Consider the following 56132-nt stretch of genomic DNA (forward strand, 5'->3'; position numbering starts at 1 on the left):
CTGACCAGCCAGGGCGCGGCAAAGCTTGCCAATGCCGCCGCGCTGGGAACGAAAATCCAGATTACCGAAATGGCCGTGGGCGACGGCGGCGGCACGCTGCCCACGCCAGACGCGGCGCAGACAAAGCTTATCGGCGAAAAGCGCCGGGCCTCGCTGAACGCGCTGACGGTTGACGCGGCCAACAGCAGCCAGATTATCGCCGAGCAGATTATTCCCGAAAGCGAGGGCGGCTTCTGGATCCGGGAAATCGGGCTGTTTGACGCCGACGGCGTGCTGATTGCCGTGGCTAACTGCGCGGAGACCTACAAGCCACAGCTCGCCGAGGGCAGCGGCCGCACGCAGACGGTGCGCATGATTTTAATCGTTAACAGCACAAGCGCCGTCACGCTGAAAATCGACCCGTCCGTGGTGCTGGCAACGCGGCAGTACGTGGACAGCGCGGTGATTGAGGTAAAGGCTTATGCCGATAAGGCGCTGGCCGCGCACGTTGCCGCCGCCAATCCGCACAAGCAGTACCTGCAAACGGCCAATGCGCTGGCGGAAATTAAGGACGCCGGACTGGTTGCGAAAGCGCTGGCCGCGCTGGGCCTGGGCGACGGTTCGGCGGTGCCGGTCGGCGTGCCGCTGCCTTACCCGGCGGCAACCGCGCCGGACGGCTGGCTGAAGTGCAACGGCGCATCGTTCAGCGCCACGACCTATCCGCTGCTGGCTAAAGTCTATCCGTCGCTGAAACTGCCCGATCTGCGCGGCGAGTTTATTCGCGGCTGGGACGACGGGCGCGGCGTGGATAATGGGCGTACCCTGTTGGCCGCGCAGGGGGACGCAATCAGAAACATTACGGCAGCGTTTACCACTAATAACGGCTGGGGATTCAGTGGGGCTTCCGGGGCGTTTTATACCGACGTACTGAACCCGGCATCAACCCGCTTTGCAACCGATACCAACTTGGGTTCAACGACTAACAACGCCTCGCGGTTTATGCTGGATGCCTCGCGGCAGGTTCCTACTGCGGGCGAAAACAGGCCGCGCAACATTGCATTTAACTACATCGTGAGGGCCGCATAATGGCGATTACCTTGGATAAAAGCGGCCTGGCGAAAGCGGCCGGCACGCTGACGGTTTACAACTACGATAGCCTGACCGGTGAGTTTACCGGCGCAACGGATGAATATTTGCCGCAGGGCGTGGGCGTCCCGGCCTGCGCCTGCAGCAGCGCGCCGCCTTCTGCGGAAACCGGTTTTGTGGCGGTTTACCGCGACGGCGGCTGGCAGAGCGTTGCCGATCATCGTGGTAAAACCGTCTGGTCAACTGCGGACGCTACGGCAACAGAAATTACCGTGCCGGGCGATTATCCGGCAGGCACCACCACGCAGGCACCGGCAACCGCGTTTGATAAATGGGACGGCGAAAAATGGGTAACGGACGGCGAAGCACAGCAGGCCGCAGCGGTGAGTGAGGCGGAAGCGGAAAAGGCCGCACGTATCAGCGAAGCCAACAGCACGACGCAGGCGTGGCAGACGCAGCTGCGGCTCGACATGATCACGGATGCGGATAAGATAACGCTGACTGCGTGGATGAAGTACGTGCAGGAAGTACAGACGATTAAAACCACAAATACTAATAATATAAAATGGCCAAAAAAGCCTTAGTTTAGAGCCCTCGCGGGCTCTTCTTTAAATGATAAAAAAAATAAACCCGACAGCCCAAAGCATTATCCATGTATAAATTGGAATTATTAGGCTTGGATTTTCAATGTTGGCGCTGAATGGGGATGGTCCTTCTTTTTTTACAAGAACATATAACCATGCGTGTATGAGGGAAACAATTAAAAGGGAAACTGTGCAAGCTAAAATAATTAATCCTTGCCCCAAGTTCATTGGATCTGACCCTTGAATAGTATTGTAAATTGTCATTAGTATTATTATAAAGAAAGTTAAGGCTAAGCTGCTAACCCACAGCAGCCAGTCACCATTTATTTTCCTAATCAATGAGCCGAACTTTCCGAGTGGCTTTTCTTGCGACCATGCGCCTTTGTACTTTACTTCCATATCTTTGAATGAAATAGCTATCATAAATATGAATATGTTTGAAAATGCAATAAACTGAAGGAGCTTGGTTGTGTTTTTAGTATATCCCATAAAATAATCTATAGCCGAAAATCCTGTGGAATGTGATATAGCGTAATATGTTATGAGTGCGGATAATGTCCAAAATGATAATCGGTAGTATATTTCTCTGCGCAAATCTTCTTTGATCCATGTTTCAATGAAGCTTGTTTCGGCAGAGTTTAGTTGTTTTGCCTTTTCAGTTTTATTCATGGAGTTTTCACCCGAGGTATTTTTTGAATGCTAAAGTTAGTTGTTAATTACTAGTAGTTTTTATACATTATGGCAAGATGTTTTGTCATCCTTCAGCAAACCCCAATCGAATGCACCGCCCCGCCTGAACGGGCAATCTGAGCGCACCCATTTAACGGAGTGCATCAGATGTCTGATTACCATCACGGTGTCCGCGTCGTCGAAATCAACGACGGCACGCGCACCATTTCCACCGTCTCTACGGCGATTGTCGGGCTGGTCTGTACCGCCGACGATGCCGACGCGACCGCGTTCCCACTGAACACGCCGGTACTGTTAACCAACGTGCAGGCCGGTATCGCGAAAGCCGGTAAAAAAGGCACGCTGGCCGCTTCCCTGCAGGCGATTGCCGACCAGTCGAAGCCCGTCACCGTCGTGGTGCGCGTGCCCGAAGGCGCGACCGACGCGGAAACCATTTCCAATATCATCGGCACCACCGACGAAAACGGCCAGTATACCGGCATGAAGGCGCTGTTAAGCGCGCAGACGCAGCTCGACGTCAAGCCGCGCATTCTCGGCGTGCCGGGCCTCGACTCGCTGGAGGTGGCGACCGCGCTTGCCAGCATCGCGCAGCAGCTGCGCGCCTTCTGTTACGTCTCGGCGTGGAACTGCAAAACCGTCTCTGACGCCATGAAGTACCGCGAAAATTTCAGCCAGCGCGAAATAATGGTTATCTGGCCGGATTTCATTGCCTGGAACACCACCGCCAACGCATCTGAAACCGCGTACGCCACCGCCCGCGCGCTGGGCCTGCGTGCCAAAATCGACAAAGACACCGGCTGGCACAAGACGCTTTCTAACGTTGGCGTGAACGGCGTCACCGGTATTTCGGCGGGCGTCTTCTGGGACTTGCAGCAGACCGGCACCGACGCCGACCTGCTGAATGAAGCCTGCGTGACCACGCTTATCCGCAAAGACGGCTTTCGCTTCTGGGGAAACCGCACCTGCAGCGACGATCCGCTGTTCGCGTTTGAGTGCTACACCCGCACTGCGCAGGTACTGGCCGACACGATGGCCGAGGCGCATATGTGGGCCAACGACAAGCCACTTACGCCGGTACTGGTGCGCGAAATTATCGCGGGCATCAACGCCAAATTCCGCGAGCTGGTCAACGCCGGTTATCTGCTGGGCGCATCGTGCTGGTATGACGAGGCGGCCAACGACAAAGACACCCTGAAGGCGGGCAAGCTGTCGATTGACTACGACTATACCCCCGTGCCGCCGCTGGAAGATTTAACCCTGCGCCAGCGTATTACCGACTCCTATCTGGCGAACTTCGCCGCGTCCGTTAACAGCTGAGGACTGAAAAATGGCACTGCCAAGAAAACTCAAGGGGATGAACCTCTTTAACGACTCAAACAGCTATCAGGGCGTCGTGACCAGCGTCACGCTGCCGAAGCTGTCCCGCAAGCTTGACGCTTTCCGGGGCGGCGGCATGAGCGGCGCGGCGCATATCGATATGGGCCTGGACGACGACGCGCTGGATATCGAATGGAGCATCGGCGGTATCGATGAACTGGTGCTGACGCAGTGGGGCGCAACGTCCGTGCCGCTGCGCTTTACCGGCTCTTACCAGCGCGACGACACCGGCGAGGAAATCGCGTTGGAGATTGAGGTGCGCGGCAAGCATCAGGCGTTTGATTTTGGCGAGGCCAAACAGGGCGAGGACACAGAAACCAAAATCACCACCAAATGCACCTATTACAAAATGACCTTTAACGGCAAGGAGCTGATTGAAATCGACACCATCAACATGGTGGAGAAGGTCAGCGGCACTGACCGACTGGAGCAGCGCCGTAAAAATATCGGCCTCGTTTAATTACTGAGCCAGCGCCCGGCGCTGGCCTTATCCCGACTTAAAAAAGAGAACAATCATGGAAAACAAAGAAAATATCGTTACCCTGGAAACTCCGGTGATGCGCGGCGAGCAGGCAATCAGCACTATTGAAGTGATTAAACCCAATTCCGGCGCGCTGCGCGGCACCCGCCTGGCCGACCTTGCAGGCTCGGACGTGGACGCGCTGATTACCGTGCTGCCGCGCATCACGCTGCCGACGCTGACAAAGGCGGAATGCCTGAATCTCGATCCGGCTGACCTGATTGCGCTGGCCGGTAAGGTGATCGGTTTTTTGTCGCCGAAGTCGGACGAGTAAGCTGGCCCAAAGCGCTGACCGTTAACGAGCTGATGGCGGACATAGCCACCGTGTTTCACTGGCCGCCGTCTGAAATGTACGACATGCCGCTGGGCGAGCTTATCGACTGGCGGCACAAGGCTGTCGTGCGCAGCGGAGTAAAGACCGATGAATAACCTCAAGTTGCAGGTGCTGCTGAAGGCGGTAGACCAGGCGTCGCGCCCGTTTAAAGCCATTCAGAACCAGACGAAAGCGCTGGCGGGCGGCATCCGCGACACGCAAAGCAGCCTGAAGGAGCTGGACGCGCAGGCGGCGAAGATTGACGGCTTTCGCAAGGCGAGCGGTCAGCTTGCGGTCACGCAGCAGCGCCTGAAGGATGCCAAAGCCGAGGCCGCCGCGCTGGCCGTGGCCTTTAAAAATACTGAAAAGCCCACCACGGCGCAGGCCCGTGCGCTGGAAAAAGCCCGGCAGGCGGCCAGCGAGTTGCAGACCAAAACTAACGGCCTGCGCCTGTCGGTGCAGCAGCAGCGCGAGGCGCTGAACGCAGCACGGATCTCCACCAAGAGCCTCGGCAGCGAGCAGCAGCGGCTGAAAACCGCCGCCGCACAGGCGACCGCCACCCTGAGCCGTCAGAAAATGGAGCTGCAGCGCCTGAGTAAGCAGCAGGAGCGGCTGAACCAGACCGGCGAGCGCTACCGTAAGGGCCAGGAAATGTCGGCGAAGATGCGCAACGTCGGCGCGGCCGGTGTCGGTGCCGCCACGGTTGGCGCGGTCGCGGCTTCTTCTGTGCTGCGTCCGGGCTACGACTTCGCGCTGGCCAACTCCACGCTGCAGGCGACGCTCGGTCTGGATAAAAACTCCGCCGACTTTCAGTCGCTGCGCACCCAGGCGCGCAGCATCGGCGACAACACGGCGGCCTCGGCCAACGACGCCGCGCAGGCGCAGATTGTTATCGCCAAATCGGGCGCAAGCGTTGACGACATCAAGGCGGCCACGCCGGTAACGCTGAATATGTCGCTGGCGAACAACCGCACGATGGAAGAAAGCGCCGAGCTTTTAATGAGCACGAAAAACGCGTTCGGGCTGGCTAACAGCGAGGTCGCGCACCTGGGCGACGTGATATCCGCGACGCTCAACAAAACCGCTACCAAATTCGACGACCTGAGCGACGCCATGCCCTACGTCGCATCGGTGGCTAAAAATGCGAAGGTCAGCGCCGAGCAGACGGCGGCGATGATTGGATCGCTGGCTAACAACGGCACGACCGGCAGCATGGCCGGGACGGGCATTCGCGCCATGCTGCTGCGCGTGCAGGGGCCGACCGGCGAGGCATTCAAGGCGATTAAAGAGCTGGGCGTGAAGACCGCCGACAGCAAGGGCAATCTGCGGCCGTTTTTCACCATCCTGAAGGAGATGCAAAAGTCCTTTGATAAAAACAAGCTCGGTGATACCCAGCAGGCGGAATATCTTAAAACCATCTTCGGCGAGGAGGCCGCGTCGGCAGCCGTCACGCTGATGAAGTCCGCCGCCAGCGGCGAGCTGGACAGGCTGACAAAAACCTTTCAGGGATCGGACGGCAGCACGGCAAAGCTGGTTAACGTGCAGCAGGATAACCTCGGCGGCGACTTCAAGGAGCTGCAGTCGGCGAAAGAAGCTATCGGCACCGATCTCTTTGACGGCCTCGATAAAACCCTGCGCTCGCTGACAAAGCAAACCACGAAATTTTTGCTGAACGTGGACGGCTGGATCCAGAAAAACCCCGTACTGGCTAAAGGGCTGACCCTGGCCGCGACGGCGGGACTGGTTTTAGTGGGCGCAATTGGTGCAATCGGCCTGGTCGCCTGGCCGGTAATTACCGGCATCAATGCGATTATTGGCGGCGCTGGACTGCTTCGCACTGCCTTCACCAAAGCGGGCGAGGCCATTGTGACGGAGCTGGGGCTAATTTCATGGCCGGTTGTGGCCGTTGTGGCCGCCGTGGTTGCGGGAGCGTTGCTTATCCGTAAGTACTGGCAGCCGATTAAGGCATTTATGGGCGGCGTGGCCGAGGGCTTTAAGGCCGCGATAGGGCCAATCAGCGAGGCGTTCGGGCCATTAAAACCGGTCTTTGACTGGATAACGGACAAGATAAAAGCCGCATGGAACTGGTTTAAAAAGCTGCTGGAGCCGGTAAAGTCCACGCAGGCGGAGCTGAAAAGCGCGGGCGATATGGGCAAGAAGTTCGGCAACGCGCTGGCCGAGGGGCTGAAGATACCCGGTAAGGCGCTCGACCAGCTTACAAGCGGCATAAGCTGGATGCTGGAAAAGCTGCACCTTATCGACTCCAAATCCGACGACCTTAAAGACAAGGTGCCGGGAGGCGATCCGAACAATCCAAAGGATAAACACGACCCGGTCGCGCCGAACGGCCTGCCGTGGAGCCTGGCCGATACCGGCACACCGTATAAGCCGGTAACGTCACCGGCGGCGGGCGGCTACAGCGACCAGAGCCAGAACAGCTACCAGTACGATATTCACATGCATCCGGGTATGACCAAAGACGACGCGCTGGCGCTGATGGCGCAGCATCAGGCCCGCGAACAACGCAACCGCCAGGCGCAGCAGCGCAGCAAGATGGGATGGGAATAACATGATGATGATTTACGGGCTGCTGCCGTTTATGCGCCAGACGCTGCCCTATTCGGATATGCAGCAAAATATCGACTACCGCTGGCCCACTAACAGCCGCATCGGGCAGCGGGCGTCGGCGCAGTTCCTCGGCGTGGGCGATGAAAAAATCACCCTGACCGGCGAGCTGCGCCCGGAAGTCACCGGCGGCGCCGTGTCGCTGCTGAGCTTTAAGCTGCTGGCCGACGAGGGCCGGGCGTGGCCGCTGATTGGCGGTAACGGCACCATTTACGGCATGTACGTGACGGAGAACTTTTCCGCCTCGCACAGCGATTTTTTAAGCAACGGCAGCGCGCTGAAAATCACCTTTACGCTGAGCCTGAAGCGCGTTGACGAATCGTTAACGTCGATGTATGGCGACCTGAAAAAGCAGGCCGACGGGCTGATAAGCGGCGCGGGCAGCCTGCCGGGCCAGGTCACGTCGGTAATCAGCCAGGCGAAAACCGTCGTCGCCAGCGCGAGCGCAACCGTGGGCGGGCTGCTGTCATGAGCATCAGCAGCATGGCAATACAGGCGGGCGCGCAGATGGCGCCGGACTTTATGCTGTCGGTGAACTCCAGAGACGTAACGGCCAATATCCGCGACCGGCTTATCTCGCTGACGCTGACCGATAACCGGGGCTTTGAGGCTGACCAGCTCGACCTTGAGCTGGACGACGCCGACGGGCTGCTGGCGATGCCGGTGCGCGGCGCGGTGATTACGCTGTTTCTCGGCTGGAAGGGCCAGGCGCTGGTCGGCAAAGGCGAGTTTACCGTGGACGAGGTGGAGCATCACGGCGCGCCGGACACCATGACCATCCGGGCGCGCAGCGCGGACTTTCGCGGCTCGCTGAATTCCCGGCGCGAAGTGTCGTATCACGATACTACCCTGGGCGAGGTCGTGAAGCAGATAGCGGAGCGTAACAAGCTAAGTCCCGTGCTGGCTGACGGCTTCGCCGCGCAGGCGGTGAGCCATATTGACCAGACGCAGGAAACCGATGCGGCATTCCTGACGCGGCTTGCCACGCTGTACGGCGCGGTGGCGGCGGTAAAAGCCGGAAAGCTGCTGTTTCTGCGACCGGGCAGCGGCGTAACGGCCAGCGGTAAGCCCATTCCGCAACTGAACATCACCCGGCAGGACGGCGACCGGCACAGCTTCAGTATTGCCGACCGGGGCGCTTATACCGGCGTGTCGGCAAGCTGGCTGCATACCAAAGACCCGAAGCCGAAAAAGGTAAAGGTGAAGCGCAAGCCGAAAGAGAAGCACCTGCGCGCGCTGGAGCATCCGGCGGCTAAAAAGAAAAAGGCCGCAGCCAAAACGCCAGAGGCAAAGGAGGGTGACTATCTGGCCGGCACGGAAGATAACGTGTTTGCGCTGACCACGGTTTATGCCACTAAGGCCGCCGCGATGCGGGCCGCAAAGGCGAAATGGGACAAGCTGCAGCGCGGCGTTGCCGAGTTCTCGCTGACGCTGGCAATGGGGCGGGCGGATCTCTTCCCGGAAACGCCGGTAAAAGTCAGCGGGTTTAAGGCAGTGATCGACGCGCAGCCGTGGCTAATCAGCAAGGTAACGCACAGCCTGAGCGGCAGCGGCTATACGACGGCGCTGGAGTTTGAGGTGTTGCTGTCGAATGTTGAGTATGAAACTGAATCAGAAAATTAAAACTCACTTTAAGTGAATTTTATTGTTATTTTTGTAGGTTTAGGTTATTAAGGCAGTGTACACAAGGAGAACGCTACCATGATGCATTGCCCGCTTTGCCAGACCGCTGCCCATGCCAAAAGCAGCCGCTATATCTCACGCGAAACAAAAGAACGTTATCACCAGTGCCAGAACATTAACTGCAGCTGCACTTTCAAGACGCACGAAAGCATAGCGGGGATGATCGTCTCGCCAGGCCAGACTAACAAGGTGCCGATTTTTACACACAACGACAGACAACCATCATTGCTTCACTGACAGGCCCGCGAAAGCGGGTTTTTTATATTATATTCAGCGTATAAAAAATAGTTTCGTTTTAATGATTCCAAATGTAATCTGTACTTCCTGACGTTAGGCGGGGAACCCCGCACTCTCTGTACACTCGCCGTAATGCGGCATACCGTCAGGCAGCTTACGGGAGCTGCGGCCTTGCCGGGCTGACGCGGACTTGAAGCTGCCGAAGGTTGCGGATGGCCTCAAGGGGTCGCCGGGTTATTTAGTTTGGACTATGCGCATGCGCTAAGAAGCGTCAGGACTGTATAGAGGGAACAAGAATGTCTAATAACACTCTTGGCTTAGTGGGGAAACTTTTGGTTGCGAAAGCGATCCTTGTCGTTCTCAATGAGCTTTTAACATTCATTTTGAACGTACATGAGTTACTCCACGTAGTCCTAAACTACCTCAATAGGGAGGATTATTCGCAATGGAAATGTGGAAGCATAAATACGAAGTTAAGAAAAACAGATGGGTCCACGTACCTACGAAAGAAATTTATCTTTTTGGCAAGAAACTGCATAAAATAATCAGGAGGAAATGGGATGCGCCTGGTTATTATTATCACCTTCGTGAAGGCGGGCACGTTGCTGCTGCTAGTATCCACATGAAGAATGATTTTTTTTCTTTAATTGATATTGGAAATTTTTTCCAATCAACATCTCAAAGCAGAGTTACTCGCGAGCTTAAGACTTTAATTCCTTATGTAAAGGCGAGGGAAGCAGCTAAATACTCGACGGTAAGGATACCTAACACTAGTGTTAAAAAATTTTCTTTACCATACGGTTTCCCTCAATCACCTATATTATCTTCATTATGCTTGTATAATTCATATGCAGGTAAAGTGATCAATGATATTAGTGAGAATGGAGATGTTTTAGTTTCAGTTTACATGGATGATATTATCATTTCTGGAAAAGATTTTTATTTAGTAAGTAAAGCTCATGAAGATATAGCTACAGCGTTAAAAAAGTCCCGCTATGACATTAATGTTGAGAAAACGCAGCAAGTTGCTGATAGGGTCATAGTGTTCAATCTTGAACTTGCACAGAATCAGTTAAAGGTTACCCCAAAGAGGCTAGTTCAATTTATTCAAGCTTATGCAAAGACTGAAAACGAAAACGAAAAAAAAGGGATAGCAACTTACATCCATACTGTTAATCCCAATCAGGCGAGGTTGCATTTCCCTAAAAAATAATTTTATTAGTCTAATTTCTAATTAAAGTGAAAGACGTCTTTTCCTTTCTACTGAAAGACTGTGCAAAATCATTGTCCAAAAAAATGCGATGACTGCCCCAGCAAGAACCCATTGCAGAACGTCCGTACCGTTATCATACGCCCTTTTTAGATCTGCAAGCTGGTCTGGCATAAAGTTGAGCTTAATTTCAACGTAATCCCTTACAGCCTTGGCTCCAAGCCAGAAAGAACTTATCACTAGATAAATCACAGAGGATACAATAACTAGCTTTAAGAAAAGCCATTCAAGATAAAATTTTGGGTCGTGATAAGCGACGCCGGTCAACACTGAAAGCCCCAGGCAGTACCCTCCAACTAACCATCTAAAAGTCTCTGCATCAATTGCCATTTTGAAAGCCTCATCTTGACGTATGTTCAAAGAAGGAAAAATCAGGTGCGACACTTTTGCGACACTAACCACCACAAACAAAAAAGCCACTCCTTACGAAGTGGCTTAAATGCCTGATTTAACAGGTGAAATCTGGTGGCCCCTGCTGGACTTGAACCAGCGACCAAGCGATTATGAGTCGCCTGCTCTAACCACTGAGCTAAGGGGCCTGTGGCGCAGGATTATAAGGTAACTTGCCGATGCAATCCAGCGATTCGCTGCTGAGTGGCGGTTTTTTATCCATATGCTTAAGCGATATAACTGGTTAAATAACAAACCATTATCCCTTTACGCCCTCACTGGCAACGCCAGCGCTAAGTCGGTTCCAATCTGCTAAACACGTGCTAATGCCTGTTACATCCTGCTTTTGAAGGTTTACGCTGGCGAACCGGCGGGCCTTTACACTTTTAGCTATCACCCGGCGGGATCAGCGGTGGATGGTAAATGGCGGTGCTCCAGTAACGGCTGCTGGCGTGCTTTTCAGCCAGCCAGCCCTGTTTGCGTAGCTGGCGGGCGATTAGCTTATTCATAATGCCGTGTCCGGCCAGCAGCACGTTGCCCTGTTTCGCAAGCTCAATCAGCCGGTCGGCGGCCAGCTGTGCACGCTGCTGCGCCTGCCGGTAGGATTCCACCGAACCCGCATAGCCGCCCAGCCACATTATGCGCAGCATAAAAAGCCAGAACGCTGGCGGCAGATTAGGGTAGCCCAGGCGCATTAGCGGCAGCGAAACTTCGCTAAATAGGGGATCCACAGCGGCGGCCTGCAGGCCCAGCTTCTCCAGCGAGGATTGCGCACGAGGCAAGGGGCTGGCTACCACATAGTCTGCCGTGGCGGCGACCTGGCGGCACCTTTCCGGCGGCATATCCTGCACCAGCGACATATCGTAAGTCTCGCACCAGTCCGCCATCGCCAGCGCGGACAGGCGGCCATCAGAAACGTGATCCGGCTTGCCGTGACGCATCAGGATAATAGTCATGTATTTCCTCAAAATAGTTCTGCCGCCTGCGGAGAAAGAGGGCGCCTGAAGAGTTTGCCCGTCAGATCGCGCTATGTCATCACTCTGCAATCTACTGGCGCTAAGTTATTGCCGCTCGGGCCAAAACGCGAAGGCATAACGGGAAATAATTGGGTAAGTAGCTCTTTTAATTTAAGTTAAAGCGTCAAAAATTCCAATCCTGATGTAAATCAAATTAATGATTTAAAAGAAGATTTGTTCTGCAAGATTTTTCCTAATGTGAAGTTAATCTGAATTGTTTCACTTAATAACTTGATTTATCTACGCGCGTAGATACAATGGTGTCGCGTTGAAGATTCACGGTGGCGATGCTTACTTGCTCAGTGAAGGTCAAATTTACTTTACGTTTAAGACGACTGATAACCTAAATCAGCAGACGAAAAGTAAACAGAACGAAGTCCAACACCAGGGAACCCGTTACTGACCTTTACTAATGGCTCAGCAAAAGCGTGTCCTCACTGGCGGATTGCCGCAGTCACAGGCAGCCAGGGAAGGCAATACAGACCTCCATACTTCAGGGATTTTTTCATGTTGACACACGGCAATGAAAACGCCCCGTCTGCTGTTTCCGCAGCGGACGAGCGTTTAGCAACAACGGAAGGGCGCAAAGATTTTTGGCGGGCGACTTTTTCCTGCTGGCTGGGTACGGCAATGGAATACGCGGACTTCGCGCTTTATGGCCTGGCGGCCGGTATTATTTTCGGCGATGTCTTCTTTCCCAACGTCACGCCAGCAATGGCGCTACTCTCCAGCTTCGCTACCTGGTCGGTCGGTTTTATCGCCCGGCCCATCGGCGCGCTCTTTTTCGGCTGGCTGGGCGACCGCAAAGGCCGCAAAGTCGTGATGGTGACAACCATCATTCTGATGGGGCTTTCCACTACGCTTATCGGTGTTATTCCCGGCTACGCTTCTATCGGCGTCTGGGCACCTGTTTGTCTGGTTATTTTGCGTTTTAGCCAGGGGTTCGGCGCTGGTGCAGAGCTTTCCGGCGGTACCGTTATGCTGGGTGAATATGCGCCGGCAGAAAAGCGCGGCCTGGTCTCATCCGTTATCGCGCTGGGTTCCAATAGCGGCACGCTGATCGCCTCGTTGGTCTGGCTGGCGGTAGTGCAGATGGATCAGCAGCAGCTTCAGGAGTGGGGCTGGCGTATTCCTTTCCTTTGCAGCTCGCTGATAGCGCTGCTGGCGTTTTGGATCCGCCGCCATCTGAAAGAAACCCCGGTATTTGAGCGCAAAAATGCGGAAATCCAGGCGGCACGCGAAGGCAAACTGGTCGCTTACCAGCTTACGGCCGACCGCAGCCTGTGGCAGCGCAGCCGCTCGTTTCTGGTGATGCTGGGTCTGCGCATCGGCGAAAACGGCCCTTCCTACCTGGCGCAGGGTTTTATGATCGGCTATGTAGTAAAGGTGCTGGCGGTAGATAAATCGGTGGCAACCACGGCGGTGTTTATCGCCTCGCTGCTGGGTTTTTTAATTATTCCTTTTGCCGGCTGGCTGTCTGACCGTTTTGGCCGCCGTATTACCTACCGCTGGTTCTGTCTGCTGCTGGTTCTCTATGCTTTCCCGGCGTTTATGCTGCTTGATTCCCGTGAGCCTGCCGTAGTGATGGCCGTTATCGTCGTGGGGATGGGGCTGGCTTCGCTGGGCATCTATGGCGTGCAGGCTGCCTGGGGCGTAGAGCTGTTTGGCGTTAAACATCGCTACACTAAAATGGCTACTGCCAAAGAGTTGGGTTCTATTCTCTCTGGCGGCACCGCGCCGCTGGTGGCGGCGGCACTCTTATCCTGGACCGGCCACTGGTGGGTTATCGCAACTTATTTTGCCGTTATGGCAGGCATTGGATTCCTGACCACCTTTGTGGCGCCGGAAACCCGTGGACGCGATCTCAACGCGCCGGAAGATGCTATTTAACAGAAATGCGGGCTGGCTGTGCTGGCCCGTCAGGTAAAAGAGGTTACACATTGGCCAGACAAAGTTCTGAAAGGGCGACACGCGCCGATGTAGCCAGAGAAGCCGGTACTTCCGTTGCCGTCGTCAGTTATGTCATTAATAACGGTCCCAGGCCGGTGGCGGAAGCAACCCGTCGCCGCGTGCTGGAAGCGGTGCAGAAAACCGGCTACCGTCCCAACAGCCTGGCCAGAGCGCTGGCGCTGGGCTCGACCAAAACCTATGGTCTGGTGGTGCCCAATATCAGCAACGCTTTTGTTGCCTCTTTTGCCCACGCGCTGCAGCAGGAGGCGCTGAATAACGGTATGGTCATGCTGCTTGGCGATGCGGGCGACAGCCGCCAGCGCGAGCTGGAGCTGATCAACAGCCTGCTCAGCCAGCAGGTCGACGGGCTGTTTTACAACAGCGTCGATCGCCATCCCTATATCGATATTATTCAGGCCAGCGGCACGCCGCTGGTCATGCTGGATCGCGTTGAACCTACGCTGAACGTCAATATTCTGCGTGTGGACGAGCGCGGGGCAGCGTATCAGGTCACCGCGCATCTGCTTAGCCACGGCTATAAGCAGATTGGCATTATTAGCGGGCCGTCCGAAATGTATAACGCTCAGGATCGTCTCGCAGGCTGGCGGCAGGCGCTGGCGGATTTCGGCGTGGCGGAGCGAGCGGACTGGATTTTTCCGGCGTCCTACACGCGTGAGGGCGGTTACCTGGCGGCAAAGAAAATGCTTCAGGGGCAAGAGCTGCCACGGGCGCTGTTTGCTTCTAACGAATTGCAGGCAATCGGCTGCATCAGAGCGCTGGCAGAGCAGCACCTGCGCGTACCGGAAGATATCGCGCTGGTCTGTTTCAATGGCACGGAGCAGTCGGCCTTTCATGTACCTTCACTTACTACGGTGCGTCAGCCGGTAGAGGCAATGGCAAAAAAAGCGCTGGCCATGCTGGCGGCACCGCAAAGCGAAATCCAGCTGAGCGAGTTCTCTCATCAGCTACAAATCGGCGAATCCTGCGGCTGCGGCTTTGTTGCCGCGGTCGGAAAGCAACACAAGACTGACTAATGAAAAGAGTAATTATCGACTGCGATCCGGGTAACGGCGTGGCTGGCGCTAACGTGGATGACGGCCTGGCGCTGGCGTTAGCGCTCGGCTCACCGGCTATCAGCCTGGAAATGGTGACCGTCGTGGCGGGCAATACGCCCAGCCAGACCGGGTTTAATGTCGCTAAGGATTTGCTGGCCAGGCTGGATCGGGATGTCCCGGTTTATAAAGGCGCCGATCGCGCGCTGGTAGAACCGCCGGAACCCTGGCGCGAAACGCTGGATAATCGCGTCGGCCATAAGCAGTTAGAGCATCTCTGGCACGGCGTGCGGCCACCTCGTGCTTATCGCGCGCCGGATGAAGAAGCGGCTGATGCGATGGGTAAGCTGATCTGCGCTAATCCAGGCGAAATTACACTGGTTGCTATTGGCCCGCTGACCAACGTCGCGCTGGCGCTGGAGCGATATCCGCAGATGGCGGAAGCGGTGCGCGAAATAGCGATTATGGGCGGCGTATTTGCGCTGGATGATTTTATCAAAGACACGAATTTTGGTCTGGATCCGGAAGCGGCAAGGCGGGTTCTGACCAGCGGTGCCTGCCTTACGCTGGTGCCGATGGATGTCACAACCCAAACCATGCTGACCCCGGGCGATCTGCAACGAATCGAAACGCTGAATACGCCGCTGGCGAAATATGTTGGCGAAACGCTGCGGCCGTGGCTCGACTACTCCATGCAAACCCGCAAGCTGCCGGGCTGCTGGATCCACGATGTGCTGGTGGTGGCGTGGCTAATCGATCAGCGCGTTGCTACAGCAGCAGATTACTACGTAGATGTAGAGCTGAGGCCCGGCATGACAAGAGGAAAATCGTGGCGTTATCGTCTGCCGCTGCGGGTTGATACGGCGACAGGCGAGCTGACCGGCGGCCTGACGCACGTATTGCAAACGGTGGATAACGCCCGGCTGCTGAAGATGCTTGAGCAGGCGCTGGCGGGATAGGTTCGCTCAGGCAGTGCTGCTTTTCGCGCCATCATGCGGCTAAGTTCGGGCGTCGTTCTCTGTTTCCTGAATATCAGAACGCCAATAGTCAGCACTTCCCTGTGATGAATCTAGCCATTTTAGAGAATGAGGCGTTTCTTCAGCGCTGGCCGCCGACGGTCTTTTTCGCCCGCTGCCAGCGGATAGCGTCAATCAGCAGCAGAACCAGCAGGCTGATACCCATCACCGGCAGGCTGACCGCCAGCGCAACGGTGCAGACCAGTAGCAAAAAGCGCGCGCTAAGACCGAGCCGCCGCCAGCTGTAAATCAGGGTCTCTGCGGGATGGCAGCCCTGCGCGGCGGCGGGGCGACGCAGCCACCACAGGCGGTAGCCAAGCACAATCATTACGCATAATCCCAGGCCAAAAGCGGCCAGAATAAGCTGGTTCGGCAAACCGAACAGCACGCCCATATGCGCATCAACGCCCCAGCGGGTTAGCTTCGCCAGCAGCCCGAACTGCGCAAACTCAACTTTATCAACCACACGAAAGTTCGCTGGATCCACCGCCACGCTGTCTACGCGGGTCGGCCAGCGGCGATCGATTTCGCTGACCGTCCAGGCTTTGTCCGCTTTAGTGGTTGGGCGAATTTCGATTTTAGCCGCTCTTATTCCCGCCTCACGGGCAGCCTTCACTACGCCCTCGAACTGTGCTGGCGTCACGGCGGCGGCGGCCATAGCATGCTGGCTGCCGCTCATTGTCATCCCATCGGGCATTTTCATGCCCGGCATAGAATGGTGAGCGGCTGCGTGATGCTCTGCATGTTCATCCGCCAGCATCGGCTTGCCGGAAAGCAGCGATGTATTAACGGCAGGCGTCATCCAGCCGAAATGAGCGCGCATGGCGGAAATATTATCGCCGGCCCAGCGCGACCAGGTCAGGCCGGTGGCGGAGAAAAACAGCAGGCCCAGCAGTAAAACCAGCCCCAGGCTGCTGTGCAGGGTACGCTGGCGCAGGATCTGCTGGCCCCGGCCTTTGGCGCGGCGCGGTGGTCGGCTCGTCGCCCAGAGCAGCACGCCGCCAAGCGCCGCAACCCACAGCCAGCTTGCGGCCAGCTCGCTGTAATTCCTGCCCAAATCGCCCAGCAGCAGGTTGCGGTGCAGGTAATCCAGCCAGGTGCGCAGCGGCAGCACGCCGCTGGTGCCGTATACCGGCAGCATGCCGCGGATCTCCAGCGTGCCGGGATCGACAAACACCGCCAGGCTTTCAGAAGGGCCAGACGAAGGCGTGATAAACATGACGCGCGTAGTTTCGCCAGCGCCAGGCGCAGGCCGTACGGCGCTAATGGTTAAACCGGGATCGGCAAATTTTTGTGCCGCCTCGATCTGGTCTGCCAGCGGTTTTGCCGGTTCTACGGCATCGGTAAATAGCTGATGGGCATAGAGCGAGTTCTCCAGCTGTGGCGTCAGCACATAGAGGGTACCGGTTAGCGCAGCGACGAAGATAAAAGGCGCGATAAACAAGCCAATGTAAAAATGCAGGCGACGCAGCAATGGCAGCAGCGCGCTGGAAGAGGTAGAGGCGCGCAGAGGCTGCGCCAGCGTTTTTTCTGACATACGAATTCCATCCGCCTGAAGTCAGGCATAAGCAGATAAATGTCGCAATAGCGACGCTCTTTAAACGAGAGTGCTTAGCTGTGCGGCGGCGCGCGTGGATGGAAAAAACGGGGAACAAAACGGGCAACAACAGGGCGCAACAAAGGCAGGGCGGGCAGCCTGGCGGCCTGAAGTGCCGACCAGAGCGGCGGCAGCCGGGTAAGATCGAGCGGCAGATGCGCCAGCAGCACACAATAGCCGCAGGCGCTGTCATCCATCATAGATATGCCCGCGCCGTTTGGCGTTGCCATTTTGCCGCCTGACATAGCGTGCTGATCTTCTGGCATTGCGGCTTCGTCGCCCGCCATAGCGTGCTGGTGTTCTGGCATTGCGGCCTGTAGTGCCGTATCGACATTCATTGCGGCCATATCGTCCATCGCCATGCCGGGCATCATCATGCTGTGCCACGCAGGCGAAGCCACCAGCGATTTAGAAATCACCGGCGCGATAAACAGCAGGATGACGGCAAGCAGGCCAAGCCAGGCGGCAAGGTGGCTGCGCCGCATTTTAATCAGCGACAGGTTTGGCATTTCCTTTACGGCAACGTACGCGATCCGGCGGCCAGTGTAGCAAATTTGTTCATGGGAGTTGTGAAAAGGTTGCTTACATCCTGAATTAAAGCCTGACAACTGCCCTGGCCTGTACTGGGTTCTTACATGCTACAAACAAATACTTAACATTTATGCCGCTGCCCCTGGCGGACTTTTTGCAGTCTGTAAGACAGGAACCTTCCCTATGTTTGACTGGACTTCAACCCAGCGCAATGTGGCCTTTGCCAGTTTTGCCAGCTGGATGCTGGACGCGTTCGATTTTTTTATCCTGGTGTTCGTGCTGAGCGATATCGCGGCAAATTTCCACGCTGAAATTTCCGAGGTCTCGCTGGCGATAATGCTGACGCTGGCGGTGCGGCCAATCGGCGCGCTGCTGTTTGGTCGCCTGGCGGAGAAGTATGGCCGTCGCCCCATCCTGATGCTCAATATTATGCTGTTCTCGGTGTTTGAGCTGCTTTCCGCCTGGTCGCCCACGCTGAATACTTTTTTGGTTTTGCGGGTGATTTACGGCATCGCTATGGGCGGCGTCTGGGGCGTGGCCTCTTCGCTGGCGATGGAAACCATCCCCGATCGATCCCGTGGCCTGATGTCCGGCATCTTTCAGGCAGGCTATCCGGCGGGTTATCTGCTGGCCTCGATTATCTTTGGCCTCTGCTACGATTTCGTCGGCTGGCGCGGCATGTTCCTGATTGGCGCGATGCCGGTGCTGCTGCTGCCGTTTATCTGGTTTAAAGTGCCGGAATCACCAGTTTGGCTCGCCGCCAGAGCGAGTAAAGAGAGCGTGGCGCTGCTGCCGACGGTACGCAAACACTGGAAGCTGTGCCTCTATCTGGTCGGGCTGATGGCCTGCTTTAACTTTTTTAGCCACGGTACTCAGGATCTCTATCCAACCTTCCTGAAAGTGCAACACGGCTTCGATCCGCATACGGTTAGTTTAATCGCCGTCGCCTACAACATCGCGGCGATGCTGGGCGGCGTATTTTTCGGCTCGCTCTCGGAAAAAATCGGCCGCAAAAAGGCGATGATTATCGCCGCGCTGCTGGCGCTGCCGGTATTGCCGCTGTGGGCTTTTTCCACCGGTTCCTTCACTATCGGGCTGGGCGCTTTTCTGATGCAGTTTATGGTGCAGGGCGCGTGGGGCGTGGTACCGACTTATCTCACCGAACTGGTGCCAGCCAACACGCGCGCGGTATTGCCAGGCTTTGTTTATCAGCTGGGCAACCTGATCGCTTCCGTTAACGCGACGCTGCAATCCGGCATCGCCGAAGCGCACGGCAATAATTATGGCTTAGCGATGGCGATAGTAGCCGGAACGGTCGCGGTGCTGATTGCACTGATTGTTGCCTGCGGTAAAGAAACGCGCGGGCTGGAGATAACCAGGCAAAAAGAATAGAGCATGGCCGGAGCGCAGGCTTTGGCAGCCTGCGCTGAGGTTGATGACAAAGTATGCTGGTTAGGCTCAGGAGGGCCTGTGTCTTCCGCAAAGACGCAAAAAGCATCGTCCATGATAGCTCAGTACGGACCGTCCATGGCCCGTAGTGCTCCACAGGCCCTCCATCGCTTCAGGTTCAGCAGCCTGCGCTTTATCCTCAGCCTTATGCTGGCGGCTGGCAGACATCAACCCAGGTGGCGTCGGTCAGCTCCGCCAGCAGCGCTGGCGAAATGCGCACCGCGCTAAAGATAGATCCAGCCGCAGGCAGAACCTCGTCATACTGCTGTAGTGAAATATCGCAAAATACCTGCAAAGGCGTTTCCAGTCCGAAAGGACAGACGCCGCCAACGGGATGGCCCGTCCAGCTCACCACCTCGTCCGTGCTGAGCATGCGTGCTTTTGCGCCCAGCATTGCTTTCAGCTTGCGATTATCCAGCCGCAGATCGCCGCTGGTGACAATCAGGATCACCCGATCTTTTACTTTCAGCGACAGAGTCTTGGCTATCTGACCAGGCTTAACGTGATGGGCGCGTGCGGCCTGCGCCACCGTAGCGGTGCTCTCCGCCAGTTCAATAATGCCGATATCGGGCGCGCGCTCGGCAAAAAACTGCCGTACAGACTCCAGGCTCATGCTCCAGCTCCTTTACACTTTGGCCGATAAAGCTGCCACAGCGCGGCCCGGCTGTAAACGGGGCGGAAGAAATTGAGAGCTTTCGTGATAAGGCGTTATACAGGCTTTAACGTACAGTTGCCGCAGCGCTCTACGGCAGGCAGGCGATAGCGCTGGCAGCAGGTGCGGCGCTGCATGCTGCCCTCTTTTGGCAGCATGGTACGGTAGAAAGGGTTATCGGCGCCGTCGGAAAGCTCGCGGGAAAAGAAAAAGGCATGCTCCAGTTCGGCGCGCAGGCTTTCGCCCAGCAGCGGCGCCAGCTCGCCCAGAAACCACCAGACGGCGAAGCCGGTATTGCTCCAGATGAGCTTGCCATTGATGTCGCCGTGCCGCTCAATACCGGCCACAACCGGGATCAGACAGTGCTGGATCAGGCGATCCATACGGCGGCGCGGGCTGAGATAGCGCGCCTCTTCATCTTCCTGCACGTTGATCCAGAAAGCGGCGGGGCGGCCCGTTTCGTGAAACCCGACGTGGATATGCTCCGGCGAGCAGTCCAGCGCCCGGTTCTCCAGCAGCAGCGCCATCATCAGCGGCGGCAACAGCAGGCCCAGATACCACTGCGCCCAGAGCGACTGTAGCGGCTTGTTTTCCCTTTCCTGCTCACGATGTTCGCGATAGATAAAATCGCCGTAAAGCTCGTTCAGGCGTGAAAAATGCTCTGGTTGCGACCACTCCCGCAGCGTCAGGCTGCCAGCGGGAGCCGCTTCGTTCAGCCTGATTGTCTCCAGGAAGTACGGGCGGTGTTCGCTAAAAAGCGCGCGCAGCGAACCGGCCAGCGGACGATGGCTCTGCATAAAGATCAGTGGAGACTCAAGTGCCTGATGACGGAGCATGCTCATGGCGATATCCAGCGCGAATCAGAGTGGGAAAACAAATGATAATCGTTCTTGATTGTATCTGAGGCCGGAGGCGCAAACAAGCAGCATGTTATGCCAGCCAGAGGGCTGAAGGCGCCGTTGTGCTTTAAAGCATTAATTTGCATTAATAGTAAAATAAGGCGAAGGAATTCCCCTTTACCTTAATTTGATTTTAGCGTGCTTTTTCTGTAGCTAATAATCCGTCCGCAGGAGAATAGTAAAAAACGCTATAGCAGCAATTTGCAATAAAGCGAGCTAAAGAAAATCCGAAAAAACTTTTTCGGCTTATCTTTGGTTTTTGCTCAATATAAAGCAAATAGCCCGCCCGGCTTATTGCTGATAATAAGCCAAATTTATCCCGCCGATCTGATGATTACAAACCGGCACGGCTATTAACGCGCGTCTGCCGGTTTTGTCATATCGCCATGAGCCAGCGCCTGCCAGGAAAAAATAGCATTGCGCCCACGGCTTTTCGCCAGGTAGAGCGCCCGATCGGCGCTGGCCAGCGCGCTGTCGAAATCCTTATTTTCTATTGGCGCGAAGCCAGCGCTGAGGGTGACATGGGTGGCGACACGTTCGTTGAAAAGATGGGGAATATCCAGCTCGTGCACATAGTGAAGAATGCGCTCGGCAAGCTTCATTGCAATAGCTTCGTTAACGTTGGTCAGCAGCACCAGAAACTCCTCGCCGCCGTAGCGCACCACCACATCACGCGAGCGCACCGCATCGCGGATAGCGACCGACACGCGAGCCAGTGCCTGATCGCCCATGGCATGGCCATAATTATCGTTGTAGGCTTTGAAATGATCGATATCCAGCAGCAGGACATAATGATTACCTGCATGATTATCAAAGATATTTTTCAATCGGTTCGTCAGGCCACGCCGGTTATAGAGGCCGGTTAATGGATCGAGCATGCTCAGGTCGCTCCAGGCTTCTTTCTCTTCATAAAGCTGGCTGACCAGGCGGCGGGTAAAGCGATCCCGTCTGCGTTGCAGGAGATTATGCAGCGAAAAACCGATCAGCGGCAGCAAAATAGTGAAGACGATAAGCAGCGTATTCTGCCCTTTATCCAGCACCAGTACCGTGATGGAAGGCGGCGCGGTGTGCAGGCAAAACGGCAGCAGGCTGTCGTTCAGCGCGATGGCCGCAATAAAAAAGGCGCTGAACAAACTAAGCAGCAGGAAGCTGTTGTCAAAATAAAACACTAATTCAAATGTTCGGAGAATTTGCCAGGCCCAGAGCAGGCCGGTTACCAGCGCTGCGATATTTAACAGCGGGAATTTCCCTTTAGGACGCAAAAACGTCCATAGCAATAATATGCCGCTAAGTAACGCGATAATCTGCGCGGGTAAATCGCTGCTTTCTTTTCTGCTGTAAATATAAAACAAGGATGCTGCTGTGTTTAAAAAGAGAAATAGCATCAGCGAAAGCCGATATTTGCTGTGAAGCAATTCATTATAGCTTTGTAATTTCATTCTTTTCTACTCATGACTGCCTGAATAGCACAGGGCCTGGCCGAAAAAAGCGGCCATGCCGGAAGTAATTTGCTGTTGTTATTATAAGGATATACAGAATAGTAGGGCGCGGGTAATTTAACACTTAATATCTTTGGTGTCATCACCGGGCGTAAAACAGAGTGATGAAATCTTGCTGCAAAATGATAAAAGTTCTTATATGATATTGGTAATCATTATCATTCACAACAGCGTGGGTAAAGCGATGCTGACAGCCATGATAGCCGCTTGCGGACTATGGGGAGTAAGTTGGATAGGGGGCAAAAAACTGGACAGCGCCTGGGGCGTTCTGCTGCCCTGTGCCGTTATCCCATTGATTGCTTTACTGGATCTCTCTTTTAACCAGTGGCGGCTGGTGGTGGTTATCGCTCTGCTCGCTACGGTGGTGATGCTGTACCACAGAAGGCTGCGCCACTATCTGCTGCTACCTTCCTGTGTTGCTTTAGCGGGCGGCATGGCGGCGCTTTCGCTAAATTTCGGCCTGGCGTGAAAAAATGGCGGCGTCAGCCGCTATGCGATCGGGGTAACGACGGCGATTTTTTGGTAGTCATACAGGATTAAAGAGTTTGAAAGGCATGAAATGTGCCAGAAAACAGCAGGATAAAACAGTTGGGACAGAACAGAGGAAAAGCAGAAGAGAGGTTCAACGTGGTGCGAAGAGAGGGACTTGAACCCTCACGTCCGTAAGAACACTAACACCTGAAGCTAGCGCGTCTACCAATTCCGCCACCTTCGCATTCTGTTGAACTTTTTTACTCATATCACCGCATTGGTGCGAAGAGAGGGACTTGAACCCTCACGTCCGTAAGAACACTAACACCTGAAGCTAGCGCGTCTACCAATTCCGCCACCTTCGCATTGATGCTGCGTAATATGAATAACGTGGTTTGGTGCGAAGAGAGGGACTTGAACCCTCACGTCCGTAAGGACACTAACACCTGAAGCTAGCGCGTCTACCAATTCCGCCACCTTCGCGTACCGTCAACATAACAACGTTATATTGCAACCACGGAGGCGCATTCTAGAGATTTTCCCCGGTACGTCAACAGTTATTTAACGCTGCTGTGGCGATCGCTGCAAAAAGCGTCATCCTGTGCCGACGTGGCCAGCTATCAGTGGAGAAAAAGCCCCGCGCCAGAGAGAACGCGGGACAAACAGCGACTTACCTTAGCGCTTTGCTTTTGCCGCGCGCGACCAGACGGCACGGTAGACCTTGAAGCGGCCCGTTTGCGCCAGGACCTCGTGGCTGCCGAAGGTTTCGTCCAGCACCTGCGCGTATGGCAGGAAGGCGTTGGCGACAATGCGCAGCTCGCCGCCCATATTCAGATGCTTCGCCGCGCCACGGATCAGCGTCTGCGCCGCATCCAGGCTGGTCTGCATGCCGTCATGGAAAGGCGGGTTAGAAATGATCATATCGAAACGGCCCTGCACGTCGGAGTAGACGTTGCTGGCGAAGACTTCGCCTTCCAGCTCGTTGGCGGCCAGCGTGGCTTTACTGGCTTCCACCGCTGCGGCGTTAACGTCGGTCAGCGTCAGGCGAACCTTAGGCGAGAAGCGCGCCAGCATGGCAGAAAGCACGCCCGCGCCGCAGCCGACATCCAGCACTTTGCCTTTCATATGCGGCGTCAGCGTGGAGAGCAGCAGATTACTGCCCGCATCCAGGCCATCGCGGCTGAAGACGCCCGGCAGGGTCTTGATGGTCAGCTCGCCCAGATCGTAATCTTTCCAGTAAGCTTTGGCATCGAACGTTGGCTGTTCGTCCAGACGGCCATGATAAAGCCCGCAGCGGCGCGCGCTGTCGATCTTATTCAGGGTCGCCCAGCCTTCTACTATCTCTGTAGCGCTACGTACGCCGCTGCGGTTTTCGCCAACGATGAAGAGTTCGCTGCCGACCGGCAGTAGCGAGAGCAGGTTTTCCAGCTGGAACAGCGCTTCTGGCTTATTCTTGGGCCAGAAGTAGATCAGCGTGTCGCAGTCGGCGACCATTTCCGGCGTTGCCACCAGGCCGTAAAAGGCATTATCACCCATAGTGCGGCTAAGGATCTGCCAGTGATGATATTGCTGGGTATGCACCCGGCTCAGCGCGGTATCCAGTTGGGCGGGCAGGTCATCCTGCAGATCGCCAGCAAACAGCACGCGGCGTTGAGTAAATTCATCACTGTGGCGCAGTATCACTTCACTGGCCGGGGTAAATGCGGACATCGGTGGCTCCTTACAAATCAGAGCGGCGATTATAGTGGTTTGTTGGCGCAGATTCGATGGGTTTGCTAGCATAGCGTCGCAATTGGGCGACCAGACGGGAAAAATGATGTCTTCCAGACGTGACTGGTTATTACAGCAGATGGGAATTACGCAATATAGTCTGCGGCGTCCGCGCGCCCTGCATGGCGAGGTTTCGATCTCGCTGCCGGAGCAGACGCGGCTGCTGATAGTGGCCGAAACGCCGCCGCCGTTAAGCGATCCCTTGATCCGCGACGTGCTGGCCGCGATGCAGATGCGCGAGCATGAAGTCATGGCGCTAACGCCCGAACAGCTGGCGATGCTGCCCACTGACGCCCGCTGTATTAGCTGGCGGCTGGGGCTGGCCGCGCCGGTTGCGGTCAACGGCGCTCAACTCGCTTCGCCGATGCTGGCGGAGCTTTACAACAATGCCGAAGCCAAACGCGCGCTCTGGCAGCAGATAACCCACTATGAATCCGATTTCTTTACTGACGCCGCAGGATCTTGAGCGCGCTTTTGCCATTGAGCAGCGCAGCCACGCTTTTCCCTGGAGTGAAAAAACCTTTGCCAGCAACCAGGGCGAACGCTATCTGAACTACCGGCTGGATGTCGGCACGGAAATGGCGGCCTTCGCCATCACGCAAATAGTGCTGGATGAGGCTACGCTGTTTAACCTTGCGGTCGATCCCGCTTTCCAGCGGCGCGGCCTGGGCCGTGCGCTGTTACAACACCTGATCAAAGAACTGGAACAGCGCGGCGTGCTTACGCTGTGGCTGGAAGTTCGCGCCTCAAATCAGGCTGCCATCGCGCTTTACCAGCAGCTCGATTTCAACGAGGTTTCGGTACGCCGTAACTACTATCCCACCGCCGAGGGGAAAGAAGACGCCATCATCATGGCGCTAACTATTTAAGGGGCAATGATGCTTACAGAGTGGGACTGGATTTTGTTTGATGCTGACGACACGCTGTTTCACTTTGATGCCTATGCGGGGTTACAGCGTCTTTTCCAGCAGTATGACGTTGTTTTCTCGCAGGATGACTATCACCAATATCAGTCCGTCAACAAGCCGCTGTGGGTGGAATACCAAAACGGCGCTATCACTGCACTACAGTTGCAGCACCAGCGTTTTCAGGGCTGGGCCGACAGGTTAAAGGTCACGCCACACGACCTTAACAGCGGTTTTCTGAACGCGATGGCTGAAATTTGCGTGCCGCTGGCTGGCGCGGTAAACCTGCTCAACAGCCTGAAAGGCAAAGTAAAAATGGGCATCATTACCAACGGCTTTACCGCTCTGCAGCAGATTCGCCTGGAGCGCACCGGCTTCCTGGACTATTTCGACCTGCTGGTGATCTCCGAACAGGTTGGCCACGCCAAGCCGCATCCGGCTATTTTTGATTATGCGCTGGAAAAAATGGGCAACCCTTCCAGAGAGCGGGTGATGATGGTTGGCGACAATCCCGATTCGGATATCCTGGGTGGCATACGTGCCGGGCTGGCAACCTGCTGGCTAAATGCGGATAACCGTGCGCTTCCTGAGGGCATTGAGCCGACCTGGCAGGTTTCCAGCCTGCAAAAACTGGAAGAGATTCTGAACGCTTAAGTTTGGCTTTTCTGGTTAAAAAAACTTTACGCCTGCCTTTATCAGCCGTTTTGCCTGCGAAAATCGTAACTTTACGCTTTTTCGCAGTGCATTCTTCTTTTTATTCTCCCCGCAAAATTACTTCGCCTGACTATACCAAAGTTCAGTGCCAGTCCTGAATGCGCCTATATAATATTTAGTTATTTCAAATTAGATTTTTAGTAACTAATTGCAATCTGAAGGTTAACAAATCGTCAGCAAAACAGGATGCCCGGCAGAAAAAACGCGCCTGGCAGGCCAAATTTTGATTATTTTTTTAACATAAGCAAAGCTAACGTTTTTGCCGTAAAAGGCGCAGCGTTGAATAATTGGAAGGACTCTGTAAACTTGCCGAAAAATTTTTTCGTTAACGCTTACATTCTGAGCGGGCAGGTGCAACAGCACAGGCTCGTGCGGTAGCTATGGCGATAAGTAATACGCGAATTATGCCGTGTTTACAGGCATTAAGCCAAATTACCCGCATAATACCCACGGTTAATCCATAAAGAAAATCTGAAAAAAACATTTCATTATTGCCTGTTTTTTATGCGCGTCAGGCGCCGTTTTGCCAATTAAAATGTTTGTTTTTCCAGAATAAGCACGCTGGTGGTCGGATCAGCAGGCGTGTAAAATGCTACAACTGCGCTGCCGCGCTTAATAATTAGCCGGCCGCGCAGCGGCTTTCAGGTCGGCTGGCGGGTTAAATAATCCTTTCCGCTCTGTTAACGGATGCGGTAAGCGCGTTGAGTAAGTCCCGTGTTTCAGGCTGGCGCGGCCAGCCAATAGCAGACTGCGGAATGCGCCCGTTTAGCCAAGCTGCGGCAACCCCTTTTTTCAATGAAAAATCATGAGGATCCTGGTGAAAATTCAAATTGCACTCAGTCTGCTTTTTGTTCTGACGGTAGCGGGTTGTAAGGCGCCGCCGCCGCCGATGACGGACGATACCCTTGTTTCAAGCACCGTTGACGGCGTGAAGCTCACTTACCGTCATGCTGTCCAGCCGCCGCTTACCTTCACGCCGATCGGTGAAGAGTACCGCGCGCTGTATGGCGCTTCGGTTATGACGCGTCCTGACTTCGGCGGCAAGCTGGTAAGCCATCTGGAAAACGGCAAGCCCTACACCGTGCTGGGCTCGGTAGAGAACAACTGGTTCGCTATTGCAGAGCAAGGCGAAGAACAGCTGATCGGCTATGTACCACTGCGCGCGGTAGTCAAAAGCGATCTCTACGATAAAACAATCAAAGCCGATTCCCGTCGCAAACGCGTTCGCGCGCCGGCCAAAAAAACCTGCGTCGCGGTTGATGGCGACAGCAAAGCCTGCCAGAACAGCAACAGCGGAACCTGGGTGATCGACTGATCCAGCGGCCTACATGATGAACAGAAACTTTTTGCGCCTGAGCCTTCAGGCGCTTTTCCTGATGGCATTCAGCGTGCTGACAGGCTGCACTTCGCACAGCGTACCTTCTCACTACAGCCTGGCGTTTCAGCACCCTTCGCAGGTCAATAACGGCGCGCCGCTTAAGGTTCGCGTTTTCCTGCTCCGGTCTGACGCCGATTTCATGTCCGCCGATTTTTATTCGCTGCAAACCAAAACCGCCGCCCTGTTGGGCAGCGCATTGCTGGACAGCGAACAACTCTTTCTGATGCCCGAAAAAAGCCCGAACACCCTGCGTGGAGTTTTACCCGCCGAAGCTCGCTATATCGGCATTCTTGCAGAATACCAGTCGCTCGACGGCAAAAAATGGCGTCTGGCGCTGCCGTTGTCCAGCGGCGACGCCGCTGCGGTTTGGCGGCAGACGGATGACCTCCTGCAGGGCTCTCTCATCGTCAACGACAGCGGGATCCTTGCCGTCAGTCATTGATGCCAGCCTGAAAACGGAAGCCTTATGAACAAAGCAGAAAAAGTGGTCTGGACCGAAGGCATGTTCCTGCGGCCGCATCATTTCCAGCAGGCGGAAAGCTATCAGCAGAGCCTGCTGAATCAGTGGGGACAAGCCCAGCGTGCCTGGATGTGGGGCTTTCTGGACTGCGAAATAGACGACGCTATGCTGCGCCAGGGGAAAATCGCGCTCAGCTCGGCCAGCGGCCTGCTGCCCGACGGTACTTTCTTTTCGTTTCGCGATGGTAAAAATGGCCCGCCGCCGCTGGCTATAGCGGACAGCCAGGGCAGCGAAAAAGTGGTGCTGGCGCTGCCCGCACGGCGCAACGGCCGCGAAGAGGTGATTTTCAGCGAAACCACTGATTCGCTGGCGCGCTACGTCACTTTCGAGCGGGAAGTAGACGACTGCAACGCGCTGTCGGTAAGCCCTGCGGTCGTGCAGTTTGGCCAGCTCCGTCTGCGGCTGATGCTGGAAAGCGAGCTGACTGCCGAATGGACGGCGATGGCCGTGGTGAAAATCAAAGAAAAGCGCAGCAATCAGGTGCAGCTTGAGAGCGGCTATATTCCGCCAATGCTCAACTGCAGCGCCAGCCCGCAGCTCTACGATTATCTCAATGATATGCCTGGCCTGCTGCAGCAGCGCAGCCAGCAGATCGGCCAGCGGCTACAGCAGCCGGGTCGTTTTAACACTGCCGATATGGTCGACTTTATGCTGCTGGCGCTGGTGAATCACCATCTGGGCCACGTCAGCCACCTGAAAAACCTGCCGCTGCTGCATCCCGAACAGCTTTTCTCGACCTGGCTGGCCTTTGCCTGCGAGCTGGCGACCTACACGCCGCAGCGCTACCCGGACGAAGCGCTGCCGGTTTATGACCATGACGATCTGGCCCGCTGCTTTGGCAAATTAATGCTGATGCTGCGTCAGGGACTGTCGCAGGTGCTGGAAGATAACGCGGTGCAGCTACCGCTGGCCGAGCGCTCGCATGGCCTGAACGTGGCGACACTACCGGCAACCTCAATGGTGCGCGAGTTTGGCTTCGTGCTGGCGGTTCGCGCCAGCGTCCCGGCGGAGACGCTGCTGACGCACTTCCCGGCCCAGATGAAAGTCGCGCCGGTCACGAAAATCCGCGATCTGGTGCAGCTCCAGCTGCCCGGCATGGGTCTGCGTCCGCTTTCGGTCGCGCCGCCGCAGATCCCCTGGCACGCTGGCTACAGCTATTTCGAGCTGGATAAGGGCAGCGAGCTTTGGCAGGAGATGGAAAAATCCGGCGCCTTCGCGCTTCACCTGGCCGGCGAGTTCCCCGGACTGGCGATGGAGTTCTGGGCCATTCGTAGTCATTCCGCCTGAGGGCAGGAGCAAGAGATATGCAGCAACGACAGGCCGCCGCGCAGGGCGACATCTTCTCCGGCGCCAGCAGCGCTAACCCGCTGGTGGCGGCGGCGAATCCTCTACTGAACGCCATACCGCAGATCCGTCATTCGGCCACCCATGCCGATCCTGCCGGGCTGCGCCAGCGTCTGATTGATGAAATCCGCCAGTTTGAAATGCACAGCCAGCGCGCCGGGCTGCCTTACGAGGTGATCATTGGCGCGCGCTACTGCCTTTGCACCGCTATCGACGAAGCGGCAGCGCTGACGCCGTGGGGTAGCGCCGCCTGGCCTGGCCAGGGACTGCTGGTGACCTTTCACAACGAAACCTGGGGCGGCGAGAAATTTTTTCAGCTGCTGGCAAAACTGTCGCAGAACCCGCGCGAACAGATTGTGCTGCTGGAGCTGATTAACTACTGCCTGCAGCTAGGCTTCGAAGGCCGCTACCGCGTGCTGGACAATGGCCGTTCGCAGCTGGAAACAATCAAAAGCCGTTTGCTGCAGATGATCCGCTCCGTGCGCGGCGGCTATCCGCCACCGCTTTCGCTGCATCCTGAAGATCACCCGGTCGCGCGTAAGCTGTGGCGGCCAATAGTGCCGCTGTGGGCCTGCGCCGCGTTGGTGGGTTTCCTGGCCTGTCTGCTCTATATCCTGCTGAACTGGCGGCTAAGCGATGCCACCAGCCCGGTGCTGGCGTCGGTCTACCAGACGCCGCTGCCGGAAGTGACCATTCACAATCCTGCGCCGCCCGCGCCCGCCGCGCTGAACCTGAAAGCCTTCCTGAAGCCGGAGATTGACCAGGGGCTGGTTTCGGTAAAAGACGAGGCGGATCAGAGCGTGGTAACGCTAAAAGGCGACGGCCTCTTTACTTCAGGCTCTACCGCCGTACGCGGCCGCTATGAAGAAGTGCTGGATCGCGTCGCGCAGGCGATGAACAACGTCAGCGGCCGCATCCTGGTTATCGGCTACAGCGACAACGTGCCGATCCGCAGCGCCCGCTTCGCCTCTAACTATGAGCTTTCGCTGGCAAGGGCAAAGTCGGTGCAGGAACGGCTTCAGCAAACGCTGAGCCAGCCCGCACGTGTGAAGGCGGAAGGGCGCGGCGAAACTAATCCGCTGGTGCCGAACACTACCGCAGCCAACCGCGCGCGCAACCGCCGCGTCGATATCACGCTGCTGGTCTCGCCCGAAAACACCCGGGCGGAACTGACGTCGCAGCAAGGAAATTAACGGATGATGAATATTCTGTTTGCCATTATGACCAACCGGCTGATGTGGGGCTTTATCGGCATCACCGCGCTGTCGTTCATTATCTGGGTGATCGGCCCGGTGTTTTCGATTGTGGACTCGCGGCCGCTGGAGCCAGAGGTCAACCGCCAGATCAGTATCGCGCTGCTCTATATCGCCTGGGGCCTGAGCAACGTGGTGCCGCGCCTTTATAACGCCTGGCTAAACCGCAAGCTGATGAGCAGCCTTAACACGACGCCGGACGAGAACGACCCGAACGTCAAACGCCTGACAAGTGAAGATCGGGTGCTGGCAGAGCGCTTTACCGAAGCCGCCGAGCTGCTGAAAAAAGCGCACTTTAGCCGCGCGGGCAACCGCCGCTGGACGCAGCGTTTCAGCCGTCAGTACCTTTATCAGCTACCCTGGTACGTAATTATCGGCGCGCCCGGCGCAGGTAAAACCACCGCGCTGGTCAACTCTGGCCTGCAATTCCCGCTGGCGGATCGTTTTGGCAAAGCCGCGCTGCGCGGCATCGGCGGTACGCGCAACTGTGACTGGTGGTTCACCAACGAGGCGGTGCTACTGGATACGGCGGGCCGCTACACCACGCAGGAGAGCGAGCAGCAGCAGGATGCCGGTGAGTGGAATAAGTTTATCGGGCTGCTGCGTAAATATCGTGGCCGTCAGCCGGTCAACGGCGTGATCGTCACCGTCAGCGTCTCCGATCTGCTAACCCAGTCGGCAGAGGCCTCGCGTCAGCAGGCGCTGGCGCTGCGCCAGCGGCTGATGGAGCTGCATGAACAGCTTGGCATCCGTTTTCCGGTGTACGTGCTGGTAACCAAAACCGACCTGCTGAAGGGCTTCCGCGCTTATTTCAGCAAGTTCGACAAGGCGCAGCGCGACCAGGTCTGGGGCTTTACCTTTCCCTGGGAGCAGGCGAAGCAGGCAGATTTCGATCTGCTCAGCGCCTTTACTCAGGAATATGCGCTGTTACAGCAGCGGCTGGACGCCGGTTTGCCGGATACGCTGATGCAGGAAAGCGATGCCCAGACCCGCGCGGAAAGCTACCTTTTCCCACAGGAATTCGCGGCGCTGCGGGCGCAGCTGGCTGACTATCTGGAAACGGTATTCAGCCGCTCCAATTTCGAAACCCAGTTCTCGCCGCGCGGTATTTACTTCGCCAGTGGCACTCAGGAAGGGCTGCCGTTCGATCGGGTTATGGGCGAACTGAGCCGTACGCTTCAGCTGTCGCCGTCTGAAAAGGGTAACAGCGGTGCCTGGAACAAAGTGGATAAAGCCGCGCCTGTTCCCGGCAACAAAGGGCAAAGCTTCTTCCTGAAAGACCTGCTGCAAAACGTGATCTTCCAGGAAGCGGGCCTGGCGGGCAGCAACCGCTGGTGGGAACTGCGCAACCGCGCGGTGCTCTGGTCGGGCTATGTGCTGCTGCTGGGCGCGCTGATTATTGCCGCACTGCTGTGGAGCGCCAGCTACCGCAACAATAAAGCCTGGCTGGCGGAAGTACAGGCTAAGGTGCCGCAGGTCACGGCGCTCGGCCAGGATTTACAAAGCGCCGATCTTTACTCGCTGCTGCCTTATCTGAACGGCGTGCTGCACCTGCCGGACAGCAAAGATTTCGATCTGAACCATCCGCCCATTACCCGCCGTATGGGCCTCTATCGCGGCGAAGAAGTCAGCGATGCTACTCAGGCGCTCTATCAGAAATCGCTGAAGCAGCTGGTTATGCCGCAGGTGGCGCAGCTCATTACTACCTGGCTGCGCAACGATAACGGCAGCGATGCTGACTACAGCTACGAGGCGCTGAAAGCCTACCAGATGCTGTATCAGCCAAAGCATTACGACGGCAAGTTCCTGCATGCGTGGGTAATGCTGAATATTGCGCGCAACCAGCCGCAGAACGTAACCCAGGCGCAGATCAAACAGCTCGACTGGCATCTGGCGCAGCTGCTGGAGACGCAGATTCAGGCTTCGCCTTACGCTAAGGACGACGCGCTGGTAAAGCGCGAGCAGGCGCTGATTAACCAGATGCCGCGCTCCGGGCGGGTTTATGGCCGACTCAGACGCCTGCTGGAAAGAGACGACGAACTGAAGCCGGTTTCGCTGGCTATGCTGGGCGGCCCGCAAAGCGAGCTGGTGTTTTCCCGTAAAAGCGGTAAGTCGATTAGCGAAGGCATTCCGGGCCTGTTTACGCCAGAAGGCTACTGGAACCGCTTCGATAAAAGCATTGCCGCCGTAACCCAGTCGCTGCATGACGACGACCAGTGGGTATTGGGCGGCGCAGCACAGGATGAGAATCGCCAGCAGACCGACTATGCGGTGCGCCAGCTCTATATGAGCGACTACATGCGCCAGTGGGATGGCCTGCTACAGGATATCCAGCTCAACAACAGCGCGGATCTCTCGCAGCGGGTCAACGCGGCGCGTTTGCTTTCCGGCAACAACTCGCCGCTGCGCAAGCTGGTGATTAACCTTAGCCACTACCTGGTGCTGGATAAGGCCGCGCCGGAAGCGCAGAAACAGGGCGAAGCGGATAAAGAAAGCGCCAGCAGCACGCTGGAGGCACTGTTCCACTCTCGCCAGGCGGCAACGGCTGCCAGCCAGCAACAGCAAACGCCGGAACAGTCAGTGACCGCTCACTTTGCGCCTATTACCGAACTGGCACAGCCGCTGGAAAAGGGCGGCAAGACCATCGCGTTTGACGACTTCCTGCATCAGATAGACGACCTTTATCGCTACCTTACCGCCGTGCAGGATGCGGCCAATAGCGGCATGCCGCCGCCGGCAGGCGAAGCGATTAGCCGTTTGCAGGCCAGCGCAGGCCGCCTGCCGGGCTCGTTGCAGAATATGTTTACCAGCATGGCAGTGGGTGCCAGCAGCGATACGCAGCGCCGCGATATGGAAAACATCCGCAAGCGCATTAACGTCGAGGTTGGCAGCTTCTGCCGCCAGGCGATTGCCGGACGCTATCCGCTGACGCATTCCGCCCGTGCAGAGGTTACGCCGGACGATCTGGCGCGGATGTTCGCGCCAGGCAGCGGCCTGATGGACAGCTTCTTCCGCGACAACCTGGCGAACAAGGTAGATACCACCCAGGCAAGCTGGCGCTTTATGCCGGGTATTGACGGCAAATCGCTGCCGGGCGGCGAAAGCGTGCTGCGGCCTTTCCAGCAGGCGCAAAGCATCCGCGATGCCTTTTTCGCTAACGGCGCGACCACGCCTTCTTATCGGGTAACGGTGCGTACCGGCCAGATGGATAACGACATCCTGACCATGACGCTCGACGTGGACGGCCAGCTATTGCAGTACAGTCACGGCCCACAGGCGGTACAGCTAATGAACTGGCCTGGCCCCGGCGGCACTAACCAGGTGCGCATGCAGCTTGGCTTAGCCAACGGCACCACGGCGACGCTGGTCACCAACGGTGCCTGGGCGCTGAACCGCTTCTTCGATCGCGCGCAGCTCTCTGCGGGCGGCAGCAGCCTCAGCCGCCAGGCCTCTTTTAACGTCAGCGGCCACCATGTGACGCTGGAATTTACGCCGAACAGCATTCGCAACCCGTTCCAGCTGCCCGGTTTCGCCTGCCCATGACCAGAGATAACAACATGAGCCAGACGCCCGCACCCTGCTGGTACGGAAAACTGCCGAGCGGCGGCGATTTTTTAAAGCGCCGTTTTACGGACGCGCTGCTGTCGCAGTGGTCGAACTGGTTTCAGGTCGGCCTGCTGCACCGCCAGGAAAACACCGAAGGCGAGCGGCAGTTTGCCGATGCACCGGTCTGGAACTTTGTAGTGCCGCCGATGCTGGGCAGCCAGCAGATCCAGATGGGCTGCCTGCTGCCTTCCCGCGATAACGTTGGACGGCTTTATCCGCTCTGCGCGCTGACCACCTTTACGCCGCAGAGCTGGGCGCAGCCGCAGCTGGCAATGGCGGGCGCCTGGTATCAGCAGCTTGGCCGCATCCTGCTGAACGCCGTGCGTGAAAGCTGGCCCGCAGCGCAGCTGGACAACGCGCTGCTGGCGCTGCCTCTGCCGCAGGTAGAGCAACGCCAGTCGGAAATACTGGAGGCGATAGGCTACCAGGAAAGGCCTTCCACGCTGAGCTGGCGGCGGGTATCAGACTGCTTCGATCCGCAGCACTACACCAGCTTCTGGTGGACGAACCAGGCCGATGGCCAGCCGCTTTATACCCATGTCCACAGCGGCAATTTTACCGGCCAGCTGTTCTCAATGCTGTTCGATCCGGCCGCTGGCGCGAAGCCGGGACGACAGGGCCTTTATCCGCCGATGTTTGAATAAGGAAAAGCCATGAATCTTGATGAGCTACTCGCCCCGATTAGCAACGATCGGCCATGCGGGGAAAACCTTGAATATGACGCCGACTATATGGCGATGGAACAGGCCAGCGCGGGCAAAGCGGAACAGCAGTTCGGCGACACCATTATTCCTGCCGAACCAGCAGACTGGAACAAAGTCGAGAAGCTGGCGAGCGGCCTGCTGACGCGCACTAAAGATCTGCGCGTGATGCTGGCGCTGACCCAGGCCTGGACACATCTGCGCGGCCTGAGTGGCTACGCCGATGGCCTGCAACTGGTCAAGCAGTCGCTGCTGCTCTATTGGGAGCCGCTGTGGCCGGTGCTGAGCGAAGACGGCGACTACGACCCTTTTTACCGCATCAACGCGCTGGCTGCCTTAAGCGATAAGTCAGCGCTTACTACCGCTTTGCGTCAGTCGCTGCTGCTGCGTCACGCCGCAGACCAGCTTTCGCTACGCGATGCCTGTGCGCTGCTGGATGGCAGCAAAAGCGAGTGCGAAGAGTTTCCGGGCGGCCGTGCGAGGCTGATGGACGAGCTGGCTCGCGGCGAACAGCCGGGCATTACCGCTATCCTCAGCATAAGTGAGCGGTTGCAAACCATCCCTGAAACCCTGAGCGAGCACCTTGGCGAAAGCGGCGTGCCGGAAATGGAACAGCTGCTGAAAATGGTTAATACCGTAGCGCAGGCCTGTGAAATGACCGACCTCAGTACGCTGCTGCCGGAAGCACCCGGCGAAGAGGCCGCAAGCGCGCCCGCTGCACCGCCAGCCAGAACGGCGCAAACCGACTGGCGCAGCGTGCAGCCGCAAACCCGCGCCGATGCGCAGCTGATGCTGGAAAAGGTAAAGCAGTATTTTGTGCAGCATGAGCCAAGCCATCCGGCACCGCTGATGATCGACCGCGTACAGCGCATGATCGAACTGGATTTTATGAGCATTATCCGCGACCTCGCGCCGGACGGCGTGCATCAGCTGGAAAACATTTTCGGCCGCCGCGACTAAGCCTTGTTGCGCGCAGCCTCAACTTTACTCACGCCTACCTTTGGAGAACATTATGTCAGGTAAATCCAGCGGGCAGAAATTCATCGCCCGTAACCGCGCGCCGCGCGTACAGATTGAGTATGACGTGGAGATCTACGGCGCAGAACGCAAAATTGAACTGCCTTTCGTGATGGGCGTAATGGCCGATCTGGTCGGCAAGCCGGTAGATAATCTGCCACCGGTCGACGAGCGCAAATTTATGGATATCGACGTCGATAACTTCGACGAGCGCATGAAGGCGCTGAAGCCGCGTGTGGCTTTCCAGGCGCAGAACACCCTGACCGGCGAAGGCAACCTTAATATCGACCTGACCTTTAACAGCATGGAAGATTTCTCGCCGGATGCCGTGGCGCGCAACGTTGAGCCGCTGAGCAAGCTGCTGGACGCGCGTACCCAGCTTTCTAACCTGCTGACCTATATGGACGGGAAAAACGGCGCGGAAGAGCTGATCGCTAAAATCCTGCAGGATCCTACGCTGCTGAAGTCGCTGAGCCATCTGCCAAAGCAGGATGACGCGGCTAAAGAAGGAGATGCCTGATGAGCAATCAGTTTGAGCAGCAGAGCCAGCAGCAGGCCTGGAGCCAGGACGAGTTCAGCTCGCTGCTGAACAAAGAGTTTCGTCCTAAAACCGACTCCGCCCGTACGGCAGTAGAAAGCGCGGTAAAAACCCTGGCGCAGCAGGCGCTGGAAAACACCGTTACCGCTTCTGACGATGCCTATCGCACTATCCAGGCGCTGATCGCCGAGATTGACGAAAAGCTGTCAAAGCAGGTCAACCAGATTATCCATCATGAAGATTTCCAGCAGCTGGAAGGCGCCTGGCGCGGGCTGAGCCATCTGGTAAACAACACCGAAACCGACGAGATGCTGAAAATCCGCTTTATGAGCATCTCCAAGAAAGAACTGGGCCGCACCCTGAAGCGCTATAAAGGCGTCGGCTGGGATCAAAGCCCGATCTTCAAAAAAATCTATGAAGAAGAGTATGGCCAGTTCGGCGGCGAGCCGTTCGGCTGCCTGGTAGGCGATTACTACTTCGATCACAGCCCGCAGGACGTGGAGCTGCTGGGCGAGATGGCGCGTATCGGTGCGGCTTCGCACTGCCCATTTATTACCGGCACCGCACCGGAAGTGATGCAGATGGAATCCTGGCAGGAGCTGGCCAACCCGCGCGACCTGACCAAAATCTTCCAGAACAGCGAATACGCCGCCTGGCGCAGCCTGCGCGAATCGGAAGATGCGCGCTACCTGGGCCTGGTGATGCCGCGCTTCCTGTCGCGTCTGCCTTACGGCATTCGCAGCAATCCGGTGGACAGCTTCGACTTTGAAGAAGAGACCGAAGGCGCGAACCACAGCAACTACACCTGGGCGAACGCCGCCTACGCGATGGCCGCCAACATTAACCGCTCCTTTAAAGAGTTCGGCTGGTGTACGTCGATTCGCGGTGTGGAGTCCGGCGGCGCGGTGGAAAACCTGCCTTGCCATACTTTCCCAAGCGATGACGGCGGCGTGGATATGAAATGCCCGACCGAAATCGCCATCAGCGACCGCCGCGAGGCCGAGCTGGCGAAAAATGGCTTTATGCCGCTGGTACACCGCAAAAACTCTGACTTCGCCGCCTTTATCGGCGCGCAGTCGCTGCAAAAGCCGACCGAGTATCACGATCCGGACGCAACCGCCAACGCACGTCTGGCCGCGCGCCTGCCGTATCTGTTTGCCTGCTGCCGCTTTGCGCACTACCTGAAGTGCATCGTGCGCGACAAGATCGGTTCCTTCCGCGAGCGTGAAGAGATGGAACGCTGGCTGAACGACTGGGTAATGAACTACGTGGATGGCGATCCGGCCAACTCCTCGCAGGAAACCAAATCCCGTAAGCCGCTGGCCTCTGCCGAAGTGCTGGTGGAAGAGCTGGAAGATAACCCAGGCTATTACGCTGCGAAATTCTTCCTGCGCCCGCACTATCAGCTGGAAGGCCTGACCGTATCGCTGCGCCTGGTTTCCAAGCTGCCTTCGCTAAAAAGCGACGACGCTTAAGGGCCCCCGTTTTAGCCAATGCGGAATGTTATAAAAAAGGTCAGCCAAATTTTTTGGCTGCTCTGTGGTTGATGGCAAAGTATGCCGGTGCAGGCTCAGGAGGGCCTGTGTCTTCCGCAAAGACGCAAAAAGCGCCTTCCATGGCAGCTCAGTACGGGCCGTCCATGGCTCGTAATGCTTTGCTCCAGCCACAGGCCCTCCATCGCTTCAGGTTCATTAGTCTGAGGTCAGCCAAATCTTTTGGCTGCCCTTTTGATTAAAAAATAGAGGCCGATGCAGAGCGCAATAAAAAGCGCTTTTGCGGTGAACAGGCTGATAGTACGGAGATCAAAATGTTCATAACGAGCCACAAGCCAGATACCGCTGAAAAGCTCGCGCAGCCCGTAGGCAACAACAATCAGCAGAACAATATTAAATAATGACAATAATATTGTGCTCATTAAAGTACTGTTTTCCTGATTAATTAATAAGCGTGGCTTGCTCTAATTTATATTCCATCCGTATTTATGTAAACGCATTCTTTGTCCGCGCAAGATTTTGTTATGGGTAAAAGGATCAGGATCCGTATAACGGATCTATGAATTTCTGATTGGTCTGAAAAAAGATCGTCGGGAAAGAGGCAAAAGGGAATTGTCTTTTTTTCCCTTTTGTCTGTCGCTGCTTTGTTAAAAGCAAAATGTTAAATCAATAAAGAGTAGAAAATAATGGCTATTGATATGTTTATGAAGGTTGACGGTGTAACCGGCGAGTCCAAAGACTCTAACCACACCGGCTGGACCGATATTACTTCTTTCTCCTGGGGCGCTTCTCAGCCGGGCAACATGTCCGTTGGCGGCGGCGGCGGTGCCGGTAAAGTTAACTTCAACGATTTGCACGTTGAAGCGCTGATCGACAAGTCCACTACCGCGCTGCTGAAGAACTGCGCAAGCGGCAAGCACATTGCCAAAGTGGAGCTGTCTGTTTGTAAGGCTGGCGGTTCTCAGGTTGAGTACTCCCGCATTACGCTGGAAGACGTGCTGGTAACCAACGTGCAGTATGTTGGCGCAGACAACGGCGACACCGTAGGCATGAGCTACTCTTTCCAGGCTTCTAAAGTGAAGCAGCAGTACTGGGAGCAGAGCTCTTCCGGCGGTAAAGGCGCAGAAAGCAGCGCTGGCTGGAATATCAAAGAGAATAAAGAAGCTTAATAAATGTAATTGCAATCCCCTCCTGGAGGGGATTGTATTATTTGTGAATAAAGGATTTACTAATGGCAGGACAAATTCTGGTTAAAAGAATATGGCAAACTGAACTTTCAACTATCTCTCGCTATAATATCCCGGGAACAAAAATTTCCGGATATATGCTGGAGAGACCCGGGCCTGATACGACAACACCTAATAAAAGGCTAAGAATACCGGAAGGAACTTATAGTCTTAAATGGCATGCAACGGGTAAAGGTTCAATTAAAGAGTTTAGCCCATTACCATTATTATATAATTCTGCTGTTCCTGTAACGCGTTATGTGTTAATACATAACGGCAATCAACCAAAACATACTGATGGGTGTCTTTTGATTGGTGGCTCAAAATCTGTTGATTTTGTAGGGAATAGTGTCAATAAACTGAAAGAATTAAAGGCATTTTTGCAAAAAAATGGTATTGAGAATTATAAAGTTATAATAAGTTCCCAATATCAGTAGCTCTTTGAGGAGAAAGCTATGAATAGAAAGATTACGTTTTTTTTTGTTACTTTATTTTCCCTGTATACCCTCGTTTTTAGCGCTGCTGCTTTAGCTAATAACCAAAAAAAAATTACAGGAGTCTTACAAGCCTATTGGTTTCCGCAGTGGAGTGATGCAGGGCAGGCTAAACCTCCGCTTATAATGATGCGTTTTTTCGAAACCGATGGCGAAAACAAAAAAACATATTTTTTATATGATGAAAAGAAAAAAAATGAAGTAAAAGACTTTTTCGAGGTAACTAAAGCCGAAAAGTTCATTAAGAGTAACTTTAAAAATACTCCTGAAGAGTTTTTCAAATTCAAAGAAGGACATACTGAGCAAGCTGGTAGCTTGGTTATTTCTGACGTAAAAGTTATCGCTGAATGTAATAACAAAAAGCTGTATGCGAAATTTAATAGCTTTGTAGCATCATCAGTAAATAATTATGACATAAAGAAGATGGAAGAAAAGTCAGGTTGTGATCCCGAACCATATTCGGTTATGTTCACGATTAAAGAGGGGCACGAAAATGTTTTTCTCAAATCTGAGCCGTTAGAATCAAGCAAGAATGTCCTTAGTGAACCAGTTTCTCAACCCCTGGTTAAAATTAAAACTATTGATAGCCAATGGGTAAAGGTTGCTCTGTACGATGCTTCTCAGCCAGATTCTCGATCCCATACTGAAGGTTATATCAAAATTAACGATTTAGATGTGGCTAACTAATGTAAAAGCCCCATTTTCGCTGTAAAATGGGGTTTAAAAAATTATATCATTTCTAATGATTGTCTTAAGGTTTTAAATAATTGATGTAAAATAAAGGTGCTAATAAAAATATTATAAATATCTAAATTTGGCAAAAAAATCATATATTTTCGCGCCGCATACTGCATTAGCGTCCGGCGCGGGTGGCACCTGATGATGCAAAGCCGCACTGTTTACCCCTATCGTAGCTGGTGGGACGATCGCGCCCTGACTCGTCGCATACGCAACTATATTTTAAATTCGCAGTTATGAAGGCGTATGAGTCAGGAAAACCCCGGGTAAACTTTCTCCGTAAAATCGTTCGTAAGGGGTTTTATGAAAAAAATAGTCGCTTCTACTTTATTTGCACTTTTATTACCTTTTGCAAATGCATCTTTAGCTGAAGATATATGCCATAATCCTCAAGCCGAACGGGACATTTTGGAATGCTCCGCTCAGAAAAAGGATGAGGCAGAAGTTTTGTTGAATAAACAATTTTCTGAAGCAAAGAAAACTGTTCAACATGCATACAGAACACAGGAAGAATTAGGTAAGCAATATTTTTCCGTTCTGCTTGATGGACAGAGAGGCTGGTTAAAGTACAGAGATGCTCAGTGTAAACTTGAAGCCTTTGCTGCCGAAGAAGGTACATCCGCTAACGCTATCGCAAATAATGAATGTATAGCAAGGCTTGATAACGACCGTTCTGAAAATCTGAAAAAAGTTCCCTATTGACAGTAGGGGATAAGATAAAATTTATTTACTAATTTTTTCAGAAAAATGAATACTTGAAGATACCTGATATATTGAAGACATTAAAGGGAAATGGTAAATTCGAGAAAAGACCGATAATGGGCAAATAATATGGAAAAGAAAGTGTTAGCTGTTGCAGCGATTGGCTTGTTTTTATTGAGTGGAGCTGCCCTGGCTATGGATGACTGCTCAAAAAAAAGCAGTGATTCGGAGGTCTTTACCTGTGCTGAAAATAACCGCGCTGTAGCCGAAAAAGAGTTAAATAAAGAATATTCAGAGGCAAAAAAACGTCTTGAGACCACATTCTCTGACGAGCCAGAAGTAAAGAAAGCCTATCTTCCTGTGTTTTTAGAGGCTCAGCGTGGCTGGTTAAAGTATCGTGATAATCAGTGCAAAATGTTTGCACATGTCGCTGCAGAAATTAGTAACCCTTATGCGGTATTTACCAATAATTGCATTGCAAAGCTGGATGAGCAAAGAAGCAAAGAGCTCAAAGAAATCCCTTATGATTGATTAAGATTGAATTTCGATGGGATTGCTTTTCGCCAATACTATTAGTGTGGATGATAATAACATTTTCGCAGGTAATTTCCTGTGGCACAGGCACATAAGTCGCGCTGGCAGGGATATCAATAGCGACTTTATAAATACAAATATGATATGCAGATGGCAAACAACTAAAATTATGTATTATATCGTTAATTAATGGCTGTTATGAAATATATAAATTTATTAGTTGGGATAGCGCTTTCAATAAGCAGCACTTTTTCTATTGCTGGAACAACGCTTAAATATCCTGATTCAGATAGCGGTTACATCTCTATAATTAAGAAGGCTGAAAAAGCAGGATTAGCTGACGTTAACATCGATGATAAGCAAAAATTTAATATTATAAACGATAATAAAAATATTGGTATCCTGGTTCAGGGAAAAGGCTGGTTGCGAGATGTGCATCCTGTTTGTTTTATTGGATGGTCAGCGGATCATCGTCCAAATGCATTCTTTATGCAAACGATGGGGGCTGATGATTGGGAAACTGTGGACTGTGATAAAGTTCAGGCTGTTGGTATTATTTCTCGATCAGATGATAAAAATATAAAGATTGCTGTTATTTATAAGATTAATGTCCGCGGTCAGTATTCGCAAGACTATGTAATTTTAGGTATAAAAGATGGTGAAAGTATTTTTTACGATAAAAATACTACTGAGCGCTTCCAAAACTCTTATATTGAAGACCTTGTTGCTATGCGCAAAGAATACCAAAGACTAATCAGCAACAACAAATGAAAAATAATATAAAATGAAACGCACAGTTTTACTCTTTGCTTTATGCGCGCCTTTTTTTACCTTCGCAAATACCGTTCTAAAACCAGCCGATACTGGCCCTTATCAAAAGTCCTTTTATGAAGCCGGAGAAAAAACGGGCATTAGTAATGCGGCTCCGGTGGCTAAGCAAAGCTTTGAGCTCTATGCCGATGAGAAGAAAATCGGCACTTTTATTAGCGGGCAGGGCTTTAGCGAGCAGGACACCGGCATCTGCCTTATCGGTTGGGCGACGGTAGCGGATAATTTCGCTGTAACGATCCCGACCGTAGGAAAAGATCGTTGGGAAGCTGAAACCTGTAACGGAACGGTAGCCGTAGGCGTTTTGTCGCCAGAGGAAGCGGAACAAGTCATCATCGGGGTTATCTATAGGGCGCAGTCGCCTAACGCCTCATTAATGGAATCCGTGATTTTCGCCGTAGATAAACAGCAACAGAAGCTGACGCTGGAGCAGGCGCTAACGGAAAAAATCGCCTCGCAGGGCGTGAGCACGCTTGGCAGCCTCAGGCGACTCTATCAGCAATACGCAAACAGTAGCCCAGAACAACCACCAGTAGAAGACAGCTCGCTGTTGCAGGTAGAAGAGGTGATTAAGGCACGCAAGCTGGCCCCCGACGCAGCCTGCGTTAATTATCGGCTAACCAAAGATGCCGAACCCGGACTGGATTTGATCGAGATAGTGGAAAAACACGGCGGCGATTGCCCGGGCGATCCAGAAACCCAGCACCGCTTATTCAGTGTTTATGTCGATCAAAAAACCAAAGAAATGATCAGCGATAAAGACGATCTGGTAGAAGGCAACTTTACGCTTTTGCAGCCAGCAAAATAGTCTGAAACCTCAGTAATAAAAATCAGAACCATTGATGCCGAATGGCTGTACGTCGCCGTTTATGACGCAGGTAAGCCAGATAGTATGAGCGATCGGCGCGGTTATATCCGCAAATCAGCACTTACCAACTGGTATTAACCAATGTGAACGCAGCGCAGCACACTGCTTAAAAACAGGCCTTAAGGCTGATTTCGCCCTAATTATTTCTTCACCGGAAACCAGCATGAAACGCGTTTTACTTTCACTTGCCTTATTTTCTCAACTTGCCGTCGCCAGCCCTCATTTGGCAGCAGTAGATGCCGATGTTTTTGCGCCGTCGCTTGCCGCAAAAGCGCAGTCGCTGGATATCGCTGGCGCAGAGCCTTTCGGTCAGCAGACCTTTGCCGTAAGGGATAAAGGCCAGCCGCTGGGCGTGCTGGTGCCGGGCAAAGGTCTGCTGCGAGTCGATATGAACGCCTGCTTTATTGGCTGGTCGCGCGATGGCAAAACCCTGGCAAACCTGACGCCAACTATTGGCTTTGGGCAGTTTAAAGGCGAAGCCTGTGAAGATGTCACCAGCATCGGTGTGATTTCGCAGAAGGACGACGGTGAACTAAAAATTGCGGTGATTTATACCGCGACAACGCTGGTACAAACCTCGCTGGTAGCAGTGGTGCTGGCTTACGATCCGCAGGCTCATGCCTTTGTCGTGGATAATGCGCTGACAAAAAGAGTCAATAGCGCCGATATAGACAGCGTGCCAAAAATTCGCCTTTTTTACGCCGCGCATCCCGGTACGGTAAGCATTTTCGATAGCAAAAAATATACGGCAAGGATTACCCGTTGGTGCGAAGAAGGGAACCTCAGCTGCGATGACGTAACCCTGGATTCCAGAAGCAAGCTCAGCGGCAACAGCATTTTACTGCAAGGCAAAACCATCAATATTAATTGCCCGGACGTATGCGATTTTCGCGGTTATGTTTTCGAAAATAATAACTACAGCTACTCGTTTATTAACAACGATTTTGCCAGCTGGACGATGGAAATTTTTAAAGGGAAACAGGTTATCGACAGCGTGCAGGGCAAGATGCGCTGATAAAAACACCCTGGTTATACGGCTGTCGGCAGGCTTTGCCGACAGCATTAAGTTTCAACTCCCGCCGGTAAACCTTGCCGGCGCGGCCCGAATGCCGAAATCCAACGCAGGAAAACGTGATGCGATTTACGATAATAGCCACCAAAACCGGGCAGCAGCCGCCGCAAAGCAGCTGCGACTTTTCGCCGCCGGGCGGCACCATTGGCCGTGGCGCCGATAACAACCTGGTGCTGCCAGATGATGACCGCACCATTTCCCGTTTGCAGGCGATCGTCCATATCACTGCCGACGGCGAATGCCGGATTACCAATCGCGGCAACGTGACGCTGGTGCACCTGAATGATATTCCCCTGGAGCGTGGCCGCCAGGTCGAACTGCAGGATGGCGATATTCTGGGTATTGATGAATATCGTTTGCAGGTTAGCGAGTCGTACGCTGCGGCGCCGCCTGCGGCCAGACCTGCGCCGGTCGCGCGTCCTGCCGCGCCAGCCGCGCCAAAACAGGAAAGCGCACCAGCCGCGATCCCCAGCGAAATCTGGGATAGCCTGGCGCAGGAATTTTCCATCAGCGACAATCTCTCCAGCCGCGCTGCGCCCGCCGCAGCCAATCCGTTGACGGAGAAAGCGCCAGACCGCAACCCGGCAGATCCGCTGGCGCAGCTTGCCGATAAGCCGCTTGATCTGGATCGCCGGGATCAAACGCCCGATTCGCTGTTCCAGAAAGAGTCGCTGTTCGATCGGAACAGCATTTTTGACGACAGCACGCCGGGCACGCTGGCGCAGCAGCAGGATAAAAAACAGAGCCTGGATCCAATGGCGCTGTTTGGCAGCAACAGTAGCGCGCCTGCAGGTGGCAATGATCCGCTGGGGCTGATGATGGGCAACGCCGTGCCGTTGACGCCGCCTGATGAAGCGCCGAGCCAGAACAAGCCGCAGGATAGCTTTGTGCCGCCTTCGCCAAAAGCATTAGACAGCAAGGAGAGAGAAGCCGCGCCGCAGCCTGACCAAAACAAGTCACCGCTGTTTGGCGAAAGCGAAGATCTGAGTAAGTCGCCGCTGTTTGGCGAAAGCGAAGATCTGAGTAAATCGCCGCTGTTTGACAAAAGCGAAGAGCTGAGTAAGTCACCGTTATTTGATGAAAGCGCAGATCTGAACAAGTCACCGCTGTTTGACGAAAGCGAAGAGCTGAACAAGTCACCGTTATTTGATGAAAGCGCAGATTTGAACAAGTCGCCGCTGTTTAACGAACACGCGGATCTGAGCAAATCGCCGCTGTTTAACGAAAACGCGGAATACAGCAGGCCGCTGGCTGAAAAGCTAAAGGCGGCTTCAGAAATGACTCAGCCGCAGGCGGAAGATCCGCAGAGCGATGCGGATTTCAACGCGCCCGCTACTGAATCCGCTCAGCAGGCCACCAGCCAGCAGCAGGACTACGGCGGCATTACGCTGCCGACGCCGCAGGCCGTGGCACGCAGCACTACGCCGCCGCCAAAAGGCCGCCTGCGTATCGATCCCGTTTCTAATCCGGTATCGCCACAGAGCAGCGTTTCCGGCGACGGCCAGCGCCTGGATGGCGAGCTGCTGGAGGCGCTGATGGGCGGCATGGGGCTGAACGATCTGCAGCCGACGCCGCGCTTCGATCGCGACGCCATGCAGGAGCTGGGCCAGATGCTCAGCATGTTCTCACAGGGCACGGTGGCGCTGCTTTCTTCCCGCTCGATCCTCAAGCGCGGCGTGAAAGCGGAAATGACGGTGATCCTCGACGAGGCCAACAACCCGTTCAAGCTGCTGCCATCGGGCAAATCAGTGCTGATGCAGATGTTCGGCAGCCGCATGCCGGGCTTTATGCCGCCGAAGCAGTCAGTACGCGACGCGCTGGTAGACCTTCAGGCGCACCAGTTAGGCATGATCGCAGGGATCCGCGCGATCATCGCCTCGATGCTGCAATCTTTTAACCCGCAGCAGCTGGAAGAAGAAGCGCGCGAAGAGGGCGCTATCTCTCGGCTCTCGTTGCCCAACAGCCGTAAAGCCGCGCTGTGGGAGCACTTCACCAAACGCTATGGCGAAACGGCAGGTGAAATCGAGGATGACTTCCATACGCTGTTCGGCGAAGCCTTCCTGCACGCCTACGATATGGAAGTAAACCAGTACAAAGATTCTCAAATCAGATCGGAAGAATGATGAATATCACCATTGCCTCTATGTCGCACCAGGGCGCCCGCGAAAGCAACCAGGATCAGACCGGCGAGCGCATCGGCGAAAGAGCGGCCTGTTTTGTCGTCTGCGACGGCGTGGCGGGGCTGCCCGGCGGCGACGTCGCGGCGACACTGGCGCGAGATACCATCCTGGCTCGTTTCAATGGCGAGCAGCACCTGGATGCGCAAAGCATTCGCCAGTACGTCAACGACGCCAACAGCGCTATTCGCCAGCAGCAGAAAGCGCGCAGCGACTACAGGCGCATGGGCACTACTATGGTCAGCCTGTTTATCGACAGGGATTACGATCTGGCCTGGTGGGCGCATGCGGGCGACAGCCGTCTTTATCTGTTTCGCCGCGGCTATTTGTATCACGTCACCACCGATCACAGCCTGGTGCAGCAGATGAAAGATGCCGGACACCAGACCGAAGGCATCAACAGCAACCTGCTCTATTTTGCGCTGGGCATGGGCGACGAAGAGCGGGACGCCAGCTACAGCGACGTGGTGGAAATCGAAGACGGCGACGCCTTTCTGCTCTGCACCGATGGATTCTGGCACGGACTGACGCAGGAAAATATGCAGGAGTCGCTGCATATGGTAAATACGCCGGACGAATGGCTGACGCTGATGCAGCAGGCAATCCGTAAAAATGAACTGCACGCGGAAACCAGCCAGGACAACTACAGCGCCGTCGCCGTTTGGGTCGGCGATCCGCAGGACACCACGCTGCTGCATTCGCTGGAAGCCGCAGCGCAGTTTTTCCCTCTTCGTGATTAAAATAAGGCTTTAAACCCCCATGAAATATTGGCTAACGGGTGTCACCCTGCTGATTGCGTCCAATGCCTGGGCACAGGATTATCTTGTTGTTACCGCTAAAACGCTGCAAATGGATGTCTGGCTCGACAATGTCAAAAACAAACAGCCTGCCAGCTGGTGTAAGCGCGATATCGCGCTGCGCATCGTGGCAAACGGCGATAAAAACCCGGCGAAAGTCGATGGGCTACTGCCGCAGGTCGCTGGCCTGATGTCGCAAAGCTGCGCAAAAGTTGCCTCGTTCCAGTGGCAGCTCAATGACGGCAACGGCAAAGCGCTGGCGCACGGCAGCGCCAGTAAAGCGAAAGGCTGGCTGAGCCAGATCACGGCAGCCGCGCCAGAAGAAATTCCGGCAGCGCCAACGCCGCCAGCTACCGAGGCTGCCGCGCCGCCGCCGGTTAATCCTGAAGACCTTTCACCGCCAGCGGATACCACGCCGTGGATCCAGTTCAGCCTGCTGGATGGCTGCCACTTCCGCACCTACTGGAATAACGGCAGCCAGGCCAGCGCGCTGTTTGTGCCAGCTAAAGGCGGCGTAACCTGCGGCAGCGACGGCTGGCTCAGCGGCAGCAGCCAGATCGCGCAGCTCGGCAAGGGCGCGTCCAGAAAACGCCAGGTTAGTTTTCTGCAGGGCTTCCCGGTTTCCGGCCTGAACAACAGCGCTATCGGCCGCGATATGCAAATCACCACGGTCAACAACGAACGTATGGTGCTGAGCGATGAAAGATCGCCGGAAAGCTGGATGGTGGTGCCCTATGCGCCCGCGCTGAACGGCTGGCAGGCCGACGGCACCGTAGTAGTGGCAATAAGCCAGCAGGCCGCAAAAGATGAAAGCACGCTTAAAGCGCGCCTGAATGAAGTGCGTAAAGTCTGGGCACCGTATCTCGCCGACGGCAAAATCACCGTCAGGCTGGTGGATGAGATCCATCCGCAGCTGAAAGATCCGGCCGCCGGCGCTTACCGCACGCTTAACTGATCCCTTGCCCGCCAGAGGAAAGCTATGAAATCTCTAACCGAACTGATGTCCGGCGCAACGCTTGCGGAAACGCTGGCACGCGTCGAAAGCGACATTAAAAGCCGTCCGGCCGATGCCGATCTGCGCGCGGCTTTCGTCCAGCTACTTTGCCTGGCGGGCCACTGGCCGCGGGCGAAAACCCAGCTAAAATCCTGGCTGGCGTTAAAGCCGCAGGCGCAGCCTACGGTGACGCTGCTGGAGCAATGCATCACGGCAGAAATCCAGCGCGCGGCGGTCTTCGAAGGCCAGGCGATGCCGAGAATGCCCGGCGAGGCTTTCGCCTGGGCGGAAGATCTCCTGAAAGCGCTGCGTAAGGAACACGCCGAAGAGGCCGATGAACTGCGCGCGGCGGCTTTTGAAGCGGCTTCTGCCAGCCCGGCAAGTATCACTTTGCAAAATGAACAGGTGCAAACGGCGGAATGGCTAATCGATGGTGATGGCCGTCTTGGGCCAATCTGCGAGCTGATCGTCAACGGCCACTACACCTGGCTGCCTTTTGCCGCCATTAGCGAAATACGTTTTCAGGCGCCTGCCAGCGTTACCGATCTGGTGTGGCGTCACGCTGCGGTCACCCTGATCGACGGCAGCGAGCAGGTTTGCCAGCTGCCGGTGCGCTATCCTTTTGCCGATACCGCCGCCGACAATCTGCGTCTGGCTGCCGTCACCGAGTGGACGCCGCTGGATGACCAGCAGTTTATCGGCCACGGCCAGAAAACCTGGCTGAGCGAAGAGGGCGATTTTCCGCTGCTGAGCCTGACCCATATTGCCTTCGGCGTAGCGGAAGAAAACGATGAGTGACGATCGCGATTTGCTGCACGGCGGCTATCGCCAGCGCGGCAAGGAGACGATGACGGCGCGCGATAAAATGCAGCCGTCGCTGCTGGACAGGCTCACCGACAACGCGCCGGACAAGCAGCAGGAAGCCGCCAGCAGCCGCGTAATCTCGCATGTAGCGCTAAAGCGCAACGTGCTGCGCGACCTGCAGTGGCTGTTTAACAGCATCAACAACGAAGCGCAGCAGGATCTCTCGCCGTTTCCACACGTACAGCGTTCCACCTGGAACTTTGGCGTTGCGCCGCTGGCCGGACAGCGTATGTCCGATATCGAATGGCAGGATATCCAGCGCAAGCTTACCAACTCTATCCTGCACTTCGAGCCGCGCATTCTGCCTGCGGGATTACAGGTGCGCTGCATATCAGACACCAGCTCGCTCAGCCTGCACAACGTGTTGTCGATTGAAATCAAAGGCCGGCTCTGGTGCGTGCCTTATCCGCTGGAATTCCTGTTCCGCACCGATCTGGATCTGGAAAACGGCCATTTTGAACTGAAAGACGTAGGCTAATCATGGACAGCAAACTGCTCGATTATTACAACCGTGAACTGGCGTACCTGCGCGAAATGGGAGCGGAGTTCGCCGAACGCTATCCTAAAGTCGCCGGACGGCTGGGTATGAGCGGCATTGAAGTGGCCGATCCCTACGTTGAGCGGCTGATGGAAGGCTTCGCCTTTCTGACCTCGCGCGTGCAGCTAAAAATGGACGCCGAGTTTCCGCGCTTTTCGCAGCGCATGCTGGAAATGATCGCGCCTAACTACCTTGCGCCAGTCCCTTCAATGGCGATTGCCGAGCTGCATCCGGACAGCAAAAAAGGCGATATCAGCAATGGCTTTGTGGTGTCGCGCGGCACCATGATGGAAAGCCAGCTGCTGAAAAAAAATGGCGTTACCTGTAGCTATGCCACGGCGCATGACGTCACGCTGCAACCGCTGAGCATCGCCAATGTAGAGCTGGGCGGCGTGCCGGCTGATATTCCGTTAAGCAGCATGGGGCTGAGCCAGCGCGGCGCAATGAGCGCGCTGCGGATCCGGCTGGAATGCTTTAACGAAGTCACGCTGAACCACCTGACGCTCGACAACCTGATGTTTTTCCTCAGCGGCCCCGATATTCAGGCGCAGCAGCTGCTGGAATTGATTATGCAACACACGGTCGGCAGCTTCTGCCAGACAGTAGAACCGCAGCCGCAGCGGATAGTGCTGGGCGACGACGCGCTGAAACAGGAAGGCTTCGCCGCTGACCAGGCGCTGCTGCCGGAAGATCTGCGTAACTTTGACGGTTACCGGCTGCTGCAGGAATATTTCGCCTTTCCGGCTCGCTTCCAGTTTGTCAGCGTCAATGGTTTAAGCGAGCTGCCGAGCCGCAGCGGGCCAGAGGCGAAAGCTTTTGAAATCGTGCTGCTGCTGGACAAGGCCGATGCGGCGCTGGAAAGGGTAATCGACAAAAGCCATCTGGCACTGCACTGCACGCCGGTAATCAATCTTTTCCCGAAAATCGCCGAGCGGCAGAAAATCAGCGAAGGTGCGCACGAATATCACCTGGTGGTAGATAACATTCGCCCGCTGGATTACGAAATCTATTCGGTGCAGAAGCTGTATGCCAGCGGCGACAAACAGCAGAACGAGCAGGTTTTTCGGCCTTTCTGGAGCACTTTCGGGCGCGATGAAGGCGACTATGGCGCCTATTTCTCATTGCGCCGCGAGCAGCGCACGCTGTCGGAACGGGCACAGCGCTACGGCACGCGTACCGGCTATATCGGTTCCGAAGTGTTTCTGTCGCTGGTAGACGAACGCCAGTCGCCCTGGCGCGACGATCTGAGCCATCTGACGGCGGAAGTACTGTGTACCAGCCGCGATCTGCCGTTAATGCTGCTGGCGCAGGATCAGGGCAGCTTTTCGATGGCAGATTCCGTGCCGGTTAGCCGACTAACGCTGCGCAAAGGTCCGACGCCGCCACGCCGGGCGCTGGCGGAAGGCATGGCGACCTGGCGGCTGATCGGCCATCTGCAAATGAACTATCTGAGCCTGATGGACAGCGACGACGGCCAGGGCGCTTCGGCGCTGCGCCAGCTGCTGAGCCTGTACGCTAACCTGGCGGAAGCGCCGGTAGCGCGGCAGATAGAAGGCATCCGCCACTGCCAGCTCAGGCCGATAAGCCGCCGGGTACCGGAACCCGGCCCGATAGTGTTCGCGCGCGGCATCGGCATTGAGCTGAGCGTGGACGAACAGGCGTTTTCCGGTGCCAGCCCGTGGCTGCTGGGCAGCGTGCTGGAGCAGGTTTTCGCCAGGCTGGTCGCCATCAACAGCTTTACGGAACTCACGCTAACCAGCCAGCAGCGCGGTGAAGTCGGCTACTGGCCAGCGCGCATGGGCAAAAGGGCGCTGATATGAACGTGCTGCGCATTCGTAAAGAGCAGCGGCTCCCGGAAGGATTCTGGTCAGGCGTTACGCAGGCGCCATGGCGCTACGATCTGTTCCAGCTGCTGCGCAGGCTGGATGCCCAGGGCGGCGAGCGCTATCCGCTGGGCCGCGCGCCGCTGCCTCGTCATGAGCCGCTGCGTATTGGCCAGGAGCCTTCACTGGCTTTTGCGCCCGCTACGCTGTCGAAAGCCGGGCCAAGGCCTGACAGCCCGCTACACGATATTTCTATTCTCAGCTTCGGCCTGTTTGGCCCCAATGGCCCGCTGCCAACGCACCTGACGGAGTATGCCCGCGAGCGGATTACGCACCATCAGGATCGCAGCATGTCGGCCTTTGCCGATCTGTTTCATCATCGCCTGACGCTGCTGTTTTACCGCGCCTGGGCCGATGCGCAGCCAACGGTATCGCTGGATCGCGAAGACAACCGGCGGTTTGAGCGCTATCTGGCAAGCCTGATCGGCATGGGCCAGCCGGGCCAAATGGCGAAAGGCAGCCTGAGCGATCACTCGCGCTATGCGGTGGCCGGGCATTTAACCCGCCATGCGCGAGATGTGGAAGGATTACAGAAAATCCTCAGCCACTATTTTAAAGTGCCGGTAAAGCTGGTGGAAAACGTGCCGCACTGGTTGCCGATCGACAACCGCGAGCGGGCAAAGCTGGGCGCTGGCAGGCATGCGCCAAAGCTGGGCGAGTCGATGTTTCTGGGCGTGGCCGTGCGGGATGTACAGCATAAGTTCCGCATCGAGCTTGGGCCAATGCCGCTGGAAACCTATAACCGTTTCCTGCCCGGCGAGCCCTGGACAGAGCAGCTGCGGGACTGGGTACGGCAATATCTGGGCATCGAATACGTCTGGGAACTGCGGCTGATTTTGGCGGCAGAAGAGGCTAAAGGAATTCGACCCGGCGACTCATCGCGGCTTGGCTTTAATAGCTGGCTGGGGCATTTAAAAAGCGATCGCTCGTTACAGGATTTAACCTTCAGTCCGGAATCATAATAATCTTTATCCTTAGTACAAATCAGGAGGGTTTACATTGTTGAAGACAGCAGCAAAAGCGGACTTTAATAAAGCTGTTACGCAACTAAATGAGACTAGTAACGCTATAGCAATAAAATATATTCCAGCAGGAATATCACGCGATATCTTTCTCAAAGAAATAAACGATTTAGCATCAGCTGTGTCGCGCGACATTGATATTCAATGTATGTCCACAGCAGGTGGCATAAAGACGATTCAGGAAGAGATAAGACATTTACGCGAGCAGGATTTTAAATTAATGAGCGGAAGGATGACTCAATATGCTGCTATAAAAAAAGAAAGAGTTAACCGCAGCGTTAATTTAATCCTCAAACAAATTGGTTTCATCGGCGGAGGAAGCCAATTTTTTGGTGGTGCCGGTATCTGTGCTGCATCGTTAGGGAGTCTTTGCGCTGCCTATGGCGCTCCTCTGATGGCGCATGGAGTTAATAATGCTTACGAGAATGGTTATTTTCTTCTATACAGAAAAGATAAAGTCGGCTACACCAAAAAAGTCTACCGACTCCTGGCTCATAAGTTGGGCGCGAGCGAACAACAGGCTGATACGGTTTTCAGCGCGGTAGATCTTGGCCTTTCAGGTTATGGTATATTCAGAAAAGTTCCCAGAGCCGACCGGTTCCGCCTATACAGAACTTTGAGCGATGACTTTATTCGTGACTGGAGAAATATGGGGCCGATACCGCTTCTTAATGAAAGCATCGGTGATACGAGTACTTTATTTGGTATTTATCAGTCTGAAAAGGAGAGGTAAATGTACAGTGAAGTCACAATAACGGACAATTCATATCTGGTAACGATCGGATATGAGATAATTTCAATAATTATTGCTTTCCTAATTTTCCTGCTTAGTTCAAAAAAAATCTTTTCCTTAAAAGCTCAGTGGGTAATCAAAATTTTGGCTATTTTTATTGCGGGTTGTGCACAGTACTATCTGGCAAAATATGGCGCGGATTATATTTACCGCTTATGCGGCTATAGTGCATGGGATGATACGACCATAAGATTTTCTGCTTTGTTTTTTACCTTTATTTACGTTTTGTTTGGCGCTGACTGGAAAGATATTACCAGTAAAAACAACAAGGTAGAAAAAAATAAACCCTGACTATTGCCATCATTTTTTGTAAGTTCTCTTATCCTCGTTTTTACGGGTGATATGTGGGTACGTCTTGCAAGGAATACCAGATAACAGCCTCCTTTTTATCAGAACGGGTTACTAATCTGGCTACGCTTCACGGCCCTGTATTCCATCAGTCATCTACCATATTGGATCAACCATGTCAGAAATCAGCCGCGCCGTACTGTTCGGCAAACTGGACAAGCTGTTATTTACCTCGCTGGAAAGCGCCACCGCCTTTTGCAAGCTGCGCGGCAATCCCTATGTGGAGCTGGTGCACTGGCTGCATCAGCTGATGCAGCAGCAGGATGGCGATCTACAACAGCTTATCCGCTACTTTTCACTGGACGAAGAGGCGCTGACGCGCGATATCGTTGCGGCGCTGGATCGTCTGCCGCGCGGAGCGAGCGCCGTATCGGATTTGTCGGAGCATATCGACAGCGCGGTGGAGCGCGCCTGGGTTTACGGCTCGCTGAAGTTCGGCGCGCAGCAGATCCGCGGCGGCCATCTGCTGATCGGCCTGCTGAAAACCTTCAACCTGGCAAACCTGCTGAAAGGCATTTCGCCGCAGTTTGGCCGCATCAGCATGGATACGCTGCTGGAGCAGTTCGACAGCGTTTTCGCTGACAGCAAAGAGACCAGCGTCACCGCCGCGCCGGTAGCGGAAGGCGCTGTGCTCCAGCAGAAAAGCACGTTGGCGCAGTATGCGCAGGACCTGACGGCGCGCGCCCGCGAAGGCAAGATCGATCCGATCGCCGGGCGTGACGAAGAGATCCGCCAGATGGTGGATATCCTGATGCGCCGCCGTCAGAACAACCCACTGCTGACCGGCGAAGCGGGCGTGGGAAAAACGGCGGTAGTAGAAGGCCTGGCGCTGCGTATGGCATCGGGCGACGTGCCGGAACCTTTGCAGAACGTGCAGCTATGGCTGCTGGATATCGGCATGTTACAGGCTGGCGCGGGCATGAAAGGCGAGTTCGAAGCGCGTCTCCAGGCATTGATCAACGAAGTGCAGTCCAGCGCCACGCCGATCATCCTGTTTATCGACGAGATCCACACGCTGATTGGAGCTGGCGGCCAGCAGGGCACCGGCGATGCGGCCAACCTGCTGAAACCTGCGCTGGCTCGCGGCCAGCTTCGCACCATCGGTGCCACGACCTGGGCGGAATACAAAAAATATATTGAGAAAGATCCGGCGCTGACCCGGCGTTTCCAGACCGTGCAGGTGCAGGAGCCGGACGAAGAAAAAGCGCTGCTGATGCTGCGCAGCACTGTTAGCCCGCTGGAAAAGCACCATCGCGTGCTGCTGCTGGATGAGGCCGTTGCCGCTGCGGTAAAACTTTCTCATCGCTACATTCCGGCTCGTCAACTTCCCGATAAAGCCGTAGCGCTGCTCGATACAGCCTGCGCGCGCGTCGCCGTCAGCCAAAGCGCACAGCCGCCACAGCTGGAAGATTGCCTGCATCGCATCCATGCGCTGGAGATTGAAAAAGAAATAGCGGAACGCGAAGCGAAGGTAGCGATTGGCGACGCGGCCCGCGCGGTTAAAATCAGCGAGCAGCTGAGCGAACTGGCCGTGCAGCGCGATGAACTAACAGCACGCTGGCAGTCAGAACGCGAGCTGGTAGATAGCATCATCGCCCTGCGCGCGCAGCTGCATGAAGATAAAGCAGAAGATATCGCCGCTATCCACCAGCAGCTTGCCGACCAGCAGCAGCAGCTGAAAACGCTACAAGGCGAAGCGCCGCTGCTGTTCGCCGCCGTGGACGCTAACGTAGTGGCCGCCGTGGTTTCAGACTGGACGGGCATCCCGCTGGGCCGCATGGTGAAAAACGAAATCGACGCGGTGCTAAAACTGGCCGATACGCTGAATGAACGAGTGATTGGACAGCGCCACGGTCTGGATCTGATCGCCAAACGCGTACGGACTTCCCGCGCGCGGCTGGACGATCCCAACAAGCCGGTTGGCGTCTTTATGCTGTGCGGCCCGTCCGGCGTTGGCAAAACCGAAACCGCGCTGGCGCTGGCGGAAACGCTTTATGGCGGCGAGCAAAATATCATCACCATCAATATGAGCGAATTCCAGGAAGCGCACACCGTCTCTACGCTGAAGGGCGCGCCTCCGGGCTACGTCGGCTACGGCGAAGGTGGCGTGCTGACCGAGGCGGTGCGCC

Annotated in this window: 56 protein-coding genes, 4 tRNA genes and 1 pseudogene (1 of these 61 running past the window's edge); 47 read left to right on the forward strand and 14 right to left on the reverse strand. The window is 55.1% G+C overall.

What is annotated here, in order from left to right; genetic code table 11:
• Together ACETPC_RS22120 and ACETPC_RS22125 are read left to right on the forward strand one after the other, a co-directional pair.
• Positions 1-1065: phage tail protein (locus tag ACETPC_RS22120; RefSeq protein WP_380184624.1), on the forward strand; the 1065-nt coding region annotated here is incomplete at its 5' end.
• The gene (locus ACETPC_RS22125; RefSeq protein WP_380184625.1) at positions 1065-1649 is read left to right on the forward strand and encodes a tail fiber assembly protein; all 585 of its coding nucleotides are present in this window, start codon (positions 1065-1067) and stop codon (positions 1647-1649) included. The genes ACETPC_RS22120 and ACETPC_RS22125, both read left to right, overlap by 1 nt.
• Before the next feature lie 24 nt (positions 1650-1673).
• Here the strand turns inward: ACETPC_RS22125 and ACETPC_RS22130 are convergent, their stop codons facing one another.
• Positions 1674-2318, reverse strand: a complete 645-nt coding sequence (locus ACETPC_RS22130; protein WP_380184626.1) for a hypothetical protein — start codon at positions 2316-2318, stop codon at positions 1674-1676.
• A 168-nt stretch (positions 2319-2486) separates the two neighbouring features.
• Here ACETPC_RS22130 and ACETPC_RS22135 point away from each other — a divergent pair, with 168 nt between their 5' ends.
• From ACETPC_RS22135 to ACETPC_RS22175, 9 genes are all read left to right on the forward strand, one after another.
• Positions 2487-3656, forward strand: coding sequence for a phage tail sheath protein (locus tag ACETPC_RS22135; RefSeq protein ID WP_380184627.1), 1170 nt, complete (start codon positions 2487-2489; stop codon positions 3654-3656).
• A 10-nt stretch (positions 3657-3666) separates the two neighbouring features.
• Entirely contained in the window at positions 3667-4176 is a 510-nt protein-coding gene (locus tag ACETPC_RS22140; protein ID WP_380184628.1) for a phage major tail tube protein, read from the forward strand.
• Positions 4177-4231: 55 nt separating this feature from the next.
• A complete protein-coding gene (locus ACETPC_RS22145; RefSeq protein ID WP_380184629.1) occupies positions 4232-4510 on the forward strand; it encodes a phage tail assembly protein in 279 nt (92 codons plus the stop codon).
• Between the two features lie 32 nt (positions 4511-4542).
• On the forward strand, positions 4543-4665 hold the full coding sequence (locus ACETPC_RS22150) for a GpE family phage tail protein (protein WP_301730236.1): 123 nt from the start codon (positions 4543-4545) through the stop codon (positions 4663-4665).
• Positions 4658-7117, forward strand: coding sequence for a phage tail tape measure protein (locus ACETPC_RS22155; protein ID WP_380184630.1), 2460 nt, complete (start codon positions 4658-4660; stop codon positions 7115-7117). The genes ACETPC_RS22150 and ACETPC_RS22155 overlap by 8 nt, the downstream gene beginning before the upstream one ends.
• A 1-nt stretch (position 7118) precedes the next feature.
• A complete protein-coding gene (locus tag ACETPC_RS22160; RefSeq protein WP_380184631.1) occupies positions 7119-7646 on the forward strand; it encodes a phage tail protein in 528 nt (175 codons plus the stop codon).
• Positions 7643-8797 (forward strand): phage late control D family protein, encoded by a 1155-nt coding sequence (locus tag ACETPC_RS22165; protein WP_380184632.1) that lies wholly within the window; start codon positions 7643-7645, stop codon positions 8795-8797. Before ACETPC_RS22160 ends, ACETPC_RS22165 begins: the two co-directional genes overlap by 4 nt.
• Before the next feature lie 78 nt (positions 8798-8875).
• Entirely contained in the window at positions 8876-9094 is a 219-nt protein-coding gene (locus ACETPC_RS22170; protein WP_124234400.1) for an ogr/Delta-like zinc finger family protein, read from the forward strand.
• A gap of 445 nt (positions 9095-9539) precedes the next feature.
• Positions 9540-10307 carry a reverse transcriptase domain-containing protein gene (locus tag ACETPC_RS22175; RefSeq protein WP_380184633.1) on the forward strand — a complete coding sequence of 256 codons (768 nt, stop codon included), beginning with the start codon at positions 9540-9542 and terminating at the stop codon, positions 10305-10307.
• Between the two features lie 21 nt (positions 10308-10328).
• On the opposite strand, the gene ACETPC_RS22180 is transcribed toward ACETPC_RS22175, so the two are convergent.
• The 3 genes from ACETPC_RS22180 to ACETPC_RS22190 all read right to left on the reverse strand — a co-directional run bounded on the left by ACETPC_RS22180 (position 10329) and on the right by ACETPC_RS22190 (position 11710).
• Positions 10329-10775: a hypothetical protein gene (locus tag ACETPC_RS22180; protein WP_380184634.1), complete on the reverse strand. Its 447-nt coding sequence runs from the start codon at positions 10773-10775 to the stop codon at positions 10329-10331.
• A 52-nt stretch (positions 10776-10827) separates the two neighbouring features.
• Positions 10828-10903: transfer RNA gene (locus ACETPC_RS22185), tRNA-Ile, on the reverse strand.
• 237 nt (positions 10904-11140) lie between these two features.
• Positions 11141-11710 carry a histidine phosphatase family protein gene (locus ACETPC_RS22190; protein WP_380184635.1) on the reverse strand — a complete coding sequence of 190 codons (570 nt, stop codon included), beginning with the start codon at positions 11708-11710 and terminating at the stop codon, positions 11141-11143.
• Positions 11711-12277: 567 nt separating this feature from the next.
• Between ACETPC_RS22190 and ACETPC_RS22195 the strand changes: the two genes are divergently transcribed.
• Genes ACETPC_RS22195 through ACETPC_RS22205 form a run of 3 tightly spaced genes read left to right on the forward strand, consistent with a single transcriptional unit; the run spans position 12278 to position 15731 of the window.
• Positions 12278-13660, forward strand: coding sequence for an MFS transporter (locus ACETPC_RS22195; RefSeq protein ID WP_380184636.1), 1383 nt, complete (start codon positions 12278-12280; stop codon positions 13658-13660).
• A 50-nt stretch (positions 13661-13710) separates the two neighbouring features.
• Positions 13711-14754, forward strand: coding sequence for a LacI family DNA-binding transcriptional regulator (locus ACETPC_RS22200; RefSeq protein ID WP_380184637.1), 1044 nt, complete (start codon positions 13711-13713; stop codon positions 14752-14754).
• A complete protein-coding gene (locus tag ACETPC_RS22205; protein WP_380184638.1) occupies positions 14754-15731 on the forward strand; it encodes a nucleoside hydrolase in 978 nt (325 codons plus the stop codon). Before ACETPC_RS22200 ends, ACETPC_RS22205 begins: the two co-directional genes overlap by 1 nt.
• Positions 15732-15870: 139 nt before the next feature.
• On the opposite strand, the gene ACETPC_RS22210 is transcribed toward ACETPC_RS22205, so the two are convergent.
• Entirely contained in the window at positions 15871-17325 is a 1455-nt protein-coding gene (locus tag ACETPC_RS22210) for a PepSY-associated TM helix domain-containing protein (protein ID WP_380184639.1), read from the reverse strand.
• A 74-nt stretch (positions 17326-17399) separates the two neighbouring features.
• Positions 17400-17894, reverse strand: a complete 495-nt coding sequence (locus ACETPC_RS22215) for a DUF2946 domain-containing protein (protein ID WP_380184640.1) — start codon at positions 17892-17894, stop codon at positions 17400-17402.
• Between the two features lie 205 nt (positions 17895-18099).
• Here ACETPC_RS22215 and ACETPC_RS22220 point away from each other — a divergent pair, with 205 nt between their 5' ends.
• On the forward strand, positions 18100-19308 hold the full coding sequence (locus ACETPC_RS22220) for an MFS transporter (protein ID WP_380184641.1): 1209 nt from the start codon (positions 18100-18102) through the stop codon (positions 19306-19308).
• Between the two features lie 202 nt (positions 19309-19510).
• Here ACETPC_RS22220 and ACETPC_RS22225 read toward each other — a convergent pair whose 3' ends face one another.
• The 3 genes from ACETPC_RS22225 to ACETPC_RS22235 all read right to left on the reverse strand — a co-directional run bounded on the left by ACETPC_RS22225 (position 19511) and on the right by ACETPC_RS22235 (position 22355).
• On the reverse strand, positions 19511-19978 hold the full coding sequence (locus ACETPC_RS22225) for a YbaK/EbsC family protein (protein ID WP_380184642.1): 468 nt from the start codon (positions 19976-19978) through the stop codon (positions 19511-19513).
• A gap of 95 nt (positions 19979-20073) precedes the next feature.
• The gene (gene fhuF / locus ACETPC_RS22230; RefSeq protein ID WP_380184643.1) at positions 20074-20859 is read right to left on the reverse strand and encodes a siderophore-iron reductase FhuF; all 786 of its coding nucleotides are present in this window, start codon (positions 20857-20859) and stop codon (positions 20074-20076) included.
• A 410-nt stretch (positions 20860-21269) separates the two neighbouring features.
• The gene (locus ACETPC_RS22235) at positions 21270-22355 is read right to left on the reverse strand and encodes a GGDEF domain-containing protein (RefSeq protein ID WP_380184644.1); all 1086 of its coding nucleotides are present in this window, start codon (positions 22353-22355) and stop codon (positions 21270-21272) included.
• Positions 22356-22599: 244 nt separating this feature from the next.
• On the opposite strand from ACETPC_RS22235, the gene ACETPC_RS22240 reads away from it, so the two are divergent.
• Positions 22600-22884, forward strand: coding sequence for a DUF1435 domain-containing protein (locus ACETPC_RS22240; RefSeq protein ID WP_380184677.1), 285 nt, complete (start codon positions 22600-22602; stop codon positions 22882-22884).
• A 159-nt stretch (positions 22885-23043) separates the two neighbouring features.
• Here the strand turns inward: ACETPC_RS22240 and ACETPC_RS22245 are convergent.
• The 4 genes from ACETPC_RS22245 to rsmC form a co-directional block, all read right to left on the reverse strand.
• Positions 23044-23130 (reverse strand) — tRNA-Leu (locus ACETPC_RS22245).
• Between the two features lie 34 nt (positions 23131-23164).
• Positions 23165-23251, reverse strand: a tRNA-Leu gene (locus ACETPC_RS22250).
• A 31-nt stretch (positions 23252-23282) separates the two neighbouring features.
• A tRNA-Leu gene (locus ACETPC_RS22255) sits at positions 23283-23369 on the reverse strand.
• Between the two features lie 192 nt (positions 23370-23561).
• The gene (rsmC, locus tag ACETPC_RS22260) at positions 23562-24596 is read right to left on the reverse strand and encodes a 16S rRNA (guanine(1207)-N(2))-methyltransferase RsmC (RefSeq protein WP_380184645.1); all 1035 of its coding nucleotides are present in this window, start codon (positions 24594-24596) and stop codon (positions 23562-23564) included.
• A 106-nt stretch (positions 24597-24702) separates the two neighbouring features.
• Between rsmC and ACETPC_RS22265 the strand changes: the two genes are divergently transcribed.
• The 12 genes from ACETPC_RS22265 to tssC all read left to right on the forward strand — a co-directional run bounded on the left by ACETPC_RS22265 (position 24703) and on the right by tssC (position 38107).
• A complete protein-coding gene (locus ACETPC_RS22265; RefSeq protein ID WP_380184646.1) occupies positions 24703-25122 on the forward strand; it encodes a DNA polymerase III subunit psi in 420 nt (139 codons plus the stop codon).
• Positions 25085-25525, forward strand: a complete 441-nt coding sequence (gene rimI, locus ACETPC_RS22270; RefSeq protein ID WP_380184647.1) for a ribosomal protein S18-alanine N-acetyltransferase — start codon at positions 25085-25087, stop codon at positions 25523-25525. Before ACETPC_RS22265 ends, rimI begins: the two co-directional genes overlap by 38 nt.
• A gap of 9 nt (positions 25526-25534) precedes the next feature.
• Positions 25535-26215, forward strand: a complete 681-nt coding sequence (gene yjjG / locus ACETPC_RS22275) for a pyrimidine 5'-nucleotidase (RefSeq protein WP_380184678.1) — start codon at positions 25535-25537, stop codon at positions 26213-26215.
• 865 nt (positions 26216-27080) lie between these two features.
• Positions 27081-27590: an SH3 domain-containing protein gene (locus ACETPC_RS22280; RefSeq protein WP_380184648.1), complete on the forward strand. Its 510-nt coding sequence runs from the start codon at positions 27081-27083 to the stop codon at positions 27588-27590.
• A 13-nt stretch (positions 27591-27603) separates the two neighbouring features.
• Complete coding sequence (gene tssJ / locus ACETPC_RS22285) at positions 27604-28095, forward strand: type VI secretion system lipoprotein TssJ (RefSeq protein ID WP_380184649.1); 492 nt, start codon at positions 27604-27606, stop codon at positions 28093-28095.
• A 24-nt stretch (positions 28096-28119) separates the two neighbouring features.
• On the forward strand, positions 28120-29460 hold the full coding sequence (gene tssK, locus ACETPC_RS22290) for a type VI secretion system baseplate subunit TssK (RefSeq protein WP_380184650.1): 1341 nt from the start codon (positions 28120-28122) through the stop codon (positions 29458-29460).
• Between the two features lie 17 nt (positions 29461-29477).
• On the forward strand, positions 29478-30710 hold the full coding sequence (locus tag ACETPC_RS22295) for a DotU family type VI secretion system protein (protein WP_380184651.1): 1233 nt from the start codon (positions 29478-29480) through the stop codon (positions 30708-30710).
• Between the two features lie 3 nt (positions 30711-30713).
• Positions 30714-34313, forward strand: a complete 3600-nt coding sequence (gene tssM / locus ACETPC_RS22300) for a type VI secretion system membrane subunit TssM (protein ID WP_380184652.1) — start codon at positions 30714-30716, stop codon at positions 34311-34313.
• Positions 34314-34327: 14 nt separating this feature from the next.
• Positions 34328-35020, forward strand: a complete 693-nt coding sequence (gene tagF, locus ACETPC_RS22305; protein WP_380184653.1) for a type VI secretion system-associated protein TagF — start codon at positions 34328-34330, stop codon at positions 35018-35020.
• Positions 35021-35029: 9 nt separating this feature from the next.
• Positions 35030-36037, forward strand: a complete 1008-nt coding sequence (gene tssA / locus ACETPC_RS22310) for a type VI secretion system protein TssA (protein WP_380184654.1) — start codon at positions 35030-35032, stop codon at positions 36035-36037.
• Between the two features lie 52 nt (positions 36038-36089).
• Positions 36090-36614 carry a type VI secretion system contractile sheath small subunit gene (tssB, locus tag ACETPC_RS22315; protein WP_380184655.1) on the forward strand — a complete coding sequence of 175 codons (525 nt, stop codon included), beginning with the start codon at positions 36090-36092 and terminating at the stop codon, positions 36612-36614.
• Entirely contained in the window at positions 36614-38107 is a 1494-nt protein-coding gene (gene tssC / locus ACETPC_RS22320) for a type VI secretion system contractile sheath large subunit (protein ID WP_380184656.1), read from the forward strand. Before tssB ends, tssC begins: the two co-directional genes overlap by 1 nt.
• Positions 38108-38334: 227 nt before the next feature.
• Here tssC and ACETPC_RS22325 read toward each other — a convergent pair whose 3' ends face one another.
• A complete protein-coding gene (locus ACETPC_RS22325) occupies positions 38335-38547 on the reverse strand; it encodes a hypothetical protein (protein WP_380184657.1) in 213 nt (70 codons plus the stop codon).
• 264 nt (positions 38548-38811) lie between these two features.
• Here ACETPC_RS22325 and ACETPC_RS22330 point away from each other — a divergent pair, with 264 nt between their 5' ends.
• The 19 genes and pseudogenes from ACETPC_RS22330 to tssH all read left to right on the forward strand — a co-directional run.
• Positions 38812-39294 carry an Hcp family type VI secretion system effector gene (locus ACETPC_RS22330; protein ID WP_380184658.1) on the forward strand — a complete coding sequence of 161 codons (483 nt, stop codon included), beginning with the start codon at positions 38812-38814 and terminating at the stop codon, positions 39292-39294.
• A gap of 62 nt (positions 39295-39356) precedes the next feature.
• Positions 39357-39788 carry a DUF5675 family protein gene (locus tag ACETPC_RS22335; protein WP_380184659.1) on the forward strand — a complete coding sequence of 144 codons (432 nt, stop codon included), beginning with the start codon at positions 39357-39359 and terminating at the stop codon, positions 39786-39788.
• Positions 39789-39806: 18 nt separating this feature from the next.
• Positions 39807-40532 (forward strand): hypothetical protein, encoded by a 726-nt coding sequence (locus tag ACETPC_RS22340; protein ID WP_380184660.1) that lies wholly within the window; start codon positions 39807-39809, stop codon positions 40530-40532.
• Between the two features lie 144 nt (positions 40533-40676).
• Positions 40677-40796 (forward strand): annotated as a pseudogene (locus tag ACETPC_RS22345) (IS3 family transposase); the annotation flags it as partial.
• Between the two features lie 90 nt (positions 40797-40886).
• Positions 40887-41285 carry a lysozyme inhibitor LprI family protein gene (locus ACETPC_RS22350; protein WP_380184661.1) on the forward strand — a complete coding sequence of 133 codons (399 nt, stop codon included), beginning with the start codon at positions 40887-40889 and terminating at the stop codon, positions 41283-41285.
• Between the two features lie 129 nt (positions 41286-41414).
• Entirely contained in the window at positions 41415-41816 is a 402-nt protein-coding gene (locus tag ACETPC_RS22355; RefSeq protein ID WP_380184662.1) for a lysozyme inhibitor LprI family protein, read from the forward strand.
• Between the two features lie 201 nt (positions 41817-42017).
• Positions 42018-42590 (forward strand): hypothetical protein, encoded by a 573-nt coding sequence (locus ACETPC_RS22360; RefSeq protein ID WP_380184663.1) that lies wholly within the window; start codon positions 42018-42020, stop codon positions 42588-42590.
• Between the two features lie 157 nt (positions 42591-42747).
• On the forward strand, positions 42748-43455 hold the full coding sequence (locus ACETPC_RS22365; RefSeq protein ID WP_380184664.1) for a hypothetical protein: 708 nt from the start codon (positions 42748-42750) through the stop codon (positions 43453-43455).
• 223 nt (positions 43456-43678) lie between these two features.
• Positions 43679-44530 carry a hypothetical protein gene (locus ACETPC_RS22370; protein ID WP_380184665.1) on the forward strand — a complete coding sequence of 284 codons (852 nt, stop codon included), beginning with the start codon at positions 43679-43681 and terminating at the stop codon, positions 44528-44530.
• Positions 44531-44649: 119 nt separating this feature from the next.
• Positions 44650-46710 carry a type VI secretion system-associated FHA domain protein TagH gene (gene tagH, locus ACETPC_RS22375; protein ID WP_380184666.1) on the forward strand — a complete coding sequence of 687 codons (2061 nt, stop codon included), beginning with the start codon at positions 44650-44652 and terminating at the stop codon, positions 46708-46710.
• A complete protein-coding gene (locus tag ACETPC_RS22380; RefSeq protein WP_380184679.1) occupies positions 46710-47504 on the forward strand; it encodes a PP2C family protein-serine/threonine phosphatase in 795 nt (264 codons plus the stop codon). The genes tagH and ACETPC_RS22380 overlap by 1 nt, the downstream gene beginning before the upstream one ends.
• Positions 47505-47523: 19 nt before the next feature.
• A complete protein-coding gene (locus tag ACETPC_RS22385; protein WP_380184667.1) occupies positions 47524-48516 on the forward strand; it encodes a hypothetical protein in 993 nt (330 codons plus the stop codon).
• 24 nt (positions 48517-48540) lie between these two features.
• Complete coding sequence (locus tag ACETPC_RS22390; RefSeq protein ID WP_380184668.1) at positions 48541-49353, forward strand: type VI secretion system accessory protein TagJ; 813 nt, start codon at positions 48541-48543, stop codon at positions 49351-49353.
• Positions 49346-49897 (forward strand): type VI secretion system baseplate subunit TssE, encoded by a 552-nt coding sequence (gene tssE, locus ACETPC_RS22395; protein ID WP_380184669.1) that lies wholly within the window; start codon positions 49346-49348, stop codon positions 49895-49897. The genes ACETPC_RS22390 and tssE overlap by 8 nt, the downstream gene beginning before the upstream one ends.
• A gap of 2 nt (positions 49898-49899) precedes the next feature.
• Complete coding sequence (tssF, locus tag ACETPC_RS22400) at positions 49900-51777, forward strand: type VI secretion system baseplate subunit TssF (protein WP_380184670.1); 1878 nt, start codon at positions 49900-49902, stop codon at positions 51775-51777.
• On the forward strand, positions 51774-52802 hold the full coding sequence (gene tssG / locus ACETPC_RS22405) for a type VI secretion system baseplate subunit TssG (protein ID WP_380184671.1): 1029 nt from the start codon (positions 51774-51776) through the stop codon (positions 52800-52802). The genes tssF and tssG overlap by 4 nt, the downstream gene beginning before the upstream one ends.
• A 37-nt stretch (positions 52803-52839) precedes the next feature.
• Positions 52840-53595, forward strand: a complete 756-nt coding sequence (locus ACETPC_RS22410) for a DUF4225 domain-containing protein (protein WP_380184672.1) — start codon at positions 52840-52842, stop codon at positions 53593-53595.
• Complete coding sequence (locus tag ACETPC_RS22415; RefSeq protein WP_380184673.1) at positions 53596-53946, forward strand: hypothetical protein; 351 nt, start codon at positions 53596-53598, stop codon at positions 53944-53946.
• Between the two features lie 172 nt (positions 53947-54118).
• Positions 54119-56132, forward strand: the 5' portion of a protein-coding gene (gene tssH / locus ACETPC_RS22420) for a type VI secretion system ATPase TssH (RefSeq protein ID WP_380184674.1). The gene runs 596 nt beyond the window's last position; the window shows 2014 of its 2610 coding nt (coding positions 1-2014); the start codon lies at positions 54119-54121; its stop codon lies beyond the right edge, outside the window.

This window comes from Pantoea sp. sgz302252 (assembly GCF_042610525.1).
Lineage (GTDB): Bacteria > Pseudomonadota > Gammaproteobacteria > Enterobacterales > Enterobacteriaceae > Erwinia.

What these genes read in the sequence shown, in the direction of transcription:
- ACETPC_RS22125 (WP_380184625.1), top strand. Translation starts at nt 1,065, where the DNA reads ATGGCGATTACCTTGGATAAAAGCGGCCTGGCGAAAGCGGCCGGCACG.
- ACETPC_RS22130 (WP_380184626.1), bottom strand. Translation starts at nt 2,318, where the DNA reads ATGAATAAAACTGAAAAGGCAAAACAACTAAACTCTGCCGAAACAAGC.
- ACETPC_RS22135 (WP_380184627.1), top strand. Translation starts at nt 2,487, where the DNA reads ATGTCTGATTACCATCACGGTGTCCGCGTCGTCGAAATCAACGACGGC.
- ACETPC_RS22140 (WP_380184628.1), top strand. Translation starts at nt 3,667, where the DNA reads ATGGCACTGCCAAGAAAACTCAAGGGGATGAACCTCTTTAACGACTCA.
- ACETPC_RS22145 (WP_380184629.1), top strand. Translation starts at nt 4,232, where the DNA reads ATGGAAAACAAAGAAAATATCGTTACCCTGGAAACTCCGGTGATGCGC.
- ACETPC_RS22150 (WP_301730236.1), top strand. Translation starts at nt 4,543, where the DNA reads ATGGCGGACATAGCCACCGTGTTTCACTGGCCGCCGTCTGAAATGTAC.
- ACETPC_RS22155 (WP_380184630.1), top strand. Translation starts at nt 4,658, where the DNA reads ATGAATAACCTCAAGTTGCAGGTGCTGCTGAAGGCGGTAGACCAGGCG.
- ACETPC_RS22160 (WP_380184631.1), top strand. Translation starts at nt 7,119, where the DNA reads ATGATGATGATTTACGGGCTGCTGCCGTTTATGCGCCAGACGCTGCCC.
- ACETPC_RS22165 (WP_380184632.1), top strand. Translation starts at nt 7,643, where the DNA reads ATGAGCATCAGCAGCATGGCAATACAGGCGGGCGCGCAGATGGCGCCG.
- ACETPC_RS22170 (WP_124234400.1), top strand. Translation starts at nt 8,876, where the DNA reads ATGATGCATTGCCCGCTTTGCCAGACCGCTGCCCATGCCAAAAGCAGC.
- ACETPC_RS22175 (WP_380184633.1), top strand. Translation starts at nt 9,540, where the DNA reads ATGGAAATGTGGAAGCATAAATACGAAGTTAAGAAAAACAGATGGGTC.
- ACETPC_RS22190 (WP_380184635.1), bottom strand. Translation starts at nt 11,710, where the DNA reads ATGACTATTATCCTGATGCGTCACGGCAAGCCGGATCACGTTTCTGAT.
- ACETPC_RS22195 (WP_380184636.1), top strand. Translation starts at nt 12,278, where the DNA reads ATGTTGACACACGGCAATGAAAACGCCCCGTCTGCTGTTTCCGCAGCG.
- ACETPC_RS22205 (WP_380184638.1), top strand. Translation starts at nt 14,754, where the DNA reads ATGAAAAGAGTAATTATCGACTGCGATCCGGGTAACGGCGTGGCTGGC.
- ACETPC_RS22210 (WP_380184639.1), bottom strand. Translation starts at nt 17,325, where the DNA reads ATGTCAGAAAAAACGCTGGCGCAGCCTCTGCGCGCCTCTACCTCTTCC.
- ACETPC_RS22215 (WP_380184640.1), bottom strand. Translation starts at nt 17,894, where the DNA reads ATGCCAAACCTGTCGCTGATTAAAATGCGGCGCAGCCACCTTGCCGCC.
- ACETPC_RS22220 (WP_380184641.1), top strand. Translation starts at nt 18,100, where the DNA reads ATGTTTGACTGGACTTCAACCCAGCGCAATGTGGCCTTTGCCAGTTTT.
- ACETPC_RS22225 (WP_380184642.1), bottom strand. Translation starts at nt 19,978, where the DNA reads ATGAGCCTGGAGTCTGTACGGCAGTTTTTTGCCGAGCGCGCGCCCGAT.
- fhuF (WP_380184643.1), bottom strand. Translation starts at nt 20,859, where the DNA reads ATGAGCATGCTCCGTCATCAGGCACTTGAGTCTCCACTGATCTTTATG.
- ACETPC_RS22235 (WP_380184644.1), bottom strand. Translation starts at nt 22,355, where the DNA reads ATGAAATTACAAAGCTATAATGAATTGCTTCACAGCAAATATCGGCTT.
- ACETPC_RS22240 (WP_380184677.1), top strand. Translation starts at nt 22,600, where the DNA reads ATGCTGACAGCCATGATAGCCGCTTGCGGACTATGGGGAGTAAGTTGG.
- rsmC (WP_380184645.1), bottom strand. Translation starts at nt 24,596, where the DNA reads ATGTCCGCATTTACCCCGGCCAGTGAAGTGATACTGCGCCACAGTGAT.
- ACETPC_RS22265 (WP_380184646.1), top strand. Translation starts at nt 24,703, where the DNA reads ATGTCTTCCAGACGTGACTGGTTATTACAGCAGATGGGAATTACGCAA.
- rimI (WP_380184647.1), top strand. Translation starts at nt 25,085, where the DNA reads ATGAATCCGATTTCTTTACTGACGCCGCAGGATCTTGAGCGCGCTTTT.
- yjjG (WP_380184678.1), top strand. Translation starts at nt 25,535, where the DNA reads ATGCTTACAGAGTGGGACTGGATTTTGTTTGATGCTGACGACACGCTG.
- ACETPC_RS22280 (WP_380184648.1), top strand. Translation starts at nt 27,081, where the DNA reads ATGAGGATCCTGGTGAAAATTCAAATTGCACTCAGTCTGCTTTTTGTT.
- tssJ (WP_380184649.1), top strand. Translation starts at nt 27,604, where the DNA reads ATGATGAACAGAAACTTTTTGCGCCTGAGCCTTCAGGCGCTTTTCCTG.
- tssK (WP_380184650.1), top strand. Translation starts at nt 28,120, where the DNA reads ATGAACAAAGCAGAAAAAGTGGTCTGGACCGAAGGCATGTTCCTGCGG.
- ACETPC_RS22295 (WP_380184651.1), top strand. Translation starts at nt 29,478, where the DNA reads ATGCAGCAACGACAGGCCGCCGCGCAGGGCGACATCTTCTCCGGCGCC.
- tssM (WP_380184652.1), top strand. Translation starts at nt 30,714, where the DNA reads ATGATGAATATTCTGTTTGCCATTATGACCAACCGGCTGATGTGGGGC.
- tagF (WP_380184653.1), top strand. Translation starts at nt 34,328, where the DNA reads ATGAGCCAGACGCCCGCACCCTGCTGGTACGGAAAACTGCCGAGCGGC.
- tssA (WP_380184654.1), top strand. Translation starts at nt 35,030, where the DNA reads ATGAATCTTGATGAGCTACTCGCCCCGATTAGCAACGATCGGCCATGC.
- tssB (WP_380184655.1), top strand. Translation starts at nt 36,090, where the DNA reads ATGTCAGGTAAATCCAGCGGGCAGAAATTCATCGCCCGTAACCGCGCG.
- tssC (WP_380184656.1), top strand. Translation starts at nt 36,614, where the DNA reads ATGAGCAATCAGTTTGAGCAGCAGAGCCAGCAGCAGGCCTGGAGCCAG.
- ACETPC_RS22325 (WP_380184657.1), bottom strand. Translation starts at nt 38,547, where the DNA reads ATGAGCACAATATTATTGTCATTATTTAATATTGTTCTGCTGATTGTT.
- ACETPC_RS22330 (WP_380184658.1), top strand. Translation starts at nt 38,812, where the DNA reads ATGGCTATTGATATGTTTATGAAGGTTGACGGTGTAACCGGCGAGTCC.
- ACETPC_RS22335 (WP_380184659.1), top strand. Translation starts at nt 39,357, where the DNA reads ATGGCAGGACAAATTCTGGTTAAAAGAATATGGCAAACTGAACTTTCA.
- ACETPC_RS22340 (WP_380184660.1), top strand. Translation starts at nt 39,807, where the DNA reads ATGAATAGAAAGATTACGTTTTTTTTTGTTACTTTATTTTCCCTGTAT.
- ACETPC_RS22350 (WP_380184661.1), top strand. Translation starts at nt 40,887, where the DNA reads ATGAAAAAAATAGTCGCTTCTACTTTATTTGCACTTTTATTACCTTTT.
- ACETPC_RS22355 (WP_380184662.1), top strand. Translation starts at nt 41,415, where the DNA reads ATGGAAAAGAAAGTGTTAGCTGTTGCAGCGATTGGCTTGTTTTTATTG.
- ACETPC_RS22360 (WP_380184663.1), top strand. Translation starts at nt 42,018, where the DNA reads ATGAAATATATAAATTTATTAGTTGGGATAGCGCTTTCAATAAGCAGC.
- ACETPC_RS22370 (WP_380184665.1), top strand. Translation starts at nt 43,679, where the DNA reads ATGAAACGCGTTTTACTTTCACTTGCCTTATTTTCTCAACTTGCCGTC.
- tagH (WP_380184666.1), top strand. Translation starts at nt 44,650, where the DNA reads ATGCGATTTACGATAATAGCCACCAAAACCGGGCAGCAGCCGCCGCAA.
- ACETPC_RS22380 (WP_380184679.1), top strand. Translation starts at nt 46,710, where the DNA reads ATGAATATCACCATTGCCTCTATGTCGCACCAGGGCGCCCGCGAAAGC.
- ACETPC_RS22385 (WP_380184667.1), top strand. Translation starts at nt 47,524, where the DNA reads ATGAAATATTGGCTAACGGGTGTCACCCTGCTGATTGCGTCCAATGCC.
- ACETPC_RS22390 (WP_380184668.1), top strand. Translation starts at nt 48,541, where the DNA reads ATGAAATCTCTAACCGAACTGATGTCCGGCGCAACGCTTGCGGAAACG.
- tssE (WP_380184669.1), top strand. Translation starts at nt 49,346, where the DNA reads ATGAGTGACGATCGCGATTTGCTGCACGGCGGCTATCGCCAGCGCGGC.
- tssF (WP_380184670.1), top strand. Translation starts at nt 49,900, where the DNA reads ATGGACAGCAAACTGCTCGATTATTACAACCGTGAACTGGCGTACCTG.
- tssG (WP_380184671.1), top strand. Translation starts at nt 51,774, where the DNA reads ATGAACGTGCTGCGCATTCGTAAAGAGCAGCGGCTCCCGGAAGGATTC.
- ACETPC_RS22415 (WP_380184673.1), top strand. Translation starts at nt 53,596, where the DNA reads ATGTACAGTGAAGTCACAATAACGGACAATTCATATCTGGTAACGATC.